Raw genomic sequence first — 49,310 nt, 5'->3', positions numbered from 1 at the left:
CCGGATCTGGAAGCACGGTAACGTGTGGAGGTGACCGGTACTAATAGGCCGAGGGCTTGTCCATTGATGCTCGCGTTCACTGTGTTGGTTCTGAGGCAACGACCGTTGCCGGTTTCTTGAGCAGAACACATAACAAAAAAGTGTGCTTGTTCGCTCGAAACCATTAGGGTTTCGGTGGTCATAGCGTGAGGGAAACGCCCGGTTACATATCGAACCCGGAAGCTAAGCCTCACAGCGCCGATGGTACTGCAGGGGGGACCCTGTGGGAGAGTAGGACGCCGCCGAACAATCTTTGGAGGACCCCTGGTCCCAGCGTTCAGCTGGGACCAGGGGTCCTTTCGTTTTTACTATGCTTGTGTACCGATGACAGGAGTCACCATGTCCACCAACTCTCCCGACGACCGACCGGAGCGCGACCAGCGGCGACGGGACAGTGGTGACCGGGGCGACCGCGGAGGCTTCCGGGGTGACCGCGGTGACCGCAGTGACCGCGGGGGGTTCCGCCGGGACAACGACCGCCGTGACAGCGGCCGTCGTGACGACCGTGCCGGCGCTCCCGGCCGGCGTGACGACAACCGCGGTGGCTTCCGCCGTGACGACCGCCGCGATGACCGGCGTGACGACCGCGACCGTAGCGAGCGCGGCGGCTTCCGTCGTGACGACCGGCGTGACGACAACCGCGGCGGCGGTTTCCGCCGTGAGGGTGACCGGACGTCGCGTCCGGCGTTCCAGCGTGACGACCGCCGTGAGGGCGACCGGGGTTCGCGTCCGGCGTTCCAGCGTGACGACCGCCGTGAAGGTGACCGGGGTTCGCGTCCGGCGTTCCAGCGCGACGACCGTGACCGTGGACCGCGTCGGGACGACCGTGGGGACCGCGGCTTCCGCCGTGACGACCGCGGCAGCGACCGTCCGTCGTACCGCCGTGACGACGACCGGGGCGGCGAGCGTGGCGGGGACCGGGGCGGCGACCGTCCCCCGTTCCGCCGCGACGACAACCGCGGTGGCTTCCGGGGCCGCGACGACCGCCGCGACGACAACCGCGCCGGCGGCTTCCGCCGCGACGACCGCCGTGACGACCGCCGTGGTGGCGGCTACGGCGAGCGTGGTGACCGTGGTGGTTACGCCGGCCGCCGTGACGACCGTCGTGAGGGTGACCGGACGTCGCGTCCGGCGTTCCAGCGTGACGACCGTCGTGAGGGTGACCGGGGTTCGCGTCCGGCGTTCCAGCGTGACGACCGTGACCGTGGACCGCGTCGGGACGACCGTGGGGACCGCGGCTTCCGCCGTGACGACCGCGGCAGCGACCGTCCGTCGTACCGCCGTGACGACGACCGGGGCGGCGAGCGTGGCGGGGACCGGGGCGGCGACCGTCCCCCGTTCCGCCGCGACGACAACCGCGGTGGCTTCCGGGGCCGCGACGACCGCCGCGACGACAACCGCGCCGGCGGCTTCCGCCGCGACGACAGTCGTGTCGAGCGACGCGACGACCGTCGTGGTGAGGACCGTGGTGGTTTCCGGGGTCGTGACGACCGTGGTGAGCGCGGCGGTTTCCGGCGCGACGACCGCCGGGACGACCGCGGTGGCCGTGGGCCGCACCGGGACGACCGCGGTGGCCGGCCCGGTGGCTTCCGGGGCCGTGACGACCGCCGGGACGACCACCGTGGTGGTGGCCGGTTCCGTGACGAGCGGGACCGGGACCGGGAGCCGATCAAGCGGCTGCCGATCCCGGAGGACGTCACCGGTGACGAGATCGACAAGGACGTCCGGCAGGAGCTTCAGAGCCTGCCCAAGACGCTCGCTGAGGACGTCGCCAAGAACCTGGTGATGGTCGCCCGGCTCCTCGACGAGGACCCCGAGGGCGCGTACGGCTACTCCAAGGTGGCCCTGCGTCTGGCGTCCCGCGTGGCCGCCGTACGGGAGGCCGCCGGGTTCGCGGCGTACGCCACCCAGAAGTACGCCGAGGCCCTCGGGGAGTTCCGGGCCGCCCGGCGGATGACCGGCACCGTGGAACTGTGGCCGGTCATGGCCGACTGCGAGCGCGGGCTCGGACGGCCGGAGAAGGCGCTGGACATGGCCGGCGCCCCGGAGGTGCACAAGCTGGACAAGGCCGGGCAGGTCGAGATGCGGCTCGTCGCCGCCGGCGCCCGCCGTGACATGGGGCAGCTGGACGCGGCCATCGTGACCCTCCAGAGCCCCGAGCTGGCCTCCCAGTCGGTGCAGCCCTGGACCGCTCGCCTGCGCTACGCGTACGCCGACGCGCTGCTGGCCGCCGGCCGGGAGCGCGAGGCACGCGACTGGTTCGCCAAGGCCGTCGAGGCCGACCGGGACAGCAGCACGGACGCCTCGGACCGACTGGCCGAGCTGGACGGCGTCGAGTTCGTCGACGCCCTGGCCGAGGATGAGTCCGAGCAGCCCGACGAGGTCGCTGAGTCCGTCGAGTCGGAGGAGACCGAGGAGGCCGACGAGGTTCAGGTGTCCGGCGAGCCCGCCGGGGCCGTCGAGCCCGCCGACGCCGAGGAGCCGGGCAAGCCCGTCGAGGCCGCGGAGGCCGAGGAGGTCGCCGACGCCAAGAAGGCTGAGGACGTCGCCTCCCCGGAGGCCGGTGACAAGGACTGACCCAGGTCGGTGACGAAGAGGGCAGGCTCCCCGGGGAGCCTGCCCTTTTTTTCGTGCCGTTTCCCTTTGCTGTGCCGTTGCTTGTGCCCGGTCAGATGTCCAGCGCGCGCAGTACCAGTCCCGAGGCCGGTTTCGGGCCGAACGACGTCGACTTGCGGGGCATCGTGACGCCCTGTCGGGCCAGGTCGCGGACGACCTCCTCGCGGACCGGGTGCATCAGGACGGCCGTACCGCCGTCGCGTTCCGCCTTCTCGACCGTCGCGGGCGTGTCGTGTATGTAGGCGATGTGCGCCGGGGAGTCCTCCGGGATCCGCCAGACGTGCTCCAGCAGGGTGGTGTGCAGGACCGTCGCGTCCAGGGAACGCCAGGCGGCCGGCCGGTCCGCCGGGATCGTCCGGGCCAGCAGGTCCGGATCCGGACGGTCCAGGAGGTGGAAGGCGCCGTCCCCGGCCAGCAGGAAGGCGTTGCCCTCGGAGGAGGCGTCGGCGAGCACCTCCAGGGCCTGCGGCAGCCGCAGGTCGAGGCGCTGTGTCCGGAACAGACCCGCCACGGCCGTCAGGGCGTCGGCGACCGGCAGGCCGTGCAGCAGCCGGTGGATGGCGCGCACCCGCAGCGGATAGCGGGCCGTGTCCACCAGGAGGACCAGGCCGTGGTCCCAGGGACTGGGGGAGGGGTGTTCGGCGCGCAGCCGCAGGTAGGTGGCCCAGCGGTGGTGGCCGTCGGCGATCAGGGCCTGCCGGCCGGCGAGGTCGGACCGGATGCGGGCGACGTCGCCGGGGTCGGTGACGGACCACAGCCGGTGGTGGAAGCCGTCCTCGGTGGTCGTGGCCAGCAGCGGCGGGCGGCCGGCCGTGCGTTCGACGACCTCGGCGGCGGTGCCGTCGCCCCGGTACGTCAGCAGCAGCGGCTCCAGGTTCGCGCGCGTGGCGCGCATCAGGGCGGCGCGGTCGGCGACCACGGGCGGCATGACGTCCTCGTGCGGAAGCACCACGCCCTCGGCGGGATCCGAGACGCGCAGGGTGCCGATGACCCCGCGCTGGAGCACGCCGTCGGTGTCCTGCTGCTCGTACACGTAGAGGCCGGGTTCCCGGTCCGCGGTGAGGATGCCCTCGTCCAGCCAGCGGCGGAGGGTGTCGGCCGCCTGCTCGGTGCGGGCGCTCGGGGTGCCGGCCTGGGGCAGGATCAGCCGGACGATGTTGTAGGGGTCGGCGGACTGGAGGTGGTGCAGGCCGTCGGGGCGCACGACGACGTCGTAGGGAGGGGACGTGACGGAGGCGAGGCTGCCGACCCGGTCGGGGTCGTAACGGAGACCTCGGAACGGTGTGAGTTCCAGGCCTCGGCGCGCCGTTGCCTCCGAGTGACCTGCTGTCTTCATCCCGGCATCGTACGTGGGGCCGGCGGCGTGCGGGATGATCGGGGGAAAGGCGAACGAACGAGGAGCGATGCGAAATGAGCCAAGGTGTCAGGACGAGGCCCGAGGGCAGTGAGCGGCCCCTGAACGAGGCGTACGACACGGCGCTCCTCGATCTGGACGGCGTGGTGTACGCGGGCGGGAACGCGATCGCGCACGCGGTCGACTCGCTGGCCGCGGCCCGCGAGGGCGGTATGCGTCTCGCCTACGTCACCAACAACGCGCTGCGGACCCCGGACGCCGTGGCCGGGCACCTCACGGAGCTGGGGATACCGACGGGTGCCGGTGATGTCATCACCTCCGCGCAGGCCGTCGCACGGCTGATCGCCGAGCAGGTGCCGGCCGGGGCGCGGGTGCTGGTGATCGGCGGGGAGGGGCTGCGGGTGGCGCTGCGTGAGCGCGGCCTGGTGCCGGTGGAGTCGGCGGACGACGACCCGGCGGCGGTCGTGCAGGGGTACGGCGGGCCCGATCTGCCCTGGGGGCGGTTCGCGGAGGCGTCGTACGCGGTCAGCCGCGGGGTGCCGTGGTTCGCGTCCAACACCGATCTGACGATCCCGAGCGGGCGGGGCATCGCGCCGGGCAACGGGGCGGCCGTGGAGGTCGTGCGCATCGCGACCGGCGCCGAGCCGCAGGTGGCGGGCAAGCCGCTGCCCCCGATGCACCGGGAGACGATCATCCGGACCGGTGCCGAGCGCCCGCTGGTCGTCGGGGACCGGCTGGACACGGACATCGAGGGCGCGTTCCACGGCGGGGTCGACTCGCTGCTGGTGCTGACCGGCGTCACCGACGCGCCGCAGCTGCTCGCCGCGCCGCCGCGGCACCGGCCGACGTTCGTGGACGCCGATCTGCGCGGGCTGCTCACCGGGCAGCCGGAGGTCGCCGCGGACGGTGACGGTTTCCGCTGCGGTGGCTGGACGGCGACCGCCGGGTCCGATCGGCTGGCGCTGGAGGGCGACGGGGAGGCGCTGGACGGGCTGCGGGCGCTGTGCGCGGCGGCGTGGACGGCGGCCGGGGACGGCGCGTGCGAGCTGGACGGGGGCAAGGCGCTCGACCGGCTGGGGTGGTGAGGCCGCTGTTCCGGAAGGCGGCTGGAGTTCCGTCTTCCGGGGGGTGCGCCGTCACCGGGGATCGAGATCACGGAAAGGGTAGGCTACCCTAACCTGGTGTTGGTCGACAGTCCTCCGGAACAGCGCGCGGAAGCCACGGCCGCGCCCCCGACCCGCCGAGTGGCAAGGGCCGTTGGGCTCCTGCTCTCGGTCGTGCTCCTGGCGCTCGTCGCCCTGGCGAGCATCGCGACCGGGGCGAAGGCACTGTCCCCGGAACAGGTCTGGCACGGCCTCTTCCACGCCTCGGGGACCTACGGGGACGTCGTCGTGGACGACCGGCTCGCGCGCACGGTCCTCGGGCTCCTGGTGGGCGCCGCGCTCGGTCTGTCCGGTGCGGTGCTCCAGGCGCTGACCCGCAATCCGCTGGCCGACCCCGGGCTGCTCGGCATCAACGCGGGTGCCTCCGCCGCCGTCGTCACGGCCCTCACCTACTGCGGCGTCACCAGCCTGAGCGGCTATGTGTGGTTCGCGTTCCTCGGCGCGGCGGCGGTCGGCGCGCTGGTGTGGTTCCTCGGCGGCAGCCGGGGCGCCACCCCGGTGCGGCTCGCGCTCGCCGGTACGGCGATCAGCGCCGCTCTCTACGGCTATCTCCAGGCCGTGATGATCACGGACGGCGCGGCGCTGGCCAAGATGCGCTTCTGGACGGTGGGTTCACTGGCCTCGGCCACCGACTCGACCATCCTCCAGGTGCTGCCGTTCCTCGCGGCCGGCACCGTCCTCGCGCTCGCCCTGGCCCGGCCGCTGAACGCCGTCGAGATGGGCGACGACACCGCCCGGGCGCTCGGCGCGAACCTCGACCGCACCCGCGCCCTGGCCATGCTGTCCGCCGTGGTGCTGTGCGGTGCGGCGACCGCCGCCTGCGGCCCTATCGTCTTCGTCGGCCTGATGGTCCCGCACGTGGTGCGTTCCTTCACCGGCCCCGACCTGCGCTGGGTCCTGCCGTACGCCACGGTGTCGTCGCCCGTGCTGCTGCTCGGCGCCGATGTCCTCGGGCGGGTCGTGGCCCGGCCCTCCGAGGTCCAGGTCGGCATCGTGACCGCGGTCGTCGGAGGCCCGGTCTTCATCTTTCTCGTACGACGGCGGAGGACGGCCCAGCTGTGAAGACCCACTCCAGGAGCCGTGCCGTCCGTATGCCCGGCGGGCTGTCCCTGCGGCTGGACCCGCGTGCCCTGACGGTCGTCGTGCTGGTGCTGGCCGCCGCGCTGGCCGCCGGGATCGCGCTGATCGGCACCGGCGAGGCGAGGATCCCGGTGGCCGACGTGCTCAGGACGCTCGCCGGGAACGGCACCGCCTACCAGGAATTCATCGTCGACGAACTGCGGCTGCCGCGGGTCCTCGTCGGCCTGCTGGTCGGCGCGTCGCTGGGGCTCGGCGGCGCCCTGTTCCAGGCCGTGTCCCGCAACCCGCTCGGCAGTCCCGACGTGCTCGGCCTGTCGCAGGGATCGACGGCCGGCGCGCTCGTGGTGATCGTGCTGATGTCCGGCGGCGCCGCCCAGGTCACCGCCGGCGCGCTGATCGGGGGCCTGGTGACCGGTCTCGCCATCTATCTGCTCGCCTGGAAGCAGGGTGTGCACGGATACCGGCTGGTTCTGGTCGGCATCGGTGTCAACGCGCTCGTCACCGCGGTCAACGGCTACCTGCTCACCAAGGCCGACCTGGTCGACGCGGCCCGCGCGGTGGTGTGGATGACCGGCTCGCTCGACGGCCGTGACTGGGACCAGGTCCGGCCGCTCCTGGCGGTGTGCGCCGTCCTCGTCCCGCTGGTCCTCGTCAACGCGCGCGGCCTGCGGATGATGGAGATGGGCGACGACGTCGCGAACGCGCTCGGTGTGGGCGTGCAGCGCGTCCGGCTCCTGCTGATGGTCTGCGCCGTCCTGCTCACCGCCACCGCCACCGCCGCCGCGGGTCCCGTCGGTTTCGTCGCGCTCACCGCACCGCAGCTCGCCCGGCGCCTGACCCGCTCGCCGGGGCCGAACCTGGTGCCCTCCCTCTGCATGGGTGCCGCCCTGCTGGTCGCCGCCGACTGGGCCTCCCAGCGCCTGTTCGGCGCCGACCAACTGCCCGTCGGCGTCGTCACGGGCGTCCTCGGCGGCGGCTATCTGCTGTGGCTGCTGGTCGCCGAGCGCCGGGCGGGCCGGATATGAGCGGCGCCTCCCCGAACACCCCTAGGAGCACTGTGAACCGCCTGTCCGCCGAGAACGTCACCCTCGCCTACGACCAGCGCGTCATCGCGGACCAGCTGTCGGTGGAGATCCCCGACCACTCCTTCACGGTGATCGTCGGCCCGAACGCGTGCGGCAAGTCGACGCTGCTGCGGGCGCTGTCCCGGATGCTCAGGCCGAGCCGGGGCCGGGTGCTGCTGGACGGGGAGGCCATCCGGTCGATGCCCGCCAAGAAGGTGGCGCGGACCCTCGGTCTGCTGCCGCAGTCGTCCGTCGCGCCCGACGGGATCACCGTCGCCGACCTCGTCGGCCGGGGCCGCTACCCGCACCAGGGCCTGCTGCGCCAGTGGTCCGCGCAGGACGAGCGGGTCGTCCAGGAGTCGATGCGGCAGACCGGGGTCGACGGGCTGGCCGACCGGTACGTGGACGAGCTGTCCGGCGGACAGCGCCAGCGCGTGTGGATCGCCATGGCGCTGGCCCAGGAGACCCCGCTGCTGCTGCTGGACGAGCCGACCACCTACCTCGACATCCAGCACCAGATCGACGTCCTCGACCTGTGCGCCGAGCTGCACGAGACGCGGGGCCGCACCCTGGTCGCCGTCCTGCACGACCTGAACCACGCCGCCCGCTACGCCACCCATCTGATCGCCCTGCGCGGCGGCGAGGTGGTCGCCGAGGGCGCACCGGGCGACATCGTCACGGCGGAGCTGGTCGAGGAGGTCTTCGGGCTGCGCTGTCAGGTCATCGACGACCCCGAGACCGGCACCCCGCTGGTGGTGCCGGCCGCCCGGAAGGCGCGGGCGCGGCGGGTCACAGCAGCTTCCTGAGCCGGAACAGGTCCAGCAGGCTCGCCTCCAGCCGCACCCGGCCCGAGCCCCAGGCGGTCGCGAAGTTCAGCCCGCCGCCCACCAGGGCCACCAGGTCGTCACCGGCCATGGCGAGCCGGATCTGCGCCCGTTCGCGCGGTTCCCCCGGCCGGGTCGCGTCGACCTCGATCCGGCCGCCCGTCAGCCGGCCCGCGAAGGTGACGTCGAGATCGGTGATGTGGCAGCTCACCGAGCGGTCCAGGGCGGCGGCGGCACGGACCTCGCCGCCGGCCCCCTGCATGTTGTCCGAAAGCTTGCCCAGTGCGGCGCGGCACTCCTCGATCGTGGCCATCGCCACCGACGGTACCCCAGCGGTTCGGGGTAGCGTCTGGGCATGAGCGAGTCCGTGTCCGAGGCCGGGACCGCCGCCGCGGCGGAGCCCGCGTACGACCCCGCCGCCCCCGCCCCCCTGAACATCCCGCGCACCCCCACCGGCGACGCCGGGGTCGACGCCCTGCTGGAACGGCTGGCCGACGCCGGCCACCTCGCCACCGACGGACACACCGAGGTGTACGAGGATGTGCACCGGGGGCTGCGCGACGCGCTCACCGCGCTCGACGCCCGCCCGGGACCCCCGGTTCCGGACCGTCACCCGACCGCCGCCCCCCGGTGAGACCCTCCGGGTCGCATCCCCCGACCGCCGTACGAATAGCAGGAGCTGAACCGAACGTGGCAGGAGTCGCACGCCGCCGTCTCGACGCGGAGCTGGTCCGCCGGAAGCTCGCCCGCTCGCGCGAGCACGCCGGCCAGCTGATCGCCGCCGGCCGGGTCACCGTCGGCAGGACCGTGGCGACCAAGCCGGCCACCCAGGTGGAGGCCGCGGCGGCGATCGTGGTCCGGGCCGACGACAGCGACCCGGACTACGTGTCCCGGGGCGGGCACAAGCTCGCCGGCGCGCTCGCCGCCTTCGTGCCGCAGGGCCTCGCCGTCGAGGGCCGGCGCGCGCTGGACGCCGGCGCGTCCACCGGCGGCTTCACCGATGTCCTGCTGCGCGCGGGCGCCGCCCACGTCGTCGCGGTGGACGTCGGCTACGGGCAGCTCGCCTGGAGTCTGCGCAACGATGAACGCGTCACCGTCAAGGACCGTACGAACGTACGCGAGTTGACGCTTGAGGCGATCGATGGGGAACCGGTGGATCTAGTCGTGGGCGATCTGTCCTTCATCCCGCTCGGGCTGGTCCTGCCCGCTCTGAAGCGGTGCGTGACGCCGGACGCCGACCTGGTGATGATGGTCAAGCCGCAGTTCGAGGTGGGGAAGGAACGGCTCGGCAGCGGAGGTGTCGTACGGAGTCCGCAACTGCGGGCGGACGCCGTGCGGGGAGTGGCCCAAAAGGCCTGGGAGCTGGGACTCGGGGTGCGTGGCGTCACCGCGAGCCCGCTGCCCGGGCCCTCGGGGAACGTGGAGTACTTTCTCTGGCTGCGGGCGGGAGCACCCCAGGTGGACCCGGCCGACGTCGACCGTGCAGTGGCGGAGGGGCCCCGGTGACACAGAACCTGGCGCGTACTGTCTTCCTGCTCGCCCACACCGGGCGGCCCGCGGCGATCCGCAGCGCGGAACTCGTCGTCAAGGGCCTGCTCCGGCACGGCATCGGGGTGCGGGTACTGGAGGAGGAGGCCCGCGACCTGCCGCTCCCCGACGAGGTGGGGCTCGTCAAGGAGGCCACCCCGCAGTGCCTCGACGGGTGCGAGCTGCTGATCGTGCTCGGCGGTGACGGCACGCTGCTGCGCGGCGCCGAGTTCGCGCGCGCCTCCGGGGTGCCGATGCTCGGCGTCAACCTCGGGCGCGTCGGCTTCCTCGCCGAGGCAGAACGCGACGACCTGGACCGGGTGGTGGACCGGGTGGTGGCACGGTCCTACGAGGTCGAGGAGCGGATGACCGTCGACGTCGTCGTGCACCGCAACGGGGACATCGTGCACACCGACTGGGCGCTGAACGAGGCGGCCGTGCAGAAGGCCGGCGCCGAGAAGCTGCTGGAAGTCGTGCTGGAGATCGACGGGCGGCCGGTGACGGGGTTCGGGTGCGACGGGGTCGTCCTGTCCACGCCGACCGGGTCCACCGCGTACGCGTTCTCCGCCGGCGGCCCGGTGGTGTGGCCCGAGGTGGAGGCGCTGCTGATGGTGCCGATCAGCGCGCACGCCCTGTTCGCCAAGCCGCTGGTCACCTCGCCGGACTCGGTGCTGGCGGTGGAGGTCCTGCCGCACGTCCCGCCCGGCGTCCTGTGGTGCGACGGACGGCGGACCGTCGAGCTGCCGCCGGGGGCGCGGGTGGAGGTGCGGCGGGGGGCCGTGCCGGTGCGGCTCGCCCGGTTGCACCACTCGTCGTTCACGGACCGGATCGTGGCGAAGTTCGCGCTGCCCACCACCGGATGGCGGGGAGCGCCGCACTAGCGGATCGTGGGGCCCGGCGCGGCCTCCGGCGGGTGCGGGTGCTTCGTGGCTCGCCGCGCGGTTCGCCGCGCCCCGTCGGCGGGACCACTCGCCGGGGTGACACGGGCGGGCCATGTGCGCTCCCCGCCCCGGACCTCGTATGGTCTGTTCCGTGTTGGAGGAGATGCGGATACGGTCACTCGGGGTCATCGACGATGCTGTGGTCGAGCTGTCACCGGGGTTCACCGCTGTCACCGGTGAGACGGGTGCGGGCAAGACCATGGTGGTCACGAGCCTGGGGCTGCTGCTCGGCGGCCGGGCGGACCCGGCGCTGGTGCGGATCGGCGCCGAGAAGGCCGTCGTCGAGGGGCGGATCGCCGTACCCGCCGACGCCGCCGCCGTCGTCCGGGCCGAGGAGGCCGGTGCCGAGCTGGACGACGGGGCCCTGCTCATCACCCGTACCGTCTCCGCCGAGGGCCGCTCCCGCGCGCATCTGGGCGGACGCAGCGTGCCCGTCGGGCTGCTCGCCGAGCTGGCCGACGACCTGGTGGCCGTGCACGGGCAGACCGACCAGCAGGGGCTGCTGAAGCTGTCCCGGCAGCGGCAGGCCCTGGACCGGTACGCGGGCGATGCCGTCGCCGTGCCGCTCGCCGCCTACACGGAGGCGTACCGGCGGCTGCGGGCCGTCTCCGCCGAGCTGGAGGAGATCACCACCCGCGCCCGTGAGCGGGCGCAGGAAGCCGACCTGCTGCGCTACGGGCTGGACGAGATCGCCGCCGTGGAGCCGCGGCCCGGGGAGGACGCGGAGCTGGCCGAGGAGGCGGAGCGGCTCGGGCACGCCGAGGCACTGGCGTCCGCCGCGACGGTCGCGCACGCCGCTCTCGCGGGCAACCCGGAGGACCCGGAGGGGATCGACGCCTCGACCCTCGTCGCAGGCGCCCACCGGGCGCTGGAGGCCGTACGCTCCCACGATCCGGCGCTGGCCGCGCTCGCCGACCGGGCCGGGGAGATCGGGATCCTGCTCGGCGACGTGGCGGGCGAGCTGGCCGGATACGCCGACGACCTGGACGCCGATCCGCTGCGGCTGGCCGCCGTGGAGGAACGGCGGGCCGCGCTCACCGCACTGACCCGCAAGTACGGCGAGGACGTCGACGCCGTCCTCGCCTGGGCCGAGCAGAGCGCCGCGCGCCTCACCGAGCTGGACGGCGACGACGAGCGGACCGGCGAGCTGACCGCCGAGCGGGACGCCCTGCGCGCCGAGCTGGGCGGGCTGGCGCAGGCGCTGACCGACGCGCGCGCCGAGGCCGCCGAGCGGTTCGCCGCCGCGGTGACCGCCGAGCTGGCCTCGCTGGCGATGCCCCACGCGCGCGTGTCCTTCGACATCCGGCAGACCGAGGACCCCGAGGGCGTCGAGGTCGGCGGCCGTACGGTCGCCTACGGGCCGTCGGGCGCCGACGAGGTCGAACTGCTCCTCGCCCCGCACCCCGGCGCCCCGCCCCGGCCCATCGCCAAGGGCGCGTCCGGCGGTGAGCTGTCCCGGGTGATGCTGGCCGTGGAGGTCGTGTTCGCGGGCACCGACCCCGTCCCGACGTACCTCTTCGACGAGGTCGACGCCGGGGTCGGCGGCAAGGCCGCGGTCGAGATCGGCCGGCGCCTGGCGAAGCTCGCCCGGACCGCGCAGGTCGTCGTGGTCACCCACCTGCCGCAGGTCGCCGCGTTCGCCGACCGGCAACTGCTGGTGGAGAAGACCGACGACGGGTCGGTCACCCGCTCCGGCGTGAAGGTCCTGGAGGGCGAGGACCGCATCCGCGAGCTGTCGCGGATGCTGGCGGGCCAGGAGGACTCCGAGACGGCCCGGGCGCACGCCGAGGAACTCCTGGCGACGGCCAGGGCCGCCCTCTGAGCCGGCGTCTTCGCCGGTGATCGGGGTGGCGGTTTGGGGATGGCATCGGGGCCCGTGCGGGCGTGCTGCCGGTGCCGGCCAGGGCGGACGTGTGGGACGGCGTCTTCGCCGGTGATCGGGGTGGCGGTTTGGGGATGGCATCCGGGCTCCTGCGGGCGTGCTGCCGGTGCCGCCAGGGCCGAGGTGTGGGACGGCGTCCTGGTCGGTGATCGGGGCGGTGACGCCGGGACGGCCCGGGCGCACGCGGAGGAGCCCGGCGACGGACCGGGCCGATCTACCGGACGGCGTCTTCGCCGGTGACTAGGGTGGCGGGATGATCAGCGTGACGCGGCCGTCCCGCGTCTTCCTCCTCGCCGCCGGACTCACCCGGGCCGGCCAGGCCCTGCTGCGCGCGCGGGCGCCCGGCGGGCGGGAGCGCTGGGAGCGGACGAACCACGCCGGGCGCACCGTCGGGCTGTACGCCGGTCCCGCCGCGGCCCTCGGAGCGGCCCTCGCCGCGGCCCGGGTGCGTCCCGGGGCCGGATTCGCCGTTCTCGCCGCCGGGGCGTGCGGGGCGTACGACGACGTGGCCGGGGACCACCGGCGCGGCTTCCGCGCCCACCTGGGGGCGCTGCGCGGCGGCGAGGTCACCAGCGGCGCCGTGAAGCTGTTCGGGATCTCTGCCGCCGGGCTGGCCGCGGGAGCCCTGCTGAAGGAACACCCGCTCGACCGGCTGCTCGCCGGGATCGCCGTCGCGGGCACCGCCCACCTGGTCAACCTCGTCGACGTGCGGCCCGGACGCGCCGCCGGCGCGGTGCTCCTGCTCGGCGCGCCGGCGGCGGTGCGCGCGGGGGCCGGCGGGCAGCTGGCCGCCGGTGCGCTGGGGGCGGCCGCGGCCGTGCTGCCGGAGGACCTGGCGGAGCGGACGATGCTCGGGGACACGGGGGCGCACGCTCTCGGTGCCGCGCTGGGGGCGGCCGTGGCGGCGGGAAACCGGCGCGCGGGGCTGCTCGCCCACGCGGTCGTGGTGGTGGCGGCGGCCCGGTACGGGGACCGGGTGAGCGCGTGGGCGCGCGCCGTGGGCGGCTGACCTCACCGTATGCCGGGTCCGCCGTTCGGCCATGGCGGAATTCCCCTCCTCCGTGTGGGTGATGTGCTCCGGCGCATTGCCCCGGCCCGCCGCGCGGTGCGCCCTCCCGGCTGTCCCTGAACAGCCGTACGCCCTGGCATGCTTGACGGGGAAAGGGGGGCGGGCGGCGGGTCCGGACCGTCCGCGCGGGAGGCGCGCGGGGTGCGCCCTTCCGGCCCCCTGAGCCCGTTACCTTCTGTACGTTTCCTCGTACCGCCCATGCGAACCAGGAGCTTCCGCCACGTGACCCCCGTGAGCAGCAACGCACCGCACGGCCAGTCGCCGCTGCGCACCGTGCAGGTGCTCGGCGGAGGCAACGCCGGCAGCAGCGCGCACGTGCGGTCCCTGGCCCAGGGGCTCGTGGCGCGGGGCGTACGGGTCACCGTGTGCGCCCCCGTCGAGGCCGAACGCGCCTACGACTTCACCGGAGCCGGCGCCGAACACGTGCACGTACCGCGCAGCAGCGACCCGGTCTCCGTGGCCGCGCTCCGGACGGCCTGCGCCCACGCCGACCTGGTGCACGCGCACGGTCTGCACGCCTCCTTCCGGACCGTGCTCGCACTCAGCGGACGCGGCACCCCGCTGGTGGTCACCTGGCACGGCCGCACCCGTGCCGAGGGCCCGCGGGCACAACTGCTGCGGGTGCTCGAGCGGCGGGTCGTGCGGACCGCGGCCGTGGTCCTCGGCACCAGCTCCGACCTGGTCGGCCTGGCCCGCCGGTGCGGTGCGCGCGACGCCCGGCTCGCGGCCGTCGCCCTGCCGGACCGGCGCCGGCCCGGTCACCCGGCGGACCTGGACGACCCCGAGCTGCTCCCGCCCAAGACCCGGGCCGAACTCGGCGCCACCGGACGCCCGTTGCTCATCGCCGTCGGTTCCCTGGACCGGCAGCGCGGCTACGACGTCCTGCTCGACGCGGCACGGGCCTGGCGGGACCTCGACCCCGTCCCGCTGGTGGTGATCGCGGGCGAGGGGCCGCTGCGTCCGGTGCTCCAGCGGCGCATCGAGGACGAGGAACTGCCGGTGCGGCTCATCGGACGCCGGGACGACGTGCCCTCACTGCTCGCCGCCGCCGATCTGGCGCTGCTGACGAGCAGTGAGGAGTCACGGTCCGTCCTCGCCCAGGAGGCGCTGCACGCGCGCGTGCCGCTCGTAGCGACCCGCGTCGGCGGCATCCCGGACCTCGTCGGCGACGCGGCGGCCCTCGTTCCCTACGGCGACGCGGACGCCCTGGCCGGCACCGTCGTACGGCTGCTGGGGGACCCGGGGTGGTGCGCGCGGCTGCGCGAGCGCGGGGTGCGGCAGGCGGCGACGTGGCCGACGGAGGACGAGACCGTCGCCCAGGTGCTCAGCGTCTACGACGAGTTGACCCAGCCCCGGCCCCTGGCCTGACCGGCGGCGGGGCCAGGCCCTCTCGGTCGGATCAGGGCGGATCCGAGCGGAAGACCCTACGGCACGTGGCGGCGGGCTCGCAGGGCCAGGCTCAGGGCCAGGACCGTTTGCGGGTCGTCGAGGTCGGTGCCCAGCAACTCACCGATCCGGGCGAGCCGGTTGTAGAGGGTCTGCCGGTTGAGGTGCAGCTCGCGGGCCGTCTCCGCCTTCCGGCCGGCGTGCGCCAGATAGGTCTCCAGGGTGGGCAGCAGCGGCGGCCGGGAGCGGTGGTCGTGCTCGCGCAGCGGGCCGATCGCGCGGTCGACGAACGCCGCCAGATCCGGGTGTTCGCGCAGCCGCCACAGCAGGAGGTCGATGTCGAGGCGGCGGGCGTCGTACCAGGGCCGGTCGCTCAGGCCCTGCGCCGCGGTCGCCGTCTCCGCCGCGTGCCGCAGCCCCGCCGACGCGGCCGCCCAGCCACCGGCCACGCCGACGACGACCACCGGGGGAGGGGAGCCCGGCCGACGCATCCCGGCCCGCTCCACACCCGCCCGCAGCGCCGCCGCCACCCGGTCCGCGACCGCCGCCCGCTCCGACTCCGAGCGCAGCCCCAGCAGCACCGGTACCCGTCCCTCCACCGGCCGCACCCCCAGCAGCACCGGTACGCCCACCGCGGCCAGCTCCTCCGAGACGGCCCGCGCCAGCACCGCCCAGCCCCCGCCGGGCGAGAGGGTGTCCCCGACGCGCATGACGACGGGCAGCAGCGGACTGTCGCCGGGCTTGAAGCCGAGGACCCGGGCCTGCGCGGGCGCGTCCTCCGCCGCGATCCGGCCCTCGGCGAGGTCGGTGAGGAAGTCGCCGCGCCCGCGCGCCGCCAGCTCCTCCTCCTGCCGGGCCTGCATCAGCACCACGGCCAGGATGCCCGCGGCCCGCTCGGCGGCGATCCGGTGCACCGGGGTCAGCGGCGCCCGTACCGGCAGCAGGACGAGACGGGCGCGCACCGAACCCGTCGTTCCGGGTCCGCCGCCGGGCACGTCCACCAGGACCGAACCGGAGGGCGGCGGGGCATCCTTGTGCGGGCCGCGCAGTCCCTCCCACACCTGGAGCGGGTCCGCGCCCTCGGGTCCGGACCCGGCGGCGTACAGCAGGCGGCCGTCGGCGGTCTCCAGGAACACCGGGTTGCCGCCGAAGTCGGCCAGGATGCCCAGCACCTGCGGCACCCCGCCGCCGCCCAGCAGGGCCTCCGTGCACCGCCGGTGCACCTCCTCCGCCCGCTGGAGCAGCGCGTAGTGATGGTTGACGATCTCGGTGTGGATCTCCTCGGTCACCGTCACGAACGGCACCTCGCGGTGCAGCTGGACCAGGGGCAGGCCGGCCGTCCGGGCGGTGTCCACCAGGGCGGCGGGCAGCCGGGCGAACCGCGGGCCCAGCTCCACCACCAGGGCGGCGATCCCGCGCTCGGCGAGGGTGCGAACGAAGGCCCGCTGCTCGGCCGGGCGGGTGCCCACGCCGTAACCGGTGGTGAGCAGCAGCTCGCCGCCCTTGAGCAGCGAGGCGATGTTCGGCACCTCGCCGGCGTGCACCCAGCGCACGGTACGGCCGAGCCGGTCGGCGCCCGCCAGGATCTCCGGCAGCCCGCTGCGCAGGCCGGGCAGCTCCAGCGCCCGCTGCACGGTGATGCCGGCGCCCTGGGTGTCGAAACGGTGGTCCGTACGGCTGTCCATGCAGCGGACGCTACCTGCGCAAACGGCCCGATGACAGGTCCGCCGGCCGGCTACACGGGCCTGATGTTGTGGTTGAAGCGGAACACGTTGTCGGGGTCGTACCGCCGCTTCACCTTCTCCAGGCGCAGGATGTTGCCGACGCCCAGGCCCGCCCGGACCCGCTCGGGTCCCTCGTCGCCGACGAAGTTGAGGTGGACGGCGCCCGTGGTCCACGGCCGCAGGCCGGCGCGCACGTCCCGCACCCAGCCGATCGCCCGCTCGTCGCCGGCCGGCTCCGCCCAGACGGCGAACGGGTGCGCGGCCCAGGGCGCGTCCCGGTACGGCAGCGGGTACTCGCGCGGGCCGGCGGCGATCGCCCCGCCCTGCGGGAACAGGAGGTGCCGGCAGCCGGCCGGCACCGGCAGGCCGTCCGCGCGGGCGCAGATGACGTCCACCACCTCGTCCGGCAGCCCGGTCAGGCACTCCGCCGACCAGTGGTGGCGCAGCCCGGACGGGACATCCAGCATGCACTGCACGTCGGCGTACGGCATGTCACCGGCCAGCTCCACCTCGTGCGGCAGCGCGAGCAGCGGCCCGGCGAGTTTGCGCAGGTCGTCCTCGCCGCCCGCGTACGTCAGCAGCACCCCGCACAGCGGCGTGCCCACCAGCCGCTCCGGCACGAACTCCGCGGGCGGGCCGGCCCCGTACAGCACCGCGCCGCCCAGCTCGTCGGGCCCGTCGGCGATGACCTCCCGGAAGGTGCGGACCGCGTCGGGGCCGGACTCGGGGAGGTACAGCAGCAGGACGACGGAGAACTCCGGCAGCTCGTGCAGCCGCAGGGTGAGCGCGGTGGCGACGCCGAAGTTGCCGCCCCCGCCGTGCAGCGCCCAGAACAGCTCGGGGTTCTCGTCGGCGCCGGCGTGCACCCGCTCGGCGTCGGCGGTCACCAGCTCGACCCCGAGGAGGTTGTCGGCGGCGAGACCGAAGGCACGGTCCAGCCAGCCGGTGCCGCCGCCGAGGACGAGTCCGCCGACGCCGGTGGTGGAGACCCGCCCGCCGGTGGTGGCGAGACCGTACGGTTCGGTGGCCCGGTCCAGATGGCTCATCGTGGCGCCGCCCTCGATCCGGACCGCCCCGGCCGCCGGGTCGACACTCACCTCGTGCATCCGGCGCAGGTCCACCACGAGGGCCCCGTCGCCGAGCGCCGTACCGGCCACGCCGTGCCCGCCGCCGCGCACCGCGATCGGCAGATCCAGCTCCCGGCCGAAGCGCACCGCCCGCACCACGTCGGTGGCGTCCGCGCACTGGGCGATCACGGCCGGCCGCCGGTCGGTCCTCGCGTCGAGGACCGTACGGGCCTCGTCGTAACCCGGGTCGGCCGGGGCGAGCACCGCGCCGACCAGATCGTCGCGCAGCGCGTCCAGGGCCGCGCCCGCCTTCGAGAGGGGAGCCATGGCCGCCCCCTTCCGCAACAGGGGCTGTCGTCCGCTTCCAGCCTAGGCCGTCCCGTCGGACTCGACGGCCCCTGTCCTCCGGTCGCGTTCAGCCGCCGTACGCCCCCGAGGCGGTCAGGCGCAGGGCCGTGTCGATCAGCGGGACATGGCTGAAGGCCTGCGGGAAGTTGCCGACCTGGCGCTTCAGGCGCGGGTCCCACTCCTCGGCGAGCAGACCGAGGTCGTTGCGCAGGGAGAGGAGCTTCTCGAACAGCCTGCGGGCCTCGTCCACCCGGCCGATCATCGCCAGGTCGTCCGCCATCCAGAACGAGCAGGCCAGGAAGGCGCCCTCGTCACCCGGCAGGCCGTCGACGCCCGTGTTGTCGCCCTCCGTCGGATAGCGCAGGATGAACCCGTCGGCGGTGGACAGCTCCCGCTGGATCGCCTCGATCGTGCCGATCACCCGCTTGTCGTCCGGCGGCAGGAAGCCCATCTGCGGGATCAGCAGCAGCGAGGCGTCCAGCTCACGGGAGCCGTAGGACTGGGTGAAGGTGTTGCGCTCCTGGTCGTAGCCCTTCTCGCAGACGTCCCGGTGGATGTCGTCGCGCAGTTCCTTCCAGCGCTCCAGCGGGCCGTCCGCGTCACCGGACTCGATCAGCTTGATGGTGCGGTCCACCGCGACCCAGGCCATCACCTTGGAGTGCACGAAGTGCCGGCGTGGGCCGCGCACCTCCCAGATGCCCTCGTCCGGCTCCTGCCAGTGGTCCTCCAGGTAGCGGATCAGCTTCAGCTGGAGCAGCGAGGCGTAGTCGTTGCGGGCCAGGCCCGTCATGTGGCCCAGGTGCAGGGCCTCGGTGACCTCGCCGTACACATCCAGCTGGAGCTGGTGCGCGGCGCCGTTGCCGACCCGGACCGGGGCCGAGTTCTCGTAGCCCGGCAGCCAGTCCAGCTCGGCCTCGCCCAGTTCCCGCTCACCGGCGATGCCGTACATGATCTGGAGGTTCTCCGGGTCGCCGGCCACCGCCCGCAGCAGCCACTCGCGCCAGGCGCGGGCCTCCTCGCGGTAGCCGGTGCGCAGCAGCGAGGAGAGGGTGATCGCCGCGTCACGCAGCCAGGTGTAGCGGTAGTCCCAGTTGCGCACGCCGCCGATGTCCTCGGGCAGGGAGGTGGTGGGCGCCGCGACGATGCCGCCCGTGGGCGCGTACGTCAGCGCCTTGAGGGTGATCAGCGAGCGGACCACGGCCTCGCGGTACGGCCCGTGGTACGTACAGTGCTCGACCCACTCGCGCCAGAACGTCTCCGTCGCCTCCAGCGACTGCTCCGGCTCCGGCAGCGGCGGCGGCTGCTTGTGGGAGGGCTCCCAGGAGATCGTGAAGGCGATCCGGTCACCCGGGGCGACCGTGAAGTCCGCGTACGTGGTCAGCGCCTTGCCGTAGGTCTCGACCTCCGTGTCGAACCACACGGAGTCCGGTCCGGCGACGGCGACCGTGCGGCCCTCGTGCTTGTGCACCCACGGCACCACACGGCCGTAGGAGAACCGCATCCGCAGGGCGGAGCGCATCGGCACCCGGCCGGTGACGCCCTCCACGATCCGGATCAGCTGGGGGGCGCCGTCTCGCGGCGGCATGAAATCGGTCACGCGTACCGTGCCGCGCGGGGTGTCCCACTCGGACTCCAGGATCAGCGAGTCGCCGCGGTAGCCGCGCCGGGCCGCCGTGGGCGGCTCGGCGTCGGCCGCGTGCGCCGGGCCGAGCCGCCAGAAGCCGTGTTCCTCGGTGCCCAGGAGGCCGGCGAAGATGGCATGCGAGTCGAAGCGGGGCAGGCACAGCCAGTCCACCGTGCCGTCCCGGCAGACCAGTGCCGCGGTCTGCATGTCTCCGATGAGTGCGTAGTCTTCGATGCGCCCGGCCACGTGCAACTCCAGTCGAACGGCCACGTCACCCCCGCGCAGGGGGATATCGCTTAGTGCGGTCAAGGGGGTCGTTGTTGTGCGTCGTTGAGCGGTGAAGCAAAGCAGCCCGCCGAGCCCTGAGGCAATACGACAGTCTTTGCTCAACGAACTGCCGCGCTCTCGTTGTTCCGGGGTGATGCAGCGGGGGTGTGCCGTCTTTTCCGGCCGGGCTCGGCAGCGAGTGTCCGAGCAGGATACGACGCACCTGGATGATCCGCGCGCCGCTCCGGACAACCAGTGTGGGCCGAACGGGTGACCGGCGGTAAGAACTGTCCGTAGTGACGTACGTGACGGAGCGGCCTGTGCCCGGGTGTGCGCGGAGGGTGCCCGGGAGCCATCCCGTCCGGGCGCTGATACGCTGGTAGCCCGTGGAGCGGTGGGCGACGAACCCCCGAACCGCAGCGACGGCACCCCGGGCCCTTCCCGTCCGGCAGCCGCCCCGCATCACAGACAGCGACCACGGGAGCCCCCTCTTGGCCATGCCCTCCAAATCCACGACGACCAAGCACATCTTCGTCACCGGGGGTGTCGCCTCCTCGCTCGGCAAGGGGCTGACGGCCTCCAGCCTGGGCATGCTGCTCAAGGCTCGCGGCCTGCGTGTCGTGATGCAGAAGCTCGACCCGTACCTGAACGTCGACCCGGGCACGATGAACCCCTTCCAGCACGGTGAGGTGTTCGTCACGAACGACGGCGCCGAGACCGACCTGGACATCGGCCACTACGAGCGCTTCCTCGACCGTGACCTGGACGGCAGCGCCAACGTCACCACCGGCCAGGTCTACAACACGGTGATCGCCAAGGAGCGCCGCGGCGAGTACCTGGGCGACACCGTCCAGGTCATCCCGCACATCACCAACGAGATCAAGCACCGCATCCGCCGCATGGCGACCGACGAGGTCGACGTCGTCATCACCGAGGTCGGCGGCACCGTCGGCGACATCGAGTCGCTGCCGTTCCTGGAGACCGTCCGCCAGGTCCGCCACGAGGTCGGCCGGGACAACGTCTTCGTCGTGCACATCTCGCTCCTGCCGTACATCGGCCCCTCGGGCGAGCTGAAGACCAAGCCGACCCAGCACTCGGTCGCGGCCCTGCGGAACATCGGTATCCAGCCGGACGCCATCGTGCTGCGCTCCGACCGCGAGGTCCCGACGGCCATCAAGCGCAAGATCTCGCTGATGTGCGACGTCGACGAGGACGCGGTGGTCGCGTGCCCCGACGCCCGCTCGATCTACGACATCCCGAAGACCGTGCACGGCGAGGGCCTGGACGCCTACGTCGTCCGTAAGCTGGACCTGCCGTTCCGCGACGTGGACTGGACGACCTGGGACGACCTGCTCGACCGCGTGCACCGGCCCGACCACGAGATCACCCTCGCGCTGGTCGGCAAGTACATCGACCTGCCCGACGCCTACCTCTCGGTCACCGAGGCGCTGCGGGCCGGCGGGTTCGCCCACCGCGCCCGGGTGAAGATCAAGTGGGTGACCTCGGACGACTGCAAGACCCCGGCCGGCGCCCAGGCCCAGCTCGGTGACGTCGACGGCATCTGCATCCCCGGCGGCTTCGGCGACCGCGGTGTGCTCGGCAAGGTCGGTGCCATCCGCTTCGCCCGCGAGAACCGGATCCCGCTGCTCGGCCTGTGCCTGGGCCTCCAGTGCATCGTGATCGAGGCGGCCCGCAACCTGGCCGGGATCCCGGACGCCAACTCCACCGAGTTCGACCCGGCCACCGGCCACCCGGTCATCTCCACCATGGCCGAGCAGATGGACATCGTCGCCGGTGAGGGCGACATGGGCGGGACGATGCGGCTGGGCATGTACCCGGCCAAGCTCGCCGAGGACTCCATCGTGCGCGAGGTGTACGACGGCCGGGAGTACGTCGAGGAGCGCCACCGCCACCGCTACGAGGTGAACAACGCCTACCGCGCGGAGCTGGAGAAGAAGGCCGGCATCCTGTTCTCCGGCACCTCCCCGGACGGCAAGCTCGTCGAGTACGTGGAGTACCCGCGGGAGGTCCATCCCTACCTGGTCGCCACCCAGGCGCACCCGGAGCTGCGCTCGCGCCCGACCCGCCCGCACCCGCTCTTCGCCGGCCTCGTGAAGGCGGCCGTCGAGCGCCAGCAGGGCTGAGACGCGCGGAAGATCGCTGAGCAGGACACCGGTTGTACGGTGGCCGGGGTGCCCACCTTCGACAGGTGGGCACCCCGGTTTTCTCTGTGCGCACGTCGGAAGGACAGGGTATGACGATCAAGGACACCCCCGAGGAGTGGGAGATCCGGGCGACGGACACCCCTTTCGTGGGCGGCAAGACCTCCGTCCGCACGGACGACGTGGTCATGCCCGACGGCTCGGTGGCCGGCCGTGACTACCAGGTCCACCCCGGCTCGGTCGCCGTCCTCGCCCTGGACGACGAGGACCGGGTCCTGCTCATCAACCAGTACCGGCACCCGGTCCGGCACCGGCTGTGGGAGATCCCGGCCGGCCTGCTGGACGTGCCCGGCGAGAACCCGCTGCACGCCGCCCAGCGGGAGCTGTACGAGGAGGCGCACGTCAAGGCCGGTGACTGGCGGGTGCTGACCGACGTCTACACCACCCCCGGCGGGTGCGACGAGGCCGTACGGATCTTCCTCGCCCGGAACCTGTCCGAGGCCGATCAGCAGCGCTTCGCGGCGGAGCACGAGGAGACCGACATGGAGCACGCGCGCGTGCCGGTCGAGGAACTGGTGCGCAGGGTGCTGGCCGGGGACGTGCACAACAACTGCCTCGTCGTCGGGGTCCTCTCCCTGGTGGCGGCCCGCGGCGGGGACGGGCTGGACGCGCTGCGCCCGGCCGACGCCCCGTGGCCCGCGCGTCCCTTCACCTCCTGAGCCGTCATCCGTCCGGCGCAGTGGTGTGACGATCGCCTGATCCGATCGGGCGATCCGTCCGCCGCGCTCCTCCCGGGAGGTAGCAGAGCGTGAACTAGGCTCTGCAAAACGCCCGTACCGGAAGACACCGGCGGGCTTTGCGCGTGCGGTGGGACGGGAGCGTGGCCCGTGACGGATCAGGCGGTGGACACAGGCGAGGTGCGGCCGGCCGCGCGCCCGGTCACGCGGGACCGTTTCCTGGGCCGCGCACGCGAGCTGAAGGAACTGCGCGCCGACATCGAGCGCGCGGGCCTGGACACGCTCTCCGGCCGCAAGGCCCCTCGCGCGCGCGTGCTCCTCATCGCGGGCCGCCCCGGCTCGGGCCGCACCAGCCTCGCCGAGGAACTCGTCCGCCAGGTCGCCGGCCGCTACCCCGACGGGGTGCTGCGGGCCCGGCTGAGCGAACCCGACGGCACGCCGGTGCCCGTCGAACGGGCCGCCCGCGACCTGCTCGGCGCCCTGGGTCTGCCCGCACCGGCCGGGGCCGCCGAGGACGACCTCACCGCGGCCCTGCGCGGCGCCCTCGCCGGCCGGCGCATGCTGCTCCTGCTGGACGACGCCGCCGGTGCCGACCAGGTCGACGCGCTGCTCCCGGACGCCCCGGACTGCCTGGCGGTGGCCGTCTCCGGCGGCCCGCTCACCGGCATCGCCGACGTCCGCCCCTGCACGCTCGGCGGGCTGGACACCAAGTCCGCCGTGGAGCTGCTCACCCGCTACGCCGGCACGGTCCGCGTCACCGTCGACCCCCGCTCCGCGGAGAGTCTGGCCGAGGCCTGCCAAGGACACCCGGCCGCGCTCGTCCTGGCCGGCGGCTGGCTGGCGGCCAGGCCCCAGGCCGCCGTCGCCGACCTCGCCAAGCGGATGCACGCGGACAGTGACGACGGCGGCGACGGCGCGGACGCCGGCCCGACGGCCCGTGTCCTGCGGCTCGTGTACGAACAGCTGCCCGGTCAGGGCGCCCGGATACTGCCCCTGCTCAGCCTCGCCCCGGCCGGCCTGGTCGACCCCCACACCGCCTCCTCCCTGGCCGGCTGCTCGGTCGACGCCGCCCGCGCCGTCCTGGAGGACTTCGTCGCCCTCGGCCTGCTGCGCGCGGTGGACTCCCCGCTGCCCCAGTACGACGTCCCCGGCTGGCTGCACCCGTTGCTGCGCGTTCTCGCCGCCGGCCAGGAGCGGCCCGCGGAGCTCCAGCTGGCCCGGGCCCGGATGCTGGAGCGGACGGTGCGGCTGCTGCACTCCTGCCGGGTCATCACCGAGACGGACAGCCCGCAGGCCCGGGAGAAGCTGAGCGCCATGCCCCGGGAGGTGCGCTTCCCCACCCCGCGGGCGGCGGCCGACTGGCTGCGTATCCGGCGGCCCGCCCTGCTGGCGTCCGCCCGGCTCGCGGTGGCCGACGGAGAGCTGGACACCCTGGCGAGGCGGCTGCTGTCCCAGCTGGTCAGGGCCATCGCGGCGCATGTCGGCACCCAGGCCGCCGCGCCCGACCTGTACGGCGTCCACGGCCTGGTCCTCGATGTCGCCGAGCGGCGCGGGCTGCCCCGGGAGAAGGCGGCGGCCCTGCTGAATCTGGGCGATCTGGACGCGCAGACCGGCCGTACCCGGGACGCCCTGGTGCGCTACCGGGCGGCCCTGGAGGCCGGCCGCGAGGCGAACGACCCGTACGCGACCGGCCGCGCGATGGAATCCGTAGGCGGGGCGTACCAGGAGGTGGGCGACTACGACCGGGCCGCGGACTGGTTCGGCCGGGCCCTGGCCGAGCGGCTGGCCCGGGGGGAGCGCCCGGAGGCCGCCCGGCTCTACGGCCGGATCGCCACCACCCACACCTACGCCGGCCGGTACGGCGAGGCGCTGCGGAACTGGCGGGCCGCGCTCGCCGGCTACCGCAGGAGCGGTGATGTCGCCGCGAGCGCAAGGGCGTTGAGCGAGATCGCCCGGGTGCAGGAGTACGCGGGGCGGCCCGAGGAGTCGCTGCGCACCTGCCAGGAGGCCGTGGACTGGGCCCGGCGCGCCGAGGACGTCCGGTTGCACGCCGCGCTGGAGCTGCGGCTGGCGGACACCCTGGACCGGATCGGCGACCCGGCGGCGGCCCGCCTGCACCGCGCCGCGGCGGAGCGCATGCTGGTCGAGGAGCCGCCCGAGGACGGCACAGGCCAGGAAAAGGACGCGGACGCCTGCGAAATCCGCAGCTCATCCGACGAAGATTGATGTAATGAAAGGCTAGACAGCCGGAACGCCTTCATTAGACTGGCTCTGCCGCTCGTTCTCCTGCGGTGTCTCCCGGTGTGCCCTGCATGCCTGGGTATGTCATGCAATGCACCCCCCATACCCTCTGAGCCAAGGACCGTGATCGACGTGAAGGTCGGCATCCCCCGCGAGGTCAAGAACAACGAGTTCCGGGTGGCCATCACCCCCGCCGGCGTGCACGAGCTGGTGCGCAACGGCCACCAGGTCGTCATCGAGCGGGGCGCCGGCCTCGGCTCCTCCATCACGGACCAGGAGTACGTCTCCGCCGGTGCCGCGATCCTCGACACCGCCGACGAGGTGTGGGCCGCCGCCGACCTGCTGCTCAAGGTCAAGGAGCCGATCGCGGAGGAGTACCACCGCCTCCGCAAGGACCAGACGCTCTTCACCTACCTGCACCTGGCCGCCTCCAAGGAGTGCACGGACGCGCTGCTGGAGTCGGGCACCACGGCCATCGCCTACGAGACCGTCGAGCTGCCGGGCCGCGGCCTGCCGCTGCTCGCCCCGATGTCCGAGGTCGCGGGCCGCCTGGCCCCGCAGGTCGGTGCCTACCACCTGATGCGCGCGGCCGGCGGCCGTGGCGTGCTCCCCGGCGGCGTCCCGGGCGTGACCCCGGCCAAGGCCGTCGTCATCGGCGGCGGTGTCTCCGGCTGGAACGCCACCCAGATCGCCGTCGGCATGGGCTTCGACGTCACCCTGCTGGACCGCGACATCAACAAGCTCCGCGAGGCCGACCGGATCTTCGGCACGAAGGTCAAGGCGATCATGTCCAACTCCTTCGAGCTGGAGAAGGCCGTCCTCGACGCCGACCTGGTCATCGGCGCGGTCCTCATCCCGGGCGCCAAGGCCCCGAAGCTGGTCACCAACGAGCTGGTGTCCCGCATGAAGCCCGGAAGTGTTCTTGTCGACATCGCGATCGACCAGGGCGGCTGCTTCGAGGACTCCCGTCCCACCACGCACGCCGAGCCGACCTTCCAGGTCCACAACTCGGTCTTCTACTGCGTGGCCAACATGCCGGGCGCGGTGCCGAACACCTCCACCAACGCGCTCACCAACGCCACGCTGCCGTACATCGTCTCGCTCGCCAACAACGGCTGGGCCGAGGCGCTGCGCCGGGACGCCGCGCTCGCCAAGGGCCTCAACACCCATGACGGCAAGGTCGTCTACAAGGAGGTCGCCGAGGCCCACGGCCTGGACCACGTCGAGCTGACCGCCCTGCTCGGCTGACCCCTCCCGACCTGGCGGGTCACCAAGTCACCGCCAGGCAAAAGGCGATTCGTCAACACGACTCGTCAACCGCGCGCACCCGGCCGGACCTTGCCCGACAAGGTCCGGCCGGATGTGTGTATGGTCACTTTGCGGCACTCGGTCAACTCGCCTCGAACGTAACCCTTCGACCGATTCGCACACCGGTGAAACCTGCCGTGCGACGGCCGTGAGCCCTTGACAGAGGGATGTTTCATTGCCGACACATCCTGCCGGGTCCGGCGGATTGTGTTGCTGCGGACCGCCGACACGCCATAGAGTCGCCAACCGTCGGCATGGTGCCACGCTGACCTTGTCTAGAAGTTTCCTGGTCACCAAGGAGGTAAGACGACTTGTGAATGAGTCGACATTTTCTCCCGGGGGTGGTCAACCAGGAATGCCGGTACGGGGCCAGGACCCCACGGGATTCGAGGCTGTCGGCTCCGTAGCTGTGCGCACCTTCGCAGCCCACCAGAGTCCGGATCCGCAGGCGGACCGGACAGCACACCAGAGCATGGATGGCCATCACGTGAACGCCATGGCCGGCGACGGAAGTGGCGCGCCCCACAACCAACTCGCCGACTACGACGACCTGCCCGAGGGGCATTTCTACGACCCCGACGCCGAGTACGAGCCCGATCCGGAGTACGCGGCCACGCTCGCGCCCGACGCTGCCCGCCAGCGCCGTGAGCGCGTCGGCCCTACCGGCCGCCCGCTGCCGTACTTCCCGATCCCGGGCCCGCTGACCGACCACGGCCCCGCGAAGATCATCGCGATGTGCAACCAGAAGGGTGGCGTCGGCAAGACCACGTCGACCATCAACCTGGGTGCCGCGCTCGCGGAGTACGGCCGGCGCGTGCTGCTCGTGGACTTCGACCCGCAGGGCGCGCTGTCGGTCGGTCTCGGCGTCAACCCGATGGAGCTGGACCTCACCGTCTACAACCTGCTCATGGAGCGGGGCATGTCCGCGGACGAGGTCCTGCTGAAGACGGCGGTCCCCAACATGGACCTGCTGCCCAGCAACATCGACCTGTCGGCCGCCGAGGTCCAGCTGGTCTCCGAGGTCGCGCGCGAGTCGACGCTCCAGCGGGCCCTGAAGCCGCTCCTGCCCGACTACGACTACATCGTGATCGACTGTCAGCCCTCGCTCGGCCTGCTGACCGTCAACGCCCTGACGGCCGCGCACAAGGTGATCGTGCCGCTGGAGTGCGAGTTCTTCGCCCTGCGCGGTGTGGCCCTGCTGACCGAGACCATCGAGAAGGTCCAGGAGCGGCTCAACCCCGAGCTGGAACTGGACGGCATCCTCGCCACGATGTACGACTCGAGAACCGTGCACAGCCGTGAGGTGCTCGCACGTGTCGTCGAGGCGTTCGACGACCACGTCTACCACACGGTCATCGGGCGCACGGTCCGCTTCCCGGAGACCACGGTCGCCGGTGAGCCGATCACCACGTACGCCTCCAACTCCGTAGGTGCCGCCGCCTATCGCCAGCTCGCCAGGGAGGTGCTCGCCCGGTGTCACGCCGAGTGAGTCTGCCCGGGGCCGACGAGTTGTTCCGTACGACGGGGGGGACGGCGCTCCAGCCGTCCGGTACCCGGCGCGGGGCGAACGGTGAGGCCCGGGTGCCGGCTCCCGCGGGGGAGAGCGACGAGACGGCCGCCGAGGACGGACCCCAGTCGGTGCCCGTCCAGGGCGGTGACGGAGAGGGTGCGGAGCACGCGGCGGCCGAGGCCGAGCCGTCCGGGTCCGGCGAGTCCCGCACCCGCCCGGCGCGGCGGCAGGAGGCGCAGGAAGGTGTCGATCCCGCCGGGCAGCCGCGCAAGCGCGGGCGGGCGGCGTCCCGGCGGCCCAGCGGGCGCGAGCGGCACGACGAGAAGATCACCGTGTACGTCTCGGCCGAGGAACTGATGGACCTGGAGCACGCCCGGCTCGTGCTCCGCGGTGAGCACGGGCTCGCGGTGGACCGCGGCCGGATCGTCCGCGAGGCGGTGGCCGTGGTCCTGGCCGACCTGGAGTCCCGCGGGGACGCGAGCATCCTCGTACGACGGCTGCGCGGGCGGTAGCGGTAGCCTGCGGAGGCCATGACCTCGAACGACGCCCCCGTCCCCGGCGCAGCCGCCGGCCGCCGGCGTGCGCTGGGGCGGGGTCCGGGCGGACCGGAGAACGCCCCCCGGACCCCCGGCGCCGAACCGCCAGGGACCACGCAAGCCCCGGCGCCTCCCGCACCGGGAACCCCCCAGCAGCCGCACGAGCCCCAGGCGCCGCGTGAGCCCGTCGAGCCCGCCGTACCCCCCGGGCCGCCCCGGCCGCACGAGCCCTCGGCACCGGGCGAGCCTGCCGAGTCCGCTGTGCTCCATGGGCCGGCCGGGCCGCACGGGCCCCCGGCATCCGATGAGCCTGCCGAGCGTGCGCCCGCAGAGCCCCATGAGCCCACGGTGCACGGTGAGCCAGCCGAGCATGGGCCCACCGAGCCCCGTGGTCCTGGTGACTCCGCCGAGCCGCATGAGCCCGCGCCGCCCTCGGCGCCCCGTGCGCCCGCCGAGCCGGCCGAGTCCTGCGCACCGCACCGGTCCGCCGAGTCCTCCGCGCCCCCCGAGCCCTCCGACGGGGTCTTCACGGTGCGGCTTGCCAACTTCGAAGGGCCCTTCGACCTGCTTCTCCAGTTGATCTCCCGGCATCGGCTGGACGTCACCGAGGTCGCCCTGTCCCGGGTCACGGACGAGTTCATGGCCCACATCCGGGCCATGGGGCCGGACTGGGACCTGGACCAGACGACCGAGTTCCTGGTCGTGGCCGCCACGCTGCTCGATCTGAAGGCGGCCCGGCTGCTGCCCGCCGCCGAGGTGGAGGACGAGGGCGACCTGGCGCTGCTGGAGGCGCGGGACCTGCTGTTCGCGCGGCTGCTCCAGTACCGCGCGTACAAGCAGATCGCCGGCATCCTCGACCGGCGGCTCGACGACGAGGCCCGGCGCTACCCCCGTACCGTCGGCCTCGAACCGCAGCACGCCGAGTTGCTGCCCGAGGTCGTCATCAGCATCGGCCCCGAGGGTCTCGCCAGGCTGGCGGTCAAGGCGATGCAGCCCCGGCCCAGGCCGCAGGTCTACGTCGACCACATCCACGCCCCGCTGGTCAGCGTGCAGGAGCAGGCCGGGATCGTGGTGGCCCGGCTGCGGGAACTGGGCGAGGCGGACTTCCGGACGCTGGTCGAGGACACCGGTGACACCCTGACGGTCGTGGCGCGGTTCCTGGCCCTGCTGGAGCTGTACCGGGAGAAGGCCGTCGCCCTGGACCAGGAGACCGCGCTCGGCCGGCTGCTCGTGCGCTGGACCGGCGACGCGGAAGCGGCACCCCTGGTCACCGACGAGTTCGACCGGCCGCCGGAGCGGCCCGAGGAGAAGCCCGAGGAGAAGAAGGCATGAGCGAGGAGACAGCGGAACCCCCCGCGGGACCCCGGACCGCCGCCGGCCTCGACCTCAGGCCCGCCCTGGAGGCGATGCTCATGGTCGTGGACGAGCCCGCGACCGAGGAGCAGCTGGCGCGGCTCCTGGAGCGGCCGAAGCGGAGCATCGCGGACGCCCTGCGGGAGCTGGCCGACGAGTACACCGCGCAGGGCCGCGGCTTCGAGCTGCGGTTCGTCGCCGGCGGGTGGCGTTTCTACACCCGGGCCGCCTACGCGCCCGCGGTCGAACGGCTCGTCCTGGACGGCCGGACGGCCCGGCTCACCCAGGCCGCGCTGGAGACCCTGGCGGTCGTCGCCTACCGCCAGCCGGTCAGCCGCAGCCGCGTCTCCGCGGTGCGCGGAGTGAACTGCGACGGCGTGATGCGCACCCTCCTTCAGCGAGGTCTGGTCGAGGAGGCGGGCGCGGAACCCGAAACAGGTGCGATCCTGTACAGGACGACGAACTACTTCCTGGAGCGGATGGGCCTGCGTGGCCTGGACGAGCTTCCGGAACTCGCGCCCTTCCTCCCGGAGGCGGAGGCGATCGAGGCCGAGACCCAGGAGGGAGTCCCGTCGTTCGACCCGGACGCGCCCGACGCGCCCGGCGCAGACGACGACGCAGACGACTAAGACGGAACTTTGATGCGAAGCAGCGGCAGCGGCAAGAGCGGTGGCGGACGCGGGAACTACCGCGGTGCCGGCAACAGCAGGGACGACAAGCAGGGGCAGGGCCGGCCCCGCAAGCCCCGCCCCGAGGAGCGCCGCTACGACGTGGGCCCCGGGGCCACCAAGGACGGCCCCAAGGCGGGCCGGGGCGGCGCCGCGCGCGGTGGCTCCAAGGGCGGCCCCAAGCGGCCCCAGCAGGGCGGCCGTACGGCGCCCGCGCGCTCGCGTGAGTACGAGACGCGGGTGGAGGAGCGCAACCGGGAGCGGTACGCCGGGAAGCCGGACATCAAGCTGCCCAAGACCTTCCCGGGCGCGGAGCAGGAGGGCGAGCGCCTCCAGAAGGTGCTCGCGCGTGCGGGCTACGGCTCCCGGCGGGCCTGCGAGGAGCTGATCGAGCAGGCCCGGGTCGAGGTGAACGGCGAGATCGTCACCGAGCAGGGCCGCCGGGTGGACCCGGAGAGCGACGAGGTCAAGGTCGACGGCCTGACCGTCGCGACGCAGTCGTACCAGTTCTTCTCGCTCAACAAGCCCGCCGGTGTCGTCTCCACCATGGAGGACCCGGAGGGCCGCCAGTGCCTCGGGGACTACGTCACCAACCGTGAGACGCGGCTCTTCCACGTCGGCCGGCTGGACACCGAGACCGAGGGCGTCATCCTGCTCACCAACCACGGCGAGCTGGCGCACCGTCTGACCCACCCGAAGTACGGCGTGAAGAAGACCTACCTCGCGGCGATCGTCGGCCCGATCCCGCGCGACCTGGGCAAGCAGCTGAAGGACGGCATCCAGCTGGAGGACGGTTACGCCCGCGCGGACCACTTCCGGGTGGTCGAGCAGACCGGCAAGAACTACCTGGTCGAGGTGACCCTGCACGAGGGCCGCAAGCACATCGTGCGGCGCATGCTCGCCGAGGCCGGTTTCCCGGTCGAGAAGCTGGTGCGCACCGCCTTCGGCCCGATCACCCTCGGCGACCAGAAGTCGGGCTGGCTGCGCCGCCTGTCGAACACCGAGGTCGGCATGCTCATGAAGGAAGTCGACCTCTAGAGCGCCTTGCCGTGATCACCATCCCCGTTTATTGTCATAGTGACGATAAAGGGGATGGTGAACCGCGTGAACCGCGTGTCCGAACGAGTCGCGACCGGCGCACTCCTGGGCCTGGCCCTCGGGGACGCCCTCGGCTACCCGACCGAGTTCAAGACCGTGCCGGCGATCCTCGCCGACTACGGGCCCTGGCGGACGCTGGAGCCGGCGCGGCCCGCGCTGGTCTCCGACGACACCCAGATGACCCTCGCCGTCGGCCGCGCCCTGCGGACGGCCATGGAGCGCGGCGACCTCACGCCGCGGCGGCTGGAGCGGCCGCTGCGCGAGGAGTTCGTGGACTGGTACCGGTCACCGGAGAACGTCCGCGCTCCCGGCGGCACCTGTCTGCGGGCGTGCGCCCTGCTCACGGAGCCCGACCGGCCCTGGCAGGACGCCAGCCGGATCGGCTCCAAGGGCTGCGGCGCCAACATGCGCGTCGCCCCCGTCGCCCTCGCCCCCGGCCTGAGCGACGAACAGCGTGCCGGTGCCGCCCAGTTGCAGGCCGCGCTCACCCACGGCCACCCCACCGCGCTGGCCGCCTCCGACCTCACCGCCCACGCCGTCCACCTGCTCGCGCGGGGCACCGGCCCGGCGGAACTGGTCGGCGCCCTGCGCGCGTACGCCCTGGACCACCGCACCCGCTACCACCACGGCTGGCTCGGCGACCTGTGGACCCGCGCCGAGGACCCCGGCCCCGAGCAGTTCATCGCCCGCGGCTGGGACGAGTGCCTGGCGGTCCTCGACCGCCTCCGGGACGCCGTACGGACCGTCTCCCCGGAGAGCGACCCCTGCCTGGCCACCGGGGAGGGCTGGATCGCCGAGGAGGCCCTCGCCACCGGGCTGCTGTGCTTCCTGCTCTTCCCGGACGAGCCCGTCACCGCCCTGCGCCGGGCCGCCTGCACCGCCGGTGACTCCGACTCCATCGCCTGCCTCACCGGCGCCTTCGCGGGCGCCCAGCTGGGCGCCGGCGCCTGGCCCGCCGAGTGGGCCGGGCGGATCGAGTACCGGGCGGACCTGCTGGCCCTGGGATCAGTCTGGGACGCCGAGGCCGGCACTCCGGCGTGAATCCGCGGGGTCTGCACCGACGTGACCCGCGCCCGGGAGACCCCGCGCGGCCTCGTGGTCCGGCTCCGCCCGGAGGGCCGACGCCCGGCGCACCCGGTACAGGAAGCCGGCCACGCGCGCGTGGTCCGGCTCCGGCGGCAGCGGGCTGCCCCGCAGGGCCGCCTCGGCCTCGGCCGCCAGCCGGACCATCCGCCGCTCCACCTCCGCCCACGGCACCTCGCCCCGCTTCACCGCGAGCAGCGCCTCCCGCCGGTCGCCGGCGTCGACCCGCAGTTCGCCGGTGCGCATCAGGTCCCGGGCGCTCGCCAGCAGCCGCAGCAGGTGCATCGCGTGCTTCCAGCGCGGGGCGCCCGTGACGCGGACGTCGGCGTCGAGCTTCTTGCGCTGGCCGAGGGCGTAGCCGGTGAACGTGTCGTAGGCCCGGAGCGACAAGAAGGCCCCGCGCAGGGACAGCAGTTCGCGGCCGGTGTCGTCGGCGTGCTCCACCAGCGGGGAGTGCAGGCACTCCAGGATGTTCGGGTTGCCGCGCAGCGCCAGCTCGCAGAACCGTTCCAGCTCCCAGGAGAACCGCTCCTCACCCGGCCCCTCCACATGCGCCGGCGGCTTCTCGAACCGCCAGAACAGCGGGGTGGGAGCGAGGAAGACCCCCCGCCGGTCGGTGTCGCTGGCGTCCGTGGCCAGGCCGAAGGCACGGGAGCCCATGACACAGGCGTAGACCGTGTGATCGCGTACGAGATCCTGCGGCTGCATCCCCGGAGCCTACGCGGGCCCTTCAGGCCAGCTGGATCGACTGCCCCCGCACAGTGATCGGCTTCTCGGGCAGCGGCTGGGTCGCGGGGCCGTGGGCCACCGAGCCGTCGGCGACGTGGAACCTGCTGCCGTGGCAGGGACAGTCGATGGTGCCGTCCGCGACCTTGTCCACCGTGCAGCCGCGGTGCGTGCAGATCGCCGAGAAGGCCTTGAACTCGCCCTTCGACGGCTGGGTGACGACGATCTTCCGGTCGCCGAACACCTTGCCGCCGCCCACCGGGATGTCGCCGGTTCTGGTCAGTTCCGCACCGCCGGCGGACGAGGAGGGTGACGGGGAGCCGCTGGCGGCGCCCGCGGAGGAGACGGGCGACGGGGAGACGCCGGCGGCGCCGGTGGGGGAGGCGGACGACGAGGAGCCGTTGTCGCTCTTGCCGCCGCCGCATCCCACGCATCCCAGGGCGAGCGCCCCCGCGCTCGAAGCCAGAACCGTGCGCCGGGTCGAGGGCTGGGTCATGTCACGCCTCCGTGCTGGACGTCAAAACGGTGGATACCGGTACGTCCGCATCGTCTCAGTGACCGGGCGGCGCACGTACGCCCCGCGCGGGCTGACTACGCTGGACGGACCAAGAACAGACACGCCTGTCAGCGAGGAGCAGCACCGTGGCGGTACGAGCGGTCCGGGGGGCCGTCCAGCTGGAGCGCGACGAGGCCGGACACATGGAGGAACAGGTCGGGACCCTGCTCACCGCCGTCCTGGAACGGAACGGGCTGACCGCCGACGACCTGATCAGCATCTGGTTCACGGCCACCCCCGACCTGCACAGCGACTTCCCGGCCGCCGCCGCCCGCGGGCTCGGCCTCGTGGACGTCCCGCTGATCTGCGCCCAGGAACTGGACGTCGAGGGCGCCATGCCCCGCGTCGTGCGGATCCTCGCCCACGTCGAGTCGGACACGCCCCGCGCCGGCATCGCCCACGTGTACCTCGGCGCCGCGGCCGGTCTGCGCAAGGACATCGCCCAGTGAGAACCGCACTCGTCATCGGCACCGGCCTCATCGGCACCTCCGCCGCCCTGGCCCTCGTCCGGCGCGGTGTCACCGTCCACCTCGCCGACCACGACCCCGACCAGGCCCGTACGGCCGCCGCGCTGGGCGCCGGCACCGACGAGGCACCCGAGGGCCCGGTCGACGTGGCGATCGTGGCCGCCCCGCCCGCCCACGTCGCCCGGGTGCTCGCCGACGCCATGCGCCGGGGCGTGGCCCGCGGCTACCTGGACGTCGCCAGCGTCAAGGGCGGCCCCCGCCGCGAACTGGAGGCGGCCGGCCTCGACCTCAGGGCCTACCTCGGCACCCACCCCATGTCCGGCCGGGAGAAGTCCGGCCCGCTGGCCGCGACCGCCGACCTCTTCGAGGGCCGGCCCTGGGTGCTCACCCCGACCCGGGACACCGACACCGAGGTGCTCAACCTCGCCCTGGAGCTGGTCTCGTACTGCCGGGCCGTCCCGGTCGTCATGGAGGCCGACGCCCACGACCGCGCCGTCGCCCTCGTCTCCCACATGCCCCACCTGGTGTCCAGCATGGTCGCCGCACGCCTGGAGCACGCCGAGGAAGCCGCCGTACGGCTGTGCGGGCAGGGCATCCGGGACGTGACCCGGATCGCCGCCTCCGACCCGCGCATGTGGATCGACATCCTCTCCGCGAACCCCGGGCCGGTCGCCGACCTGCTGTCCGACGTCGCCGCCGACCTCGGCGAGACCGTGCGGTCGCTGCGCGCCCTCCAGTCCGCGGACGACGACAAGCGCCGCTCGGGCAGCGCCGGCATCGAGGACGTGCTGCGCCGCGGGAACGCCGGCCAGGTGCGGGTGCCGGGCAAGCACGGCAGCGCGCCCCGCGTGTACGAGTCCGTCGTCGTCCTCATCGACGACCAGCCCGGACAGCTGGCCCGCATCTTCGCGGACGCGGGACAGGCGGGCGTCAACGTCGAGGACGTGCGCATCGAGCACGCGACGGGACAGCAGGCCGGCCTCGTCCAGCTCATGGTCGAGCCGCAGGCGGCGGCGGCGCTGAGGGAGGCGCTGCGCGAGCGGGGCTGGGCCCTGCGGCAGTAGAGCCCGGTGAGGGCGCCTGCCGCGAGCCAGTAACCTTGTGCGGGGCGCCCTCGCGTCCCGCCCCCAGCCCACCACCCTTCACCAGGAAGGTGCCCTCCCGTGGAAAACGGCGCCGCCCCGACGCCCAAGCCCGTGATCGTCGCGATCGACGGTCCGTCCGGCACGGGCAAGTCGAGCACGTCGAAGGCCGTGGCCGCGCAGCTCGGCCTGAGCTACCTGGACACCGGCGCCCAGTACCGGGCGATCACCTGGTGGATGGTGAACAACGGCATCGACCTGGCGGACCCCACCGCCGTCGCCGCCGTCGCCGGCAAGCCGGAGATCGTCTCCGGCACCGACCCGGCGCACCCGGCCATCACGGTCGACGGCGTCGACGTGGCCGGCCCGATCCGCACCCAGGAGGTCACCTCCAAGGTCAGCGCGGTCAGCGCGGTCCCCGAGGTGCGCGCCCGGATCACCGAGCTCCAGCGTTCGCTGGCCGCCGCCGCGGAGCACGGCATCGTGGTCGAGGGCCGGGACATCGGTACGACCGTCCTGCCGGACGCCGACCTGAAGATCTTCCTCACCGCCTCCCCGGAGGCCCGTGCGGCCCGCCGCAGCGGCGAGCTGAAGAACGCCGACGTCCACGCCACCCGCGAGGCCCTGATCAAGCGGGACGCGGCCGACTCCAGCCGCAAGACCTCGCCGCTCGCCAAGGCCGACGACGCGGTCGAGGTGGACACCACGGAACTGAGCCTCGCCCAGGTCATCGAGTGCGTCGTCACCCTGGTCGAGGAGAAGCGGGCCGGGAAGTGAGCCGTCCGCCGGTCCCCTCGGAGCGGGGCGCCGAGATCGGGCGGCGCATCGGCGTCGGCCTGATGTACGGGCTGTTCCGGCCGCGGGTGCTGGGCGCCTGGAAGGTGCCGGCGACCGGCCCGGTGATCTTCGCGGTGAACCACTCCCACAACGTCGACGGCCCCATGGTCATGGGCGTGGCGCCCCGGCCGACGCACTTCCTGATCAAGAAGGAGGCGTTCATCGGCCCGCTGGACCCCTTCCTGACCGGCATCGGCCAGCTGAAGGTGGACCGCGCCCTCCCCGACCGCACCGCGATCACCCAGGCCCTCGGCGTGCTGGCGGCCGGGGGAGTGCTGGGCATCTTCCCGGAGGGCACCCGGGGCGAGGGCGACTTCGCCGCACTGCGCGCCGGGCTGGCCTATTTCGCGGTCCGCGGCGGGGCGCCGATCGTGCCCGTCGCCGTACTGGGAAGCTCCGAGCGGCCCGGACGGCTGGTCAAGGCGCTGCCTCCGCTGCGCTCGCGGATCGACGTCGTCTTCGGTGACCCGTTCGACGCGGGCGACGGCAGCGGGCGGCGTACGCGCGGCGCGCTGGACGAGGCGACCGAGCGGATCCGCAAACGGCTCACCAGCCACCTGGAAAACGCCAGGCGCCTGACCGGGCGCTAGGCGACACTTGAGTAGTGGATCAGCCCACGGAGGGCCGCTCCACCGATCACCACGAATGAACGACGAGGTACGGACTTCATGAACGACGACATCCAGCCCGACGGCTCGGCCGAGCACGAGTACGAGCACGGGGCGCTCGGCGACGCCGAGTACGCGGAGTTCATGCAGCTCGCCGCGGAAGAGGGCTTCGACATCGAGGACGTCGAGGGCGCCATCGAGGCGGCGGGCCACGGCCCGCTGCCCGTGCTCGCCGTCGTCGGCCGCCCCAATGTCGGCAAGTCGACCCTGGTGAACCGGATCATCGGCCGTCGCGAGGCGGTCGTCGAGGACAAGCCGGGCGTCACCCGCGACCGTGTCAGCTACGAGGCCGAGTGGGCCGGCCGCCGCTTCAAGGTGGTCGACACCGGCGGCTGGGAGCAGGACGTCCTCGGTATCGACGCCTCCGTGGCCGCGCAGGCCGAGTACGCGATCGAGGCGGCCGACGCGGTCGTCTTCGTCGTCGACGCCAAGGTCGGCGCGACCGACACCGACCAGGCGGTCGTCCGGCTGCTGCGCAAGGCGGGCAAGCCGGTCGTGCTGTGCGCCAACAAGGTCGACGGCCCGAGCGGTGAGGCGGACGCGACCTACCTGTGGTCGCTCGGCCTCGGCGAACCGCACCCCGTCTCCGCCCTGCACGGCCGCGGCACCGGCGACATGCTGGACGCCGTCCTGGAGGCGCTGCCGGAGGCGCCCGAGCAGACCTTCGGCACCGCCGTCGGCGGCCCGCGCCGCATCGCGCTCATCGGCCGCCCGAACGTCGGCAAGTCCTCGCTGCTGAACAAGGTGGCCGGCGAGGAGCGCGTCGTCGTCAACGAGCTGGCGGGCACCACCCGTGACCCGGTCGACGAGCTGATCCAGCTGGGCGGCGTCACCTGGAAGTTCGTCGACACGGCGGGCATCCGCAAGCGGGTCCACCTCCAGCAGGGCGCCGACTACTACGCCTCGCTGCGCACGGCGGCCGCCGTGGAGAAGGCCGAGGTGGCGGTCATCCTGATCGACGGCTCCGAGAACATCTCCGTCCAGGACCAGCGCATCGTCACCATGGCCGTCGAGGCGGGACGCGCGATCGTCCTCGCCTTCAACAAGTGGGACACCCTCGACGAGGAGCGCCGCTACTACCTGGAGCGGGAGATCGAGACGGAGCTGGCCCAGGTCGCCTGGGCGCCCCGGGTCAACGTCTCGGCCCGCACCGGCCGGCACATGGAGAAGCTGGTCCCGGCGATCGAGACGGCGCTGGCGGGCTGGGAGACGCGCGTCCCCACGGGCCGCCTGAACGCCTTCCTCGGCGAGCTGGTCTCGGCCCACCCGCACCCCGTCCGGGGCGGCAAGCAGCCGCGCATCCTCTTCGGCACCCAGGCGGGCACCAAGCCGCCGCGGTTCGTGCTCTTCGCGTCGGGCTTCATCGAGGCGGGCTACCGGCGCTTCATCGAGCGCCGCCTGCGCGAGCAGTTCGGCTTCGAGGGCACCCCGATCCACCTGTCGGTGCGGGTGCGCGAGAAGCGCGGCGCGAAGAAGAAGTGACGGCGGTACGACGAGAAGGGCGCCCCTGGCTCTCCAGGGGGCGCCCCTCGCCGTTCACGGGTCCCTCACGCGCCCCGGCGCGGTCCCGGCGGCAGGGCGGCGGGACCGTGGTGCATGCCGGTGTCCTGCTGCCGCCCGAGCGTGCCGATCCGCTGCCACTGCGACTGCTGCCGGGCGCTGTAGGCCCCCGCGCTGTAGGCGCTGTAGGAGCTGCTGAACGACCCCGCGCGGTGGCCGCCGTACGCGCTCGTGCCGTCGGAGAAGTCGCCGAAGGCACTGAACCTCAGCTCCTCCTCGCCGCTGCGGTCCCCCGGCAGTGTGCGGAAGGTCCTGACCCACTCCGCGTAGAGCGAGTCGTAGATCGGCGTGGCCGACGGTCCGCCGGACGGTTCGTGGGCCGTCCGGGCGGACGGCACGGAGGAGAAGGACCGGCGGGGAGGAGTGTCGTATGCGTGCACGTATGTCCAAACGACCGGCCGCGCAAAGGGATGCGGCCGACGCGGTCGTACGACGTCCCGGGCGGCCTCACGTACCCGCGAGCGGAAGCGCCGCGGCGACCAGCCTGCCGTGGGCGGCGGCCCGGTCCAGCGCGCCGCGCAGCAGGTCCTCCCGGGGCTGGCGCCCGATCGACCCCACCGGCGCCGCGAACAGGAGCACCTGCTGGTGCTTGTTGGCGGCGGCCCGCCAGCTGTCGGTCACCTGGAGCGGCTGGTGCGCCTGCCACCAGGCCACCGGCTGGCCCCCGTTGGCCGACGGCTGGAGCACCGCGTGCAGCTGCCCCACGGCCAGCAGGACGGACCAGCCGTGCAGCACCGGCGGGACGGACGCCAGCTCGGTCACCGGCAGGAAGCCCTGCTCGACGAGCAGCGGAAGGAAGTCGTCGCCGGTTCCGGTGGTGCCCGGGCGCGCGATCGCCGAGGTCGGCTCGACGACGAGCGCGGGGTGCAACTCCCCGTCGATCAGCACCAGTCCGCTGGTCACACCGAGTACCGCCTGCTCGGGAACGGTCGTGTGCGACGCGCCCGCGGCGCCGGCACCGGTCATCTCACCGGCGGCACCGATGGACCGGACGGCGCCCTGCAACTGCTCCTCGGTGACCTGGACGACCTGCGAGGGCAGGCACCCGGCGTGGGCGAAGGCGAGGACGGCGGTCTCGTCGCCGACGAACAGGACGGTGCTGGTGCGCTCCTGCTCGGAGTGGCCCGGGGTGCGGCAGGACGTGCAGTCGTAACTGCCCGGGGCGTTCTCTCCGGCGAGCAGCCGGTCGGCTTCTTCGTCGCCGATCTCGGCGCGTACGGCGTCACTGACGTCGAGCATGCGCGGCACGGGTGGCTCCCTCGGAATGCGGTGCTGGGGGTCGGCCGGGTGGCTCCCGGCCGATGAGCCCCGGGGTTCCGGGCTCATGAAGAAGACAACGGGTGTCCTGTGGTGGGGGTCACGCCCCGCGGGCCACCGGTTCGCACTGACTGCCACGCGCCGTCACGCACCGTGCGTGAGGAATTGCCGTCCGTGAGAATGACACCCGGAGAGGGGGCGTGATCGGGTGAGGTGGGTCACAGCTCGCTCGGCCCGGTGGTCGACTCGTCCGGAAATAAGCGGATGAGGTGGGTGTCCGGAAATCGCCGCTACCTCCGGTAACAGTCAACTGGCCTGGAGCGACGGGGAGTTGGTTGATTCCGGAGGCCCGCCCTCCCTACATTCCTCCGCCGTGTGCAACGAGCACCGCTCGGGTACGTCCGCAGACCGGCATCAGGCAGAGCACGAACGCCGCACCGGCGGTGGCGGACGGGGCGGGCGCGACGAACCGCGGCCATACGCGGCACGACGCGCTCCGTCCGGGGGAGCCCGGGTTCGTGGAGAGGGAACCACATGTCCGACTGTGCCGATACGACCCGCAACACCGACCGGCCCGACAGCACCCGCAAGGGCCGTACGACGGCCGCGCTGGCCGGAGCCGCCCTGCTGGCCCCGCTGGGACTGCTGGCCGCGACCGGCAACGCCGCCGCGGCGGACAACGGGGTGTGGGACCGCATCGCCCAGTGCGAGAGCGGCGGCAACTGGCACATCAACACCGGCAACGGCTACTACGGCGGGCTCCAGTTCTCCGCCGGCACCTGGCGCGCGTACGGCGGCACCGCCTACGCCCCGACGGCCGACCAGGCCTCCAGAAGCGCGCAGATCACCGTGGCCACCAAGGTCCAGGGCGCCCAGGGCTGGGGTGCCTGGCCGGTCTGCTCGGTCCGCGCCGGAGCCGCCGGCACCGCCCCGGCGACCGCCTCGGACACGTCCTCCCGGAGCGGCGCGCCCCGCAGCGGCGGAACCGGGAGCGGCTCGACCGGGAACAGCCCGGCCCGGCACACCGCGACGCCGAGGAGCGTGACGACGCCGTCCGCCCCGGCCGCGACACCGGAACGCCCGGCGGCCGCCACCAACCGCAGCGCGTCCCGCGGCGACTACACGGTCCGCGAGGGCGACACCCTGAGCATCATCGCCGCCCGGTACGGAACCAGCTGGCAGCGGCTCTACGCCGCCAACAAGGCCGTCATCGGCACCGACCCCGACCTGATCGTGCCCGGCCAGCGCCTCGCGCTGTGAGCCCAGCGCGCTGAGCCCGGGCCGCCCGCGGCAGGCAGCCGTTGTCCCGGCGGGGACAGCGGCTGTCCGCGTCCGCGCGTTGCCGCGGACCGCCGGCGCGGCGGTCCGCAGGATCAGGAACCGGCTTGATGCCGCTTCGGCTCGGGCTGCGGGGCCTGGCCCGCGTACTCCGGGTGGTGCAGGTCGAACGCCGGGGACTCCGAGCGGATCCGGGGCAGGGTGACGAAGTTGTGCCGGGGCGGCGGGCAGGAGGTCGCCCACTCCAGGGAACGGCCGTAGCCCCAGGGGTCGTCGGTCTCGACCTTCTCGCCGTGCACGGCCGTCGTCCAGACGTTGTAGAGGAACGGCAGCGTGGACACGCCCAGCAGGAACGCGCCGATCGTGGAGACCGTGTTGAGCGCCGTGAAGCCGTCGGCCGCCAGGTAGTCGGCGTACCGGCGGGGCATGCCCTCGGCGCCCAGCCAGTGCTGCACCAGGAAGGTGGTGTGGAACCCGGTGAACAGGGTCCAGAACTGGATCTTGCCGAGCCGCTCGTCGAGCATCCGGCCCGTGAACTTCGGCCACCAGAAGTAGAAGCCGCCGAAGACCGCGAAGACGACCGTGCCGAAGACGACGTAGTGGAAGTGGGCGACCACGAAGTACGAGTCCGTGACGTGGAAGTCCAGCGGCGGCGACGCCAGGATCACCCCGGACAGCCCGCCGAACAGGAACGTCACCAGGAAGCCCAGCGACCACAGCATGGGCGTCTCGAAGGACAGCGACCCCTTGATCATCGTGCCGGTCCAGTTGAAGAACTTCACGCCCGTCGGCACCGCGATGAGGAACGACGTGAACGAGAAGAAGGGCAGCAGCACCGCGCCGGTGGCGAACATGTGGTGCGCCCACACCACCACCGACAGCCCGGTGATCGTCATGGTCGCGCCGACCAGCGTCAGATAGCCGAAGATCGGCTTGCGGCTGAACACCGGGATGATCTCCGTGACGATCCCGAAGAACGGCAGCGCGATGATGTACACCTCGGGGTGCCCGAAGAACCAGAACAGGTGCTGCCACAGCAGCGGACCCCCATCGGCCGCCTCGAACACCCGGGCGCCGAACCGCCGGTCCGCCTCCAGCACCAGCAGCGCCGCCGCCAGCACCGGGAAGGCCAGCAGGATCAGGATCGACGTGAACAGTGTGTTCCAGGTGAAGATCGGCATCCGGAACATCGTCATGCCGGGTGCGCGCATCCCGATGATGGTGGTGATGAAGTTGACCGCGCCGAGGATCGTCCCGAAGCCGGACAGCGCCAGACCCATGATCCACAGATCCGGGCCGAGGCCGGGGGAGTGGGCGGAGTCGTTGAGCGGCGCGTAGGCGAACCAGCCGAAGTCGGCCGGCCCGTCCGGCACCAGCAGCGAACTCACCACGATCAGCCCGCCGAACGTGAACAGCCAGTACGACAGCATGTTCAGCCGGGGGAACGCCACGTCGGGCGCGCCGATCTGCAACGGCATCAGCTCGTTGGCGAAGCCCGCGAAGCTGGGGGTGGCGAACAGCAGCAGCATGATCGTGCCGTGCAGCGTGAACAGCTGGTTGTACTGCTCGTTGCTCATGACCTGGAGTCCCGGCCGCGCGAGTTCCGCGCGCATCAGCAGGGCCATGACCCCGCCGGCCAGGAAGAAGCAGAACCCCGTGATCAGGTACAGATGACCGATCCTCTTGTGGTCGGTGGTGATGAGCCACTCCACGACCAGCCGGCCGCCCCGGCCGCTGCGCACCGGTCCTGCCGTCGTCCCCGCGACCTCGGTCCCCATCGCTCGCTCGCCCCTTCGCGTCGTCGCGCCCGGGCCCGCCGCGGCCCGCGGCGCGCGGGCCCGCGAGCCGCCGTCCTGCCGCTCGCCGGGCCGTGCGCCCGGCAGGGGGCGTACGGCGGTTGTGTGCTGAATCCGTGAAATCTCCTATGCGGCGTCAGCTTCTGTGGCGTCGCGCAGGATTGCCGGGGAATCGCGCCGCGGGCCCGCCCCGATCCCCCACGGGGGCACTTTCCGCCGGGAAATTCGAAGCCGTCCGCCGACACGCGTGAATTCGGCTCGATTACCCCGGTAAGCCGAACGGAAACGCCCGTTCGGGTGACGTCCGGCCGTGATGTAGCCGATGTCAGGGTGGCTGAAACCGGGCCGCGAGGCTGTGACAGAGGTGTGACCGGAACCGGATACGGCTCTTACCCTGCTGTGCCCGCTTCCGTCGTCGCCGGATGCGGCCTAGCGTGGCGGCATGGCACCGATTCCCACTCCGCCAGCGGAGCCCCAGGACAGTCCGGACGGGTACGTCGGTCTCGACGCCGCACACGCCGAGCGCCTCGCCCGCGAGTGCGGCTGGCCGTCGGTACGGTCGCTGCCGCCGGGCGCGGTCATCACCATGGAGTACCGCGCGGGCCGGCTGAACTTCGAGGTGCGGGACGGCCGGGTGGCCCGCGCCTGGAAGGGCTGACCCCGGGCCGGGGACACGGACACGGCGAAGGCCCCGCTCCTCGTCAGGGAGCGGGGCCTTCGCCGTGGCGCGGGGTGGTGGTGCGTACCGGGCCCCGCGCCGTTCCCGCCGTCAGCCGCCTGTCAGGGGGCGGGCCGGCTGGGACGTACCGCGGGGGAGACGGTCGGCGTGCGGCGGGCGGCGGCTGCCCACCGGGGTGACCGGGGTGCGTTCCGAACGGGCCGTGTGCGGCCCGGGGGCCAGGTGGGCCGGGCCCCGGGAGGCCCGGGTCGCGGAGACCGGCTCGCGGACCGGCGCCGGCTCCGCCGGGGTGCCGCGCGGCCGGAGCGCCACCGGCCGGACCGGGACGGCCGGTTGCGGCACGGGCAGGCCGCCGCGGGCGCGCAGCCGGTCGCGCAGGACGAAGATCCCCTGCTCGGCCCGGGCGATCAGTGGCTCGAACCAGGGCAGGGCGAGCAGGATCAGCAGGCCCGCGGCCCAGCCGAGGAGTACGTCGCTCAGCCAGTGCGTACCGAGGTAGACGGTGGTGAGGCCGACACCGAGCGAGGTGACCGCGGAGAGGGCCGACAGCCAGCGGCGCGCTCTCGGGGTGGAGGCCAGATACGCCAGGATTCCCCAGGTCACAACCGCGTTGGCGGTGTGGCCGCTGGGAAATATATCGCCGCCCAGGCCCATCTCGTTCGAGCCGATCACGGTCGCGTAGTGCGGACCGAGCCGTCCCATGCCGAGCTTGGCGGCGCCGACCGTGATGTTCAGCAGCAGCAGCGAGGCCGCCAGGGTCAGCAGCGGGCGGAGCGTGTGCTGCCGCCAGGAGCGCCAGCCGAGCCAGGCCGCGACCATCACGGCGGTGGGGCCGCGCTGGCCGAGCACCACGTAGTAGTCGAGGAAGGCGTGGATCTGCGGCCACTGCTGGTACGGCCGGAAGAACATGACCTGCCAGTCCAGCCGGACCAGCCAGGAGGTGGTCACCACGGCCCACACGATCGCCAGGTAGAAAGCCAGGGTCGCCGAGAACAGGACGACCCGGTGCCGGCTCATCCTCGGCACATCGATGTGAGCCGGTCGTTCCGGCTCACGGTCCAGTCTGGTGAACACCCGGTCCAGACGCCGGATGAGGTTTCGTTCGGTACGCACCCAATCGACGTTACAGCGAGTGAGCTGGGTCCCCGGTCGAAACAGCGGCTTTGTGATGACGATGTGATGTGGCAAACCTCTCAAGGGCGGCCCGAATTCAAGGGATTCCGCAATCGAGGGACGCCATCCGTGTCAATTCCTTAGATCATGCCGGGTGTTGTTTATATGGCGCTTATGAATGTGTTAACCCGGTCCTGGCGCGGATTTCTCCCGGCCGTCATCGGGGGCGGGGGCCGGTCACGGCGGACCGGAGCCGTTCAGCCAGAACGCGCCGTAGACCGCCGCCGCGCCCGCCAACCCCGCCGTGACCAGGGCGGCTCGGGAGGTGCGCAGCCGGGCCAGGGCGCAGGCGAGCGGCAGCAGCACCGGGAAGGCCGGCATCAGCAGCCGGGGCTTGGAACCGAAGTAGCTCGACGCGCCCAGGGCGAGGGCGAGGACGATCCCCGTGTACACCAGGAGCTCCACGGGCTGGCGCCCGCGGACACCGGTGACGTAGAGCCAGATCACCAGGGCGACGCCGGTGATCAGGGCGAGGCCGGCGAGGGCCGACGGGAACGACGTGAACTTGTCGCCCACGAAGCGGGCGAAGGCGTAGCCGCCGTCGAACCCGTTGCGCCATCCGGCCTGGACGTCCAGGTACCCGAGCGGCCCGTCGCCGGTGCGCCACCCGACCCAGAGGACGTAACCGGCGGCACCGAGCGGAGCGATCAGCAGGCCGAGCGCACGGCGCCGGGCGGGGGCGCACGGGGCGGGCGGTGCGCCGGGTGGGCCGGGTACGGGCGCGGGGGCGCGGGTGCCCTTCGGCGCGCCGGGGGTGAGCGCCGGGGCGTGCGGGTCGGCCGGCCCGCCCGGTGTGCGCGCCGCGGCTCGCGGGACGGTGGACGCGCCCGGCGCGCGCATCGTGCCGCGCGCTCGCACGAACGAGACCACGCCCGCCACCCACACCGCGGCGACCACTGCCGCCCCCACCGGCCGGGTCAACCCCGCCAGCGCGGCGAGCGTGCCCGCGGTCAGCCACCGCCCGGTCAGGACCGCGTACAGCGCCCAGGCCGCCAGCGCCGTGAACAGCGACTCGCTGTAGGCCATCCACTGCACGGCCCCGACCGGCAGCACCGCCCACAGCAGCACCGCACAGACCCCGGCCCGGGGCCCGTACACCCGGTCGGCGACCGCGAAGATCCCGGCCGCCGCGGCCAGGGACGCCAGCAGGCTCACCACGAAACCGGCGTCCGCGTACGACAGCGGGGTGACCGCGTGCAGCAGCCGCTCCAGCCACGGCAGCAGCGGGAAGAACGCCAGATCGGAGTGGACGTCCCCGTTCGGCAGCCGCACCTCGTGGCCGTACCCCCCTTCCGCGACCCGGGTGTACCAGAGCGAGTCCCAGCGCGCGGTCAGCAGGGTGTACGCGGTCCTGCCGCGCGCGGCGCTCCACACCGCGAGCACAACCAGCCCCAGAACGCGCACGGCCACGTAGCCCAGCAGGGCGGGGGCCGCCCGGCGCGGGAGGGATGCGGGGGGCGCGGCTGCGCGCGCGGCGAGATCGGTCACGGGCCGATTATCGACCGCACCCGGGACGGCACCGGCCGCCGGGGCGCGGCCGGGGGAGGAGGGCGTGGCGTACGCCACACGGGTCCCGTCGCGCGCGTGAGATGTCCGCCACGTGGCCATGCGGCGGACTCGCGTACGCTGACGAGTCACTCGCATGGGTTCGCGCGGGTCGGGAAACCGCTCATTCCCGGCCGTACGGCAGGGAGTCCCCACCCCGCCGGTCCGCCCCACACGAGGGATCTTCTGGGAGGTACCTACATGTCCGGGACGACCACGGCTGCCGCAGGGCCGCGCCGTCGGGCGCCCGGGGCGGATGCCCACCGCTGGGTCGTCCTCGTCGTCCTCTGCGCCAGCCTGCTGCTCGTCGCCCTCGACGCCACCGTGCTGCACGTGGCGGTGCCCGCCGTCACCGAGGACCTCCGTCCCGGCGCCGTGGAACTGCTCTGGATCGTCGACGTCTACCCGCTGGTCTGCGCCGCCCTGCTGATCCTCTTCGGCACCCTCGGCGACCGGGTCGGCCGCAGACGCGTCCTGCTGCTCGGCTACGCCCTCTTCGGCGTGGCGTCCGCCGTGGCCGCGTTCTCGGGGACCGCCGAGATGCTCATCCTGGCCCGCGCGCTGCTCGGCGTCGGTGGCGCCATGATCATGCCCGCGACCCTGTCGATCCTCCGCCAGGTCTTCCCCGACCGGCGCGAGCGCGCCCTCGCCATCGGCATCTGGAGCGCGGTGGCGGCGGTCGGCGCGGCGGTCGGACCGCTGCTCGGCGGCTTCCTGCTGGAGCACTTCTGGTGGGGCGCGGTCTTCCTGGTCAACATCCCGCTGATGCTGGTCAGCCTCCCGGTGGGCCGGATCCTGCTGCCCGAGTCGAGGGGGGAGCGCGACGGCCCCTGGGACGTGACCGGCGCGCTGACGGCGGCGGCCGGCCTGTTCGCCGTCGTCCTCGGCGTGCAGCGGCTCGGCGGCGGGGGGGCGGCGGCGAGTCCGCTCACCGTGCTGCCGCTGCCGGCCGGCGCGGGTCTCCTCCTCCTCTTCGTGCGGCGCCAGCGGCGGCTCCCGTATCCCCTGGTGGATCTGCGCATGTTCCGCCGGCCCGCGTTCAGCACCTCGGTGGGCTGCATCGTGCTGGCCATGCTCGCGCTGGTGGGCCTGGAGCTGATCGCCGCGCAGTACCTGCAACTGGTGCTCGGCCTGTCGCCGCTGGAGACCGGCCTCAGGCTGCTGCCCCTGACCGTCGCCGCGATGGCGGCGGGCCTGGCGGGCGCGCGCATGCTGCGCCGCTTCGGGCCGCGCCGGATGGTGTCCGCGGGCTTCTGCCTGACGGCGGCGGCCGTGCTGACCCTGACGGTGATGGGCGGCGCCGACGACCCGCCGCTGCTGCTGGCCGGCTTCGTGCTGCTGGGCTTCGGTCTGGAGACCACGCTGTTCGGCGCGTACGAGTCGATGCTCAGCGAGGCCCCGGCCGACCGGGCCGGCGGCGCCGCGGCGATCGGCGAGACGTCGTACCAGCTCGGGGCCGGGATCGGCATCGCGTTGCTGGGCAGCGTGATGAACGCGGCCTACGCCCCGTCGCTGCGGTCGGTGCCGGGCGTGCCGCGGGGCGCGGCCCGGGCGGCTGGGCACTCGCTCGGCGAGGCCTATCAGGTCGCCGGACGGCTCGGCGGGCCCGCCGGGGCCGCGCTGCGCCGCGCGGCGCGGGACTCCTTCGTGCACGGGCTGCATGTGACCCTGCTGGTGAGCGCGGGCCTGTTGCTGCTGGGCGCGCTGATGGCGCTGCGGCTGCCGCGGACCGTGCAGTGCGGCGAGGAGCCGGACGGAACCGGAGCCGACGTGCCGGGGCCACGGGAGGCGGAGGCCGCGGGCGGCCGGCCGAGGGTCTCCGCCTAGGCCGCTCTGGACGTGCGGGACACCGCGCCGTAACGTCGGCCGGAGAGCCGTGACTAGCGGTGCTAGTTTCACTCCGTTCCCGTGTTCCGGAAGGTGTTCCATGTCCGCGTCCGCGAAGCTGCCCCCGTTCGATCCCGCCGACCCGCTCGGGATCGACGACCTGCTGGAGCCGGAGGACCTGGCCGTCCGGGACACCGTCCGCGGCTGGGCGGCCGACCGCGTGCTGCCGTACGTCGCCGACTGGTACGAGAAGGGCGAGCTGCCCGTGATCCGGGACCTCGCGCGCGAACTGGGTTCGATCGGCGCGCTCGGCATGTCCCTCACCGGGTACGGATGCGCGGGCGCGAGCGCCGTCCAGTACGGGCTGGCCTGTCTGGAGCTGGAGGCGGCCGACTCGGGCATCCGCTCCCTGGTCTCGGTGCAGGGGTCCCTCGCCATGTACGCCATCCACCGGTTCGGCAGCGAGGAGCAGAAGGAGCAGTGGCTGCCCCGCATGGCCGCCGGTGAGGTGATCGGCTGCTTCGGGCTGACCGAGCCCGATCACGGCTCCGACCCTGCCTCCATGCGCACCCACGCCGAGCGGGACGGCGGGGACTGGGTGCTCAACGGCCGCAAGATGTGGATCACCAACGGGTCCGTGGCCGGCGTCGCCGTCGTGTGGGCGCAGACGGAGGACGGCATCCGGGGGTTCGTCGTCCCCACCGACAGCCCCGGCTTCTCGGCGCCCGAGATCAGGCACAAGTGGTCCCTGCGCGCCTCCGTCACCAGCGAACTCGTTCTCGACGACGTACGGCTGCCCGCCGCGGCCGTGCTGCCCGAGGTGACCGGACTGCGCGGACCGCTCAGCTGTCTCTCGCACGCCCGTTACGGCATCGTGTGGGGCGCGATGGGCGCGGCCCGCAGCAGCTTCGAGGCGGCCGTGGAGTACGCGCGGACGCGGGAGCAGTTCGGCCGGCCGATCGGCGGCTTCCAGCTCACCCAGGCCAAACTCGCAGACATGGCGGTCGAACTGCACAAGGGCATCCTGCTCGCCCACCATCTGGGGCGGCGGATGGACGCCGGCCGCCTGCGTCCCGAGCAGGTCAGCTTCGGCAAGCTCAACAACGTCCGCGAGGCCATCGACATCTGCCGTACGGCGCGGACGATCCTCGGTGCCAACGGGATCTCCCTCGAATACCCCGTGATGCG

Annotated in this window: 43 protein-coding genes, 1 rRNA gene and 1 pseudogene (1 of these 45 running past the window's edge); 32 read left to right on the top strand and 13 right to left on the bottom strand. The window is 73.3% G+C overall.

All coding sequences use genetic code 11. From position 1 onward, the window contains the following. On the bottom strand, positions 1-182 hold a 182-nt coding region (locus tag AB0F03_RS09660; RefSeq protein WP_361988209.1), incomplete at its 3' end, for a hypothetical protein. Here AB0F03_RS09660 and rrf point away from each other — a divergent pair. The 3 genes and pseudogenes from rrf (at position 171) to AB0F03_RS09645 (ending at position 2,616) form a co-directional block, all read left to right on the top strand. After that, positions 171-287 (top strand): 5S ribosomal RNA (gene rrf / locus AB0F03_RS09655). The genes AB0F03_RS09660 and rrf overlap by 12 nt on opposite strands. Positions 288-396: 109 nt before the next feature. Next, positions 397-1,671, top strand: a pseudogene (locus tag AB0F03_RS09650) (hypothetical protein); the annotation flags it as partial. 45 nt (positions 1,672-1,716) lie between these two features. Further along, positions 1,717-2,616, top strand: a complete 900-nt coding sequence (locus AB0F03_RS09645) for a hypothetical protein (protein ID WP_361988235.1) — start codon at positions 1,717-1,719, stop codon at positions 2,614-2,616. Positions 2,617-2,707: 91 nt separating this feature from the next. Here the strand turns inward: AB0F03_RS09645 and AB0F03_RS09640 are convergent, their stop codons facing one another. Next, the gene (locus AB0F03_RS09640) at positions 2,708-3,991 is read right to left on the bottom strand and encodes a DUF1015 domain-containing protein (RefSeq protein WP_361988207.1); all 1,284 of its coding nucleotides are present in this window, start codon (positions 3,989-3,991) and stop codon (positions 2,708-2,710) included. Between the two features lie 74 nt (positions 3,992-4,065). Here AB0F03_RS09640 and AB0F03_RS09635 point away from each other — a divergent pair, with 74 nt between their 5' ends. The 4 genes from AB0F03_RS09635 to AB0F03_RS09620 all read left to right on the top strand — a co-directional run bounded on the left by AB0F03_RS09635 (position 4,066) and on the right by AB0F03_RS09620 (position 8,122). Continuing rightward, entirely contained in the window at positions 4,066-5,094 is a 1,029-nt protein-coding gene (locus tag AB0F03_RS09635) for an HAD hydrolase-like protein (RefSeq protein ID WP_361988205.1), read from the top strand. A 96-nt stretch (positions 5,095-5,190) separates the two neighbouring features. Further along, the gene (locus AB0F03_RS09630; RefSeq protein WP_361988203.1) at positions 5,191-6,234 is read left to right on the top strand and encodes an iron ABC transporter permease; all 1,044 of its coding nucleotides are present in this window, start codon (positions 5,191-5,193) and stop codon (positions 6,232-6,234) included. 29 nt (positions 6,235-6,263) lie between these two features. Continuing rightward, positions 6,264-7,277: an iron chelate uptake ABC transporter family permease subunit gene (locus AB0F03_RS09625; RefSeq protein ID WP_361988234.1), complete on the top strand. Its 1,014-nt coding sequence runs from the start codon at positions 6,264-6,266 to the stop codon at positions 7,275-7,277. After that, positions 7,274-8,122, top strand: coding sequence for an ABC transporter ATP-binding protein (locus tag AB0F03_RS09620; protein WP_361988201.1), 849 nt, complete (start codon positions 7,274-7,276; stop codon positions 8,120-8,122). Before AB0F03_RS09625 ends, AB0F03_RS09620 begins: the two co-directional genes overlap by 4 nt. Here the strand turns inward: AB0F03_RS09620 and AB0F03_RS09615 are convergent. Next, on the bottom strand, positions 8,106-8,453 hold the full coding sequence (locus AB0F03_RS09615) for a sterol-binding protein (RefSeq protein ID WP_361988199.1): 348 nt from the start codon (positions 8,451-8,453) through the stop codon (positions 8,106-8,108). The two genes, AB0F03_RS09620 and AB0F03_RS09615, sit on opposite strands and share 17 nt — an antisense overlap. Before the next feature lie 42 nt (positions 8,454-8,495). Between AB0F03_RS09615 and AB0F03_RS09610 the strand changes: the two genes are divergently transcribed. From AB0F03_RS09610 to AB0F03_RS09585, 6 genes are all read left to right on the top strand, one after another. After that, the gene (locus AB0F03_RS09610; protein ID WP_361988197.1) at positions 8,496-8,774 is read left to right on the top strand and encodes a hypothetical protein; all 279 of its coding nucleotides are present in this window, start codon (positions 8,496-8,498) and stop codon (positions 8,772-8,774) included. Between the two features lie 56 nt (positions 8,775-8,830). Beyond that, the gene (locus AB0F03_RS09605) at positions 8,831-9,646 is read left to right on the top strand and encodes a TlyA family RNA methyltransferase (protein WP_361988195.1); all 816 of its coding nucleotides are present in this window, start codon (positions 8,831-8,833) and stop codon (positions 9,644-9,646) included. Then, complete coding sequence (locus AB0F03_RS09600; RefSeq protein WP_121789511.1) at positions 9,643-10,548, top strand: NAD kinase; 906 nt, start codon at positions 9,643-9,645, stop codon at positions 10,546-10,548. Before AB0F03_RS09605 ends, AB0F03_RS09600 begins: the two co-directional genes overlap by 4 nt. Positions 10,549-10,687: 139 nt before the next feature. Beyond that, a complete protein-coding gene (gene recN, locus AB0F03_RS09595; RefSeq protein WP_361988193.1) occupies positions 10,688-12,430 on the top strand; it encodes a DNA repair protein RecN in 1,743 nt (580 codons plus the stop codon). A gap of 313 nt (positions 12,431-12,743) precedes the next feature. Then, positions 12,744-13,499, top strand: coding sequence for a hypothetical protein (locus AB0F03_RS09590; protein ID WP_361988191.1), 756 nt, complete (start codon positions 12,744-12,746; stop codon positions 13,497-13,499). A gap of 282 nt (positions 13,500-13,781) precedes the next feature. After that, on the top strand, positions 13,782-14,927 hold the full coding sequence (locus AB0F03_RS09585; protein ID WP_361988189.1) for a glycosyltransferase family 4 protein: 1,146 nt from the start codon (positions 13,782-13,784) through the stop codon (positions 14,925-14,927). A 56-nt stretch (positions 14,928-14,983) separates the two neighbouring features. On the opposite strand, the gene AB0F03_RS09580 is transcribed toward AB0F03_RS09585, so the two are convergent. The 3 genes from AB0F03_RS09580 to AB0F03_RS09570 form a co-directional block, all read right to left on the bottom strand. Further along, positions 14,984-16,630 carry a PucR family transcriptional regulator gene (locus tag AB0F03_RS09580; protein WP_361988187.1) on the bottom strand — a complete coding sequence of 549 codons (1,647 nt, stop codon included), beginning with the start codon at positions 16,628-16,630 and terminating at the stop codon, positions 14,984-14,986. 50 nt (positions 16,631-16,680) lie between these two features. After that, positions 16,681-18,063, bottom strand: coding sequence for an FAD-binding oxidoreductase (locus AB0F03_RS09575; RefSeq protein ID WP_361988185.1), 1,383 nt, complete (start codon positions 18,061-18,063; stop codon positions 16,681-16,683). 88 nt (positions 18,064-18,151) lie between these two features. After that, a complete protein-coding gene (locus tag AB0F03_RS09570) occupies positions 18,152-19,954 on the bottom strand; it encodes a glycoside hydrolase family 15 protein (RefSeq protein WP_361988232.1) in 1,803 nt (600 codons plus the stop codon). Between the two features lie 518 nt (positions 19,955-20,472). On the opposite strand from AB0F03_RS09570, the gene AB0F03_RS09565 reads away from it, so the two are divergent. The 10 genes from AB0F03_RS09565 to AB0F03_RS09520 all read left to right on the top strand — a co-directional run bounded on the left by AB0F03_RS09565 (position 20,473) and on the right by AB0F03_RS09520 (position 32,629). Beyond that, positions 20,473-22,119 carry a CTP synthase gene (locus AB0F03_RS09565; RefSeq protein WP_361988183.1) on the top strand — a complete coding sequence of 549 codons (1,647 nt, stop codon included), beginning with the start codon at positions 20,473-20,475 and terminating at the stop codon, positions 22,117-22,119. 110 nt (positions 22,120-22,229) lie between these two features. Next, positions 22,230-22,856 carry an NUDIX hydrolase gene (locus AB0F03_RS09560; RefSeq protein ID WP_361988181.1) on the top strand — a complete coding sequence of 209 codons (627 nt, stop codon included), beginning with the start codon at positions 22,230-22,232 and terminating at the stop codon, positions 22,854-22,856. Positions 22,857-23,024: 168 nt separating this feature from the next. Further along, positions 23,025-25,100 (top strand): tetratricopeptide repeat protein, encoded by a 2,076-nt coding sequence (locus AB0F03_RS09555; RefSeq protein ID WP_361988179.1) that lies wholly within the window; start codon positions 23,025-23,027, stop codon positions 25,098-25,100. A gap of 138 nt (positions 25,101-25,238) precedes the next feature. Continuing rightward, positions 25,239-26,363: an alanine dehydrogenase gene (gene ald / locus AB0F03_RS09550; RefSeq protein WP_361988177.1), complete on the top strand. Its 1,125-nt coding sequence runs from the start codon at positions 25,239-25,241 to the stop codon at positions 26,361-26,363. Between the two features lie 415 nt (positions 26,364-26,778). After that, positions 26,779-27,912, top strand: a complete 1,134-nt coding sequence (locus tag AB0F03_RS09545) for a ParA family protein (RefSeq protein WP_356821932.1) — start codon at positions 26,779-26,781, stop codon at positions 27,910-27,912. Then, positions 27,897-28,445, top strand: coding sequence for a hypothetical protein (locus tag AB0F03_RS09540; protein WP_361988175.1), 549 nt, complete (start codon positions 27,897-27,899; stop codon positions 28,443-28,445). The genes AB0F03_RS09545 and AB0F03_RS09540 overlap by 16 nt, the downstream gene beginning before the upstream one ends. Before the next feature lie 18 nt (positions 28,446-28,463). Next, on the top strand, positions 28,464-29,801 hold the full coding sequence (locus tag AB0F03_RS09535; RefSeq protein ID WP_361988173.1) for a segregation/condensation protein A: 1,338 nt from the start codon (positions 28,464-28,466) through the stop codon (positions 29,799-29,801). Beyond that, positions 29,798-30,451, top strand: coding sequence for an SMC-Scp complex subunit ScpB (gene scpB / locus AB0F03_RS09530; protein WP_361988171.1), 654 nt, complete (start codon positions 29,798-29,800; stop codon positions 30,449-30,451). Before AB0F03_RS09535 ends, scpB begins: the two co-directional genes overlap by 4 nt. 12 nt (positions 30,452-30,463) lie before the next feature. Further along, entirely contained in the window at positions 30,464-31,528 is a 1,065-nt protein-coding gene (locus tag AB0F03_RS09525) for a pseudouridine synthase (protein WP_361988169.1), read from the top strand. 75 nt (positions 31,529-31,603) lie between these two features. Continuing rightward, on the top strand, positions 31,604-32,629 hold the full coding sequence (locus AB0F03_RS09520; protein WP_361988230.1) for an ADP-ribosylglycohydrolase family protein: 1,026 nt from the start codon (positions 31,604-31,606) through the stop codon (positions 32,627-32,629). Here AB0F03_RS09520 and AB0F03_RS09515 read toward each other — a convergent pair. Further along, the gene (locus AB0F03_RS09515; protein ID WP_361988167.1) at positions 32,594-33,379 is read right to left on the bottom strand and encodes a nucleotidyltransferase domain-containing protein; all 786 of its coding nucleotides are present in this window, start codon (positions 33,377-33,379) and stop codon (positions 32,594-32,596) included. The two genes, AB0F03_RS09520 and AB0F03_RS09515, sit on opposite strands and share 36 nt — an antisense overlap. A 22-nt stretch (positions 33,380-33,401) precedes the next feature. Further along, a complete protein-coding gene (locus AB0F03_RS09510; RefSeq protein WP_361988165.1) occupies positions 33,402-33,893 on the bottom strand; it encodes a Rieske (2Fe-2S) protein in 492 nt (163 codons plus the stop codon). Between the two features lie 146 nt (positions 33,894-34,039). Here AB0F03_RS09510 and aroH point away from each other — a divergent pair, with 146 nt between their 5' ends. The 5 genes from aroH to der all read left to right on the top strand — a co-directional run bounded on the left by aroH (position 34,040) and on the right by der (position 38,489). Beyond that, positions 34,040-34,402 carry a chorismate mutase gene (gene aroH / locus AB0F03_RS09505; protein ID WP_361988163.1) on the top strand — a complete coding sequence of 121 codons (363 nt, stop codon included), beginning with the start codon at positions 34,040-34,042 and terminating at the stop codon, positions 34,400-34,402. Then, positions 34,399-35,484 carry a prephenate dehydrogenase gene (locus AB0F03_RS09500; protein WP_361988161.1) on the top strand — a complete coding sequence of 362 codons (1,086 nt, stop codon included), beginning with the start codon at positions 34,399-34,401 and terminating at the stop codon, positions 35,482-35,484. The genes aroH and AB0F03_RS09500 overlap by 4 nt, the downstream gene beginning before the upstream one ends. Before the next feature lie 99 nt (positions 35,485-35,583). Further along, positions 35,584-36,279 carry a (d)CMP kinase gene (cmk, locus tag AB0F03_RS09495; protein WP_361988159.1) on the top strand — a complete coding sequence of 232 codons (696 nt, stop codon included), beginning with the start codon at positions 35,584-35,586 and terminating at the stop codon, positions 36,277-36,279. Beyond that, on the top strand, positions 36,276-36,929 hold the full coding sequence (locus tag AB0F03_RS09490; RefSeq protein WP_361988157.1) for a lysophospholipid acyltransferase family protein: 654 nt from the start codon (positions 36,276-36,278) through the stop codon (positions 36,927-36,929). The genes cmk and AB0F03_RS09490 overlap by 4 nt, the downstream gene beginning before the upstream one ends. A 78-nt stretch (positions 36,930-37,007) precedes the next feature. After that, positions 37,008-38,489 (top strand): ribosome biogenesis GTPase Der, encoded by a 1,482-nt coding sequence (gene der / locus AB0F03_RS09485; RefSeq protein ID WP_361988155.1) that lies wholly within the window; start codon positions 37,008-37,010, stop codon positions 38,487-38,489. A 65-nt stretch (positions 38,490-38,554) separates the two neighbouring features. On the opposite strand, the gene AB0F03_RS09480 is transcribed toward der, so the two are convergent. Both AB0F03_RS09480 and AB0F03_RS09475 read right to left on the bottom strand, forming a co-directional pair. Next, complete coding sequence (locus AB0F03_RS09480) at positions 38,555-38,947, bottom strand: hypothetical protein (protein WP_361988153.1); 393 nt, start codon at positions 38,945-38,947, stop codon at positions 38,555-38,557. 67 nt (positions 38,948-39,014) lie between these two features. Continuing rightward, positions 39,015-39,815: a hypothetical protein gene (locus tag AB0F03_RS09475; protein WP_361988151.1), complete on the bottom strand. Its 801-nt coding sequence runs from the start codon at positions 39,813-39,815 to the stop codon at positions 39,015-39,017. A 543-nt stretch (positions 39,816-40,358) separates the two neighbouring features. On the opposite strand from AB0F03_RS09475, the gene AB0F03_RS09470 reads away from it, so the two are divergent. Next, the gene (locus tag AB0F03_RS09470) at positions 40,359-41,084 is read left to right on the top strand and encodes a transglycosylase family protein (protein ID WP_361988149.1); all 726 of its coding nucleotides are present in this window, start codon (positions 40,359-40,361) and stop codon (positions 41,082-41,084) included. Between the two features lie 113 nt (positions 41,085-41,197). On the opposite strand, the gene ctaD is transcribed toward AB0F03_RS09470, so the two are convergent. After that, a complete protein-coding gene (gene ctaD / locus AB0F03_RS09465) occupies positions 41,198-42,880 on the bottom strand; it encodes a cytochrome c oxidase subunit I (protein ID WP_361988147.1) in 1,683 nt (560 codons plus the stop codon). Positions 42,881-43,340: 460 nt separating this feature from the next. Between ctaD and AB0F03_RS09460 the strand changes: the two genes are divergently transcribed. Then, the gene (locus tag AB0F03_RS09460; protein WP_361988145.1) at positions 43,341-43,556 is read left to right on the top strand and encodes an I78 family peptidase inhibitor; all 216 of its coding nucleotides are present in this window, start codon (positions 43,341-43,343) and stop codon (positions 43,554-43,556) included. Between the two features lie 111 nt (positions 43,557-43,667). Here the strand turns inward: AB0F03_RS09460 and AB0F03_RS09455 are convergent, their stop codons facing one another. Next, the gene (locus AB0F03_RS09455) at positions 43,668-44,690 is read right to left on the bottom strand and encodes a phosphatase PAP2 family protein (protein WP_361988143.1); all 1,023 of its coding nucleotides are present in this window, start codon (positions 44,688-44,690) and stop codon (positions 43,668-43,670) included. Between the two features lie 237 nt (positions 44,691-44,927). Further along, positions 44,928-46,238, bottom strand: coding sequence for a hypothetical protein (locus tag AB0F03_RS09450; protein ID WP_361988141.1), 1,311 nt, complete (start codon positions 46,236-46,238; stop codon positions 44,928-44,930). Between the two features lie 258 nt (positions 46,239-46,496). Here AB0F03_RS09450 and AB0F03_RS09445 point away from each other — a divergent pair, with 258 nt between their 5' ends. Next, positions 46,497-48,122: an MFS transporter gene (locus tag AB0F03_RS09445; RefSeq protein ID WP_361988139.1), complete on the top strand. Its 1,626-nt coding sequence runs from the start codon at positions 46,497-46,499 to the stop codon at positions 48,120-48,122. Positions 48,123-48,222: 100 nt separating this feature from the next. Next, positions 48,223-49,310: the 5' portion of an acyl-CoA dehydrogenase family protein gene (locus AB0F03_RS09440; protein WP_361988137.1), read on the top strand. Its footprint extends 103 nt past the window's final position; only the first 1,088 of its 1,191 coding nucleotides appear in the window; its start codon is at positions 48,223-48,225; the stop codon falls past the right edge of the window.

The organism is Streptomyces sp. NPDC028722 (genome assembly GCF_040637655.1).
Lineage (GTDB): Bacteria > Actinomycetota > Actinomycetes > Streptomycetales > Streptomycetaceae > Streptomyces.
This window is presented reverse-complemented; position numbering and strand designations above follow the sequence as displayed.

Coding starts and splice junctions, on each gene's coding strand:
- AB0F03_RS09640 (WP_361988207.1), bottom strand. CDS start 3,991: ATGAAGACAGCAGGTCACTCGGAGGCAACGGCGCGCCGAGGCCTGGAA.
- AB0F03_RS09635 (WP_361988205.1), top strand. CDS start 4,066: ATGAGCCAAGGTGTCAGGACGAGGCCCGAGGGCAGTGAGCGGCCCCTG.
- AB0F03_RS09625 (WP_361988234.1), top strand. CDS start 6,264: ATGCCCGGCGGGCTGTCCCTGCGGCTGGACCCGCGTGCCCTGACGGTC.
- AB0F03_RS09620 (WP_361988201.1), top strand. CDS start 7,274: ATGAGCGGCGCCTCCCCGAACACCCCTAGGAGCACTGTGAACCGCCTG.
- AB0F03_RS09615 (WP_361988199.1), bottom strand. CDS start 8,453: ATGGCCACGATCGAGGAGTGCCGCGCCGCACTGGGCAAGCTTTCGGAC.
- AB0F03_RS09610 (WP_361988197.1), top strand. CDS start 8,496: ATGAGCGAGTCCGTGTCCGAGGCCGGGACCGCCGCCGCGGCGGAGCCC.
- recN (WP_361988193.1), top strand. CDS start 10,688: ATGGTCTGTTCCGTGTTGGAGGAGATGCGGATACGGTCACTCGGGGTC.
- AB0F03_RS09590 (WP_361988191.1), top strand. CDS start 12,744: ATGATCAGCGTGACGCGGCCGTCCCGCGTCTTCCTCCTCGCCGCCGGA.
- AB0F03_RS09580 (WP_361988187.1), bottom strand. CDS start 16,630: ATGGACAGCCGTACGGACCACCGTTTCGACACCCAGGGCGCCGGCATC.
- AB0F03_RS09575 (WP_361988185.1), bottom strand. CDS start 18,063: ATGGCTCCCCTCTCGAAGGCGGGCGCGGCCCTGGACGCGCTGCGCGAC.
- AB0F03_RS09565 (WP_361988183.1), top strand. CDS start 20,473: ATGCCCTCCAAATCCACGACGACCAAGCACATCTTCGTCACCGGGGGT.
- AB0F03_RS09560 (WP_361988181.1), top strand. CDS start 22,230: ATGACGATCAAGGACACCCCCGAGGAGTGGGAGATCCGGGCGACGGAC.
- AB0F03_RS09545 (WP_356821932.1), top strand. CDS start 26,779: ATGCCGGTACGGGGCCAGGACCCCACGGGATTCGAGGCTGTCGGCTCC.
- AB0F03_RS09535 (WP_361988173.1), top strand. CDS start 28,464: ATGACCTCGAACGACGCCCCCGTCCCCGGCGCAGCCGCCGGCCGCCGG.
- scpB (WP_361988171.1), top strand. CDS start 29,798: ATGAGCGAGGAGACAGCGGAACCCCCCGCGGGACCCCGGACCGCCGCC.
- AB0F03_RS09525 (WP_361988169.1), top strand. CDS start 30,464: ATGCGAAGCAGCGGCAGCGGCAAGAGCGGTGGCGGACGCGGGAACTAC.
- AB0F03_RS09515 (WP_361988167.1), bottom strand. CDS start 33,379: ATGCAGCCGCAGGATCTCGTACGCGATCACACGGTCTACGCCTGTGTC.
- AB0F03_RS09510 (WP_361988165.1), bottom strand. CDS start 33,893: ATGACCCAGCCCTCGACCCGGCGCACGGTTCTGGCTTCGAGCGCGGGG.
- der (WP_361988155.1), top strand. CDS start 37,008: ATGAACGACGACATCCAGCCCGACGGCTCGGCCGAGCACGAGTACGAG.
- AB0F03_RS09470 (WP_361988149.1), top strand. CDS start 40,359: ATGTCCGACTGTGCCGATACGACCCGCAACACCGACCGGCCCGACAGC.
- ctaD (WP_361988147.1), bottom strand. CDS start 42,880: ATGGGGACCGAGGTCGCGGGGACGACGGCAGGACCGGTGCGCAGCGGC.
- AB0F03_RS09460 (WP_361988145.1), top strand. CDS start 43,341: ATGGCACCGATTCCCACTCCGCCAGCGGAGCCCCAGGACAGTCCGGAC.
- AB0F03_RS09445 (WP_361988139.1), top strand. CDS start 46,497: ATGTCCGGGACGACCACGGCTGCCGCAGGGCCGCGCCGTCGGGCGCCC.